Origin of the sequence: Lentzea kristufekii (assembly GCF_033949925.1) — a bacterium.
GTDB lineage: Bacteria > Actinomycetota > Actinomycetes > Mycobacteriales > Pseudonocardiaceae > Lentzea > Lentzea kristufekii.
Map to the genome: position 1 here is coordinate 111,705 of NZ_JAXAVV010000002.1, position 57,671 is coordinate 169,375.

Sequence of the window (57,671 nt, forward strand, 5' to 3'; positions counted from 1 at the left end):
CGGCCGCGGAACTTCAGCTTGGCGAAAGCGAACCCGGCGAGTGAGGAGAAGAACACGACCGCGACGGTCACGACGACCGACGAGAGCGCCGAGTTCCACAGGCCCAGCAGGAAGTTCGCGTCCTCGGCGGCGAAGAGCCTGCCGATGTTCTCGCCCAGGTTCGGGCCGGGCACCAGCGGCGGCGGCCAGTCGCCGACCACGTCGTTGGACCGGGTCGCGACGACGAAGAGCCAGTAGAGCGGGAATGCCGAGAGCACGATGCCGGCGATGAGGGTGCAGTAGAGGAGCGGCTGTGATTTGCGCACGGTTACTTCCCCTTTCGCGTGATGAGGAAGTTGATGACGGCGAGGATCGTGATCAACAAGAAGATCATCCACGCGACGGCGGAACCGTACCCGTAGTCGAAGTCGCGGAATGCCTTCTCGAACATGTACATCGACACCGTCTGGAACTGCCGCAGGCTGCCGCCGGAGATCGCGAAGCTGCCCTGGCCGAAGATGAGTGGTTCGGTGAAGAGCTGCATGCCCGCGATCGTGGAGACGATCACTGTGAAGATGATGGCCGGCCTGATCATGGGGACGGTGATGCTCCAGAACTGCCTGGCCTTCGACGCGCCGTCCACGGTGGCCGCCTCGTAGAGGTCGCGTGGGATCGACTGCATCGCCGCGAGGTAGATCAGGGCGTTGTATCCGGTCCACCGCCAGTTGACCATGGCGGCGATCGCGGTCCAGGACGACCACTTGTCCGCGCGCCAGTCGATCGGGTCGATGCTGAAGAGGCCGAGCAGGCCGTTCACCATTCCGGCATCGCGATCGAAGATCTGGCTGAACACGATGCCGACCGCGGCCACCGAGGTGACGATCGGCAGCAGCACGCCCATCCTCAGGAACGTCAGCCCGCGCAGCTTCTGGTTGAGCAGGCTCGCGAGGACGAGCGCGAACAGCAGCTGCGGCACCGTCGCCAGCACGAGCATGCCGATGGTGTTGTAGACCGAGTTCCAGAAGTCCGGGTCGCTGAACAACGTGACGTAGTTGTCCAGCCCGACGAACGCGCCCGCACCGTTGATGTCCCAGTCGTGCAAGGACACCCACGCCGTGTAGCCGAGCGGGAACAGCCCGAAGATTCCGAAGATCACGAAGAACGGGGCGATGAACAGGTACGGCGACCAGGCCGTGTCGAGCCGGGAGAACCGGACGCGCAGCCTGACGCGCGGTTTCCCAGGCGGCTCGCCGCCGGTTGCCTCGGTGCTCGTGGCCGTCCTCGGCCGCAGATCAGTCACCAACGTGTGTCCTCAGTGGATCGGTGGGAAGACGGCCGGGGCGGTTGCCGCATGCACGCCCCGGCCGCCAGGTCGTCACTTGACCAGGCGCTTGGCATCGTCGACGGCCTTCGTCCAGGCCTCGTCGGGTTGGAGCTTGCCCTGCTCCACGGCGGTGAGCGCGTTGGTCACGCGGTCGTTGATCGCGAGGTTGTCCGGGCCGAGGTAGACGGGCTTGAGCGCCTTCACGCTGTCGCCGAAGATCTTGCCGACCGGCGCGTCGTTGAAGTACGCGTTGGTGAAGCCCTGCACGGCCGGGTCGTCGATGGCCTGCGGCGACGATGGGAAGTTGTTCTTCGACTTGAAGGCCGAGGTCTGCCCCTTGGCGCTGGTCAGGAACTTCGCCAGCTCGGCGGCCTCCTTCTGGTGCTTGCTCTGCGTGGGCACCGCGAGGAACGAGCCGCCGCGCACGGCGCCGTTACCGGGCACGCGGGTGACGTCCCACTTGCCCTTGTTCTCCGGTCCGGACTGCTTCTCGATCGTGCCGAGCATCCAGGAAGGGCAGGGGATCGTGGCGAACGTGCCGTTCTTGAACCCGGCGTTCCACTGTGGACTCCACTGCTCGATGTTGGCCGACAGTCCAGCCTTGACCATTTCGATGGTCTGGTCCCAGGCCTTCTTCACGCCGGGGTTGCTGTCGATGACGAGCTTGGTGGAGGTGTCGTAGTACGTGTGGTCACCTTGCTGCATCAGGATGTTCTGGTACAGGCCACCGGATGAGTCGTAGAAGCCGGCACCGGTGTCCGCGGCCTTGAACCTCTTGCCGGTCGCGATGTAGTCGTCCCAGGTGGGCCAGAGCTTGCCGACCTCCTCGCGGTTCGTGGGCAGGCCGGCCTTGGCGAAGAGGTCGGTGCGGTAGCACATGCCCTGCGCGCCGACGTCCGTGCCGAGACCGATGACCTTGCTGCCGTCCGCGGTGGAGGCCTGCTTCCACTTCCACTCGAGGAAGTTGCCCTTGAGCTCGCCCGCGCCGTGGTCGAGCAGGTTCACGAACTGGTCGGGCTTGCCCATGAACTGCGCGAGGATGCCCTCCTCGATGGCGACGACGTCACCCGCGCCCTTCCCGGTCGCGAGCCACTGCTGCAGCTTGGGCAGGTAGTCGCCCAGCTTCCCGATGTTCTCCTCTTTGATGGTGACGCCAGGGTGGCTGGCCTCGTACTCCTTGTACAGCTCCTCATAGCCGAACTGGCTGAAGGTCTTGACGATCAACGTGGTCTCGCCCGTCTCGGAGCCTGCGGACCCGCCGCCGCACGCGGAGACCGCCATCAGTGCGCTGAGCAGTGTTGTGGCGAGCAACGCCCGCCTCGGCCGAGCAACCATCAAGAACCTCCAGTTGGCGGATGGTCAGCAAGCGGTAACACCTGCTTTTTGGGCGCTTGCGGGCCATTGAAACACCGTTCACCTGCTGCGACGCTGCGGCTTGTGCCGGTGTGAGCGCTAGCGGATCGGGGGTGACTGTTAGCGCTTACAGGACTGTAACCATGCCGACGTCCAGATGTGAAGAGGTAACCCGGGTCACAGTTCAGTGAAGTGTGGCCGTTGACACATCGTGTCGCTTGGGTGAACATTCGCCACGACGCTGCGGTCGCGCCGGGAGACCTTCGACCCCGAGAGGGCTCCGGTATGTCCGTGAAAACCAGGCTGGTGGCAGTCAGCCTCCCGCTCGTGCTCTTCGCTGCGGTCACACCCTCCGCGACCGCTGCCGAGGGCTACGAGCGTGTGCTGAACGGCACGTTCGACAGCGTGAAGACCCCGTGGTGGAGCAGTGGCAACACTCCGTCCAGAGTGGAGTCAGGGCGCCTGTGCGCCGACATCCCGGCAGGCACGGTGAACCCCTGGCAGTCGATGATCGGCCAGAACGACGTGCCGCTGGAGGCGGGGCAGCCCTACACGCTGCGCTTCACCGCCACCGCGACGAAGAACGTCACGGTCAGGGCGACGGTGCAGCTCGCGGCCCCGCCGAACACGACCACGATGAACAAGGCGGCAGCGCTCACCAGCACCCCCAAGACGTTCGAGTTCACCGGAACGTCCACGGTGGCCACTCGCAACGGGCAGGTCGCCATCCAGGCCGGCGGCGCGACAGAGGCCTACACGCTCTGCCTCGACGACGTCTCGCTGAAAGGTGGCGTCATCCCGCCGGGCGGCGGCTGGGACTACGGCTCACCGGTGCGAACCAACCAGCACGCTTACCCGACGTCCGGCCCCAAGCGCGCCTCGATCGTCGACAGCTCCACCAGCCCGTTGCCGTGGCAGTTGCGTGACGTGGCCGGCCAAGTGGTCGCGAGTGGGCAGACGCAGGTCAAAGGTGACGACGCGATGACCCGCGATCATGTGCACATCGCCGACTTCACGTCGTTCCGCAAGGCTGGAAGCGGTTACACGGTGGCCGTCGGTGATCAGGTCAGCTACCCGTTCGACATCGCCGCCAAGCCCTACGACAAGCTGCGCCGGGACGCGCTCGCGTACTTCTACCACAACCGCAGCGGCATCCCGATCGAGGCGAGGTACGTCGGTGACGCGTACGCGCGCCCTGCCGGACACGTCGGTGTCGCGCCGAACAAGGGCGACGTCTCGGTGCCCTGTCAGCCGGGTGTCTGCGACTATTCGCTCGACGTGAGTGGTGGCTGGTACGACGCCGGGGACCACGGCAAGTACGTGGTGAACGGCGCGCTCGCCGCGTGGCAGCTGATGGACCTGTACGAGCGCTCGCTGTACCGCCTCGACATCGAGGGCCTGCGCGACGGACTGCTCTCGATTCCCGAGCAGGACAACCGGGTGCCCGACGTGCTGGACGAGGCGCGCTGGCAGGTCGAGTTCCTGCTGAAGATGCAGGTGCCCGCCGACAAGCCGCTCGCGGGTATGGCACACCACAAGATCCACGACCTGGCGTGGACGCCGCACCCCACCCTCCCGCACAACGACGCCCAGCCCCGGTACCTGCACGCGCCGTCGACCGCGGCCACGCTGAACCTGGCCGCCGCGGGCGCCCAGTGCGCGCGCATCTGGAAGCTGTGGGACCCGGCGTTCGCACAACGCTGCCTCACCGCGGCCCAGACCGCGTGGCAGGCGGCACTTGCCAACCCCGACAGGTTCGCCCCGCGTGAGGACAGCGTGGGCGGCGGTCCCTACGACGACACGAACGTCACCGACGAGTTCTCCTGGGCAGGCGCGGAGCTGTACGCGACCACCGGCAAGCGGGAGTACCTCGACAAGGTCACCACGAAACTCACGTCCGCGGGATTTTCCTGGAAGGACACCGGTGCGCTCGCCGACCTGACCATCGTCCGGCTGCCGTTCCGCTTCCCGATCGACCGGGTGCTCGCGGCACGTTCCCGCGTGCTCCAGGTCGCCGACGGACACGTGCGCGACCTGAGGTCGCAGGGTTATCCCAACCCGTCCAAGCCGTCCGACGGCCTGTACGCGTGGGGCTCGACCAGCGCCACCACGAACGCTGCGGTGATCATGGCGATGGCGTACGACCTCAGCCTGAAGCGCGAGTACAGCGACGCTGTCCTGGAGTCGATGGACTACCTGCTCGGCCGCAACGGCCTCAACCAGTCGTTCATCAGCGGCTACGGCGAGCGGGCCAGCAAGAACCAGCACCACCGGCACTGGGCGAACCAGCTCGACCCCAAGCTGCCCAACCCGCCCGCCGGCTCGCTCGCGGGCGGCCCCAACTCGGGTCTGCAGGACCCTGTCGCCCAGCAGAACCTGCCGGGATGCGCTCCCGCCAAGTGCTACATCGATGAGATCGGGTCCTGGTCCACGAACGAGGTCGCCATCAACTGGAACTCGTCGCTCGCGTGGATCGCGGCGTTCACCGACACCCGCTAGAGAACTCCCGCCGCCCCCGCCCGCACAGCGCTGTGCGGGCGGGCCTCGCGGTGGGTGAAAGGAAACAGTCCGAACGAAAGGGGATCCACAGTGTGGTGGATTGTCCGTTTATCGGCGGCCCTCACGGCAATGCTCCTGATACCAGTCCCATCCGCCGTCGCTGCCAGTCCGATCGACCTGACCAGCGGCTTCTACGTCAACCCGAACTCCGCGCCCGCAACCTGGGCGCGGAACAACTCCGGTGACTCGAGGGCGGCGCGCATCCAGTCGTCCATCGGCTCCAAGCCGATCGCCCGCTGGTTCGGCAACGACAGCAACATCGGCTCCACCGTCGCGAACTACACCGGTGCGGCGGATGGCCAGGACAAACTCCCGGTGCTGGTCGCCTACAACCTCCCCGGCAGGGACGCCTGCGGAGGCCACTCGGGCGGCGGCGCGGGCAGTCCCTCGGCCTACCGGACCTGGATCTCGAGCTTCGCCGCCGGGATCGGGACCAAACCCGCGGTGGTGATCATCGAGCCCGACGCGCTCGGTGATTTCGAGTGCATGACCCAGACGCAGATCAACGAGCGGCTCGGCATGCTCACCTACGCCACCCAGATGTTCCAGCAGAAGTCGCCAAACACCTACGCCTACCTCGACGGCGGCAACGCGGGATGGGTGGCTGCCTCCACCATGGCGAGCAGGCTGAACTCGGCGGGTGTGCGCAACGTCCGCGGGTTCGCGGTGAACGTGTCGAACTACTACACGACGAGCCAGTCGACGAGCTACGCCAACTCGGTCGTCAGCAACCTCGGCTATGCGGCGAGGTTCGTGGTGGACACGAGTCGCAACGGCAACGGGCACAACGGCCAGTGGTGCAACCCTCCCGGTCGCAAGCTCGGGGTGACCGCCCAGGTGGGCGGTGGCGCGGAGATGCTGCTGTGGGTGAAGACCCCTGGTGTGTCGGACGGGAACTGCGGCATCGCGCCCAACACGCCGGCGGGCCAGTTCAACCCTGATCTCGCCATCCGGCTGATCGACGGAACCTGATCAGAAGGACCAGGGGCACGGGCACCTCGAAGTCCGCGTGCCCCCGGCGCTGGAAAGCCTATCTGGAAAGCGCTTACCTTGATAAGTGTCAATAACATCTTCCAGGGGGAGACGTGGCCAGACGATTCGCCGTCAGCACGCTAGGAATGCCGGGAGCGCCCGTGGTGAAGGCAGTCAGGCTGGCGGCTGCACACGGTTGTCACGGCATCGAGCTCCGGACGCACCCTGACGAGGAGGTCCACATCGGACTCTCCGCACCCCGGATCGCCCGGCTGCGCGCACAGATCGCCGACGAGGGGCTGGAAGTCGCGTGTATCGCGGGCTATGCGAAGGTGTGCGCACCTGGACCGGACCAGCCTGTGATCACGGAGCTGCGTGCGTTGATCGAGCTGGCTCACCGGTTCGGAGCACCCGCCGTGCGCGTTTTCCCGGGCGGCGACGCCGAGTCGTGGAACAGGATCAGCGCGGTGCTCGACGACCTGCGCGGAAGCAGCGTCCGGTTGCTCATCGAGACACACGACTCGCACCCGACCGGGAAGGCCGCGTTGAGCCTGGTCGAGCCGTTCGCGGCGCCGGAGCTGGTGGCGGTGCTGTGGGACGTGCTGCACCCGTGGCGGCACGGTGAAGAACCGGCGCTCACGCGTGCGCTGCTTGGCGACTACCTGGGGTACGTCCAGATCAAGGACGTCGGCGGTGTGCGTGATCTCACTCCGGTGCTGCCGGGGATGGGTGCGGTGCCGTTGACGTTGTGCGGCGCGCTGCTGCGCTCCTGGGACGGCTGGGTGTCCCTGGAGTGGGAAAAGGCCTGGTATCCGCAGATCGGCGCGGTCGGCGAACCCCTTCGTGCGCTGCGGCCGTGGCTCGACATGTTCGTCCCCCCGGTTCGCGACTGACCTGATGACTTTCGCACAACTTGGGTTACGGTAAGGCGGAAAGCGCTTTCCAAGGAGGCGGGATGACAGTGCGGACGCTCGGTGTCGTGATGAACGGTGTCACCGGACGGATGGGTTACCGGCAGCACCTGGTGCGGTCGGTGCTCGCGATCTCCGAGCAGGGTGGGGTGGAGCTGGCCGACGGCACGCGGGTGCGGCTGGAACCGCTCCTGGTCGGCCGGAACGAGGCGAAGCTCGCCGAGATCGCCGAGCGGCACGGTCTCACCCGCTGGACGACGGACTTGGACGCCGCGTTGAGCGACGACCAGTTCCCGTTGTACTTCGACGCGCAGCTGACGAACGTGCGGGAGAAGTCGATCGTGCGGGCCATCGGCGCGGGCCGGCACATCTACACCGAGAAGCCGGTCGCGGAGTCGGTCGAGGGTGCGCTGGACCTGGCTCACCGCGCGGCCGAGGCGGGCGTGAAGAACGGCGTCGTGCACGACAAGCTGTACCTGCCCGGCCTGCTGAAGCTCAAGCGGCTCGTCGACAGCGGCTTCTTCGGCCGGATCCTGAGCGTGCGAGGCGAGTTCGGCTACTGGGTCTTCGAGGGCGACTGGCAGGCCGCGCAGCGCCCGAGCTGGAACTACCGCGCCGAGGACGGCGGCGGAATCACCGTGGACATGTTCTGCCACTGGAACTACGTGCTGGAGAACCTCTTCGGCCAGGTCCATTCGGTCATCGCCAAGACCACCACGCACATCCCGAGCCGTGTCGACGAGCGGGGTGCGCGCTATGACGCCACGGCGGACGACGCGGCCTACGCGATCTTCGAACTGGACGGCGGTGTCGTCGCACAGCTCAACTCCTCCTGGTGTGTACGGGTGCACCGCGATGAGCTGGTGGAGTTCCAAGTGGACGGTACCCACGGCAGCGCGGTCGCCGGACTGCACGGGTGCGTGATCCAGCCGCGTGAGGCCACTCCGAAGCCGGTGTGGAACCCGGACCTGCGCGAGACGCAGTCGTACCGTGACCAGTGGCAGGAAGTGCCGGACAACGCGGCGTTCGAGAACGGTTTCAAGGCCCAGTGGGAGCAGTTCGTCCGTCACGTCGTGGAGGACGCCCCGCACCCGTACGACTTCATGGCGGGTGTCCGGGGCATCCGGCTCGCCCAGGCGGGTCTGGAGTCGTCCCGCACGAACCAGCGCATCGAGCTGCCCCGATGAGCGCCGAAGTCATGCTTCCCGGCGGTCGCAGGCACGTGCTGCGCGAGCCCGCCGCCTGGACCGCACCCGCCGAACCCTTCACCTCGCGCATCGCGTTCGCTGCTGCGCACGTCGTGGCCGATCCGCTCGGCGACAACCGTCCCGGCGCAGCCGCTGCCGTCGACTGGGAGCACACCCTGGCGTTCCGCAGACATCTGTGGTCTCACGGGTTCGGCGTCGCCGAGGCGATGGACACCGCCCAACGCGGGATGGGGCTCGACTGGGCCGCCGCCCGTGAGCTCATCCGGCGCAGCGCTGCCGAGGCGCGAGAGCACGGTGGCCGCATTGCGGCCGGTGCGGGTACGGATCACGTTGATGCGGCCGGCTTGGACGAAGTGCTCGCCGCCTACAGCGAGCAGCTCGGCGCAGTGCAGGCCGCGGGCGCACAGGTGATCGTGATGGCGAGCAGGCAGCTGGCCGCTGTGGCCACGGCACCCGCTGACTATCGCTACGTGTACGACCGGCTGCTGCCGCAGGCCGGGGCGCCGGTGATCCTGCACTGGCTGGGCCCGATGTTCGATCCCGCCCTCACCGGTTACTGGGGTTCTGAGGACCTCTCCGAGGCCACCGACGTGTTCCTCGGCTTGGTGCACGACCACGCCTCGCAGGTGGACGGCGTCAAGGTGTCCCTGCTCGACGCGGAGCACGAGAAGGCGTTGCGTGCCAAGCTGCCTGAGGGCGTACGCCTCTACACCGGCGACGACTACCACTACCCGTCACTGATCAAGAGCGGCAGCGACGCCCTGCTCGGGGTCTTCGCGGCCATCGCGCCGGCGGCTTCTGCGGCGCTGCGTGCGCTGGACGCGCGAGACGAAGCGGCCTACGACGCCGCGTTCGCACCGACGTTGCCGTTGGCGCGTCACATCTTCGGCGCGCCGACCTACCACTACAAGACCGGCATCGCGTTCGTCGCCTGGCTTTCCGGTCTGCAACCCGGCTTCTCCATGATCGGCGGTCTGCAGAGCGGACGCAGTCTGCCGCATCTGGTCGAGACTTTCCTGCTGACCGACGCGTGCGGCCTGCTGCCAGACCCGGACCTGGCCGCACACCGGATGACCGCTCTGCTCGACGTGTACGGAGCAGTCTGACCATGCGCGTTCTCATCGCGCCGGACTCGTTCAAAGGTACCGTCGGCGCCGCGGCGGTGGCGGAACGGCTGGCCGAGGGATGGCGCCTCGCCCGGCCCGGTGACGACATCCGGTGCCTGCCGCTGGCCGACGGCGGAGAGGGCACCCTGGACGTGCTCCCGGCGGCTCGGCGCATGCCGGTCCCGGCGGTCGACGCCATCGGCAGGCCTCGGGAGGCGTACTGGTCGTTGCTGCCGGGAGGAACGGCCGTGGTGGAGCTCGCCGTCGCCTGCGGGCTTCCGCTCCTTCGCGAGCCGGACCCCCTGGGAGCGAGTACGTTCGGGTTCGGCCGGCTGCTGCGGTCCGCTGCCTGCCATCCCGGCGTGACCAGGATCGTTGCGGCGCTCGGCGGGTCGGCCACCACGGACGGCGGGAGCGGGGCGCTCGTGGCCCTCGGTGCGCGACTGTCCACTGAGGGTGGTTCGGCGCCACCGCTGGGCGGTGGAGCGCTGCGGCACGTGACAGGAGTCGATCTCAGCGAGATCGTCACCCCGCCCGTCGACGGCGTGGTGTGCCTGGCCGATGTGATGTCACCGCTGCTCGGTCCGGCTGGAGCGGCACACCGGTTCGGTCCGCAGAAGGGTGCTGGGCCGGGCGATGTCGTGGTGCTGGAGGACGGTCTCATGACGTGGGCAGCGGTGCTCGGTGGTGATCCGGATGCACCCGGTGCGGGGGCGGCGGGCGGCACCGCGTTCGGACTTGTCCACGGCTGGGGCGCCCGGCTCGAGTCCGGTTCGCGGTTTGTCGCCGACCTGGTCGGACTGCAGTCCGCGTTGTGCTGGGCGGATCTGGTGATCACCGGTGAGGGCAGGCTCGACGAGCAGAGCTGGACCGGCAAGGTCGTCGGCAACGTCGTGGCCTCCGCTGAGTGCGAAGTGGCGCTGGTGGTGGGCGAACGCGCCTGCGAGCTTCCGGCGGGCATCCGGTTGTGCGCCTCACTGGTGGAACTGGCCGGCGCCGCGGAGCCGGCGATCGCGGACCCCGGCACGTGGTTGCGCGTGGCCGGACGGACAGTGGCGGAAGGGGTGCGATGAGAATGCGCGCGGGGTTCGCGATGTCGCCCGAGGCGGCGGAGGCGGTGCTGACGCCCTCGGCGATGGCGGCGTTCGGTGAGGTGTGTGATCTGCGATTGCCGGTGCTGCACAGCTTCGCGGACGACCTCTCGGACGTGGACGTGCTGGTCACCGGCTGGGATTGCCCGCCACTGGACGCGGCCGTGCTCGACAAGGCACCCAGGTTGCGCGCCATCGTGCACACGGCGGGTTCGGTGCGCGGTCATGTCACCGAGGAGTGCTGGAAGCGGGGGATCGAGGTGTCGTCGGCCGCGGTGGCCAACGCGCTTCCCGTCGCCGAGTACACGGTCGCCATGATCCTGTTGTCCGGCAAGCGTGTGCTGGAACGCGCGTGTGCCTACCGCGCGACCCGTGATCCAGGTGCGCGGTTTCCGCGTGATGTGGGCAACTTCGGCCGGACGGTCGGTGTGTTGTCGGCCTCGATGATCGGCCGCCGGGTGATTGAGCTGTTGCGCCCCTTCGATTTCCAGGTGCTGCTGTACGACCCGTACGTCCCCGCCGCAGAAGCGGCGGCGCTCGGTGTCGAGCATGTGGGTCTGGATGAACTGTTCGCTCGCAGCAACGTCGTCACAGTGCACGCCCCACTGCTGCCCGCCACACGTGGTCTCGTCGACCGGAGGCTGATCACCCTGATGCGACCGGGCGCCGTGTTGATCAACACAGCCCGCGGAGCCCTCATCGACCAGGACGCGCTGGCGTCGAGCGGTGTAAGCGCGATCCTGGACGTGACGGATCCCGAGGTCCTTCCGGCCGGACACCCGTTGTGGGACTGCGACAACGTGCTGATCACTCCACATCTCGCCGGTTCGCAGGGCAACGAGTGCGCGCGCCTTGTCGAGTTCGCGGTGTCCGAGTTGCGGAGCTGGATCGGGGGAGCCGGTTTCGCGCACGCCGTGCAGCCCGGCGACCTGGGCCGGATCGCGTGATCCGGGCCGAGTGGAAGGCCGTCGCGGACGACCTGCTGGTCGCCGCCTGGCGGTGGGCCACCCCTCGCGGCGCGCTGCTGAACCTGCCAGGACGGCCGTCCCACAACGGCGAACGCTGCGACGGTCTGGAGGGTTACGCCCGTACGTTCCTCGCTGCCGCGTTCCGGGTCGCGGACGGCACCGACCCGTTGGGGTGGATCGACAGGTACGCCGCCGGTCTCGAGGCCGGCACGGCCACACCTGGCCGGGACGACGCGGAGTCGTGGCCGGTCATCGGGGACATCGGCGCGCAAGGGCAGCCGATGGTGGAGTCGGCGTCCGTGGCGCTGGGACTGCGGGTGAGCCGGCCGTGGCTGTGGGACCAGTTGGACTCGCACGTGCAGGATCGGGTGGAGGGTTGGCTACGCGGCGCGTTGCGGCACGTGCCCGCGCCCAACAACTGGTACCTGTTCCCGTTCACCGTGGCCGGGTTCCTGGAGTCGGTGGGCCGGGGTGACGCCGAGACGGCTCGCGCCAGGGAGCGTGCACTGGAACTGCTCGAGACCTGGTACCTCGGTGAGGGATGGTACTCCGACGGTGACGGACGTGCGTTCGATCACTACAACGGGTGGGCGTTGCACCTGTACCCGGTGCTCGACTCCTACCTCGCCGGCACGGACAGCCCGCACCGCGAACGGTTGCGCGAGCACCTGGAGAGCTTCACGGCAATGTTCGGAACGGACGGCGCACCAATCCATTTCGGACGGTCGCTGACCTATAGGTTCGCCGCGGCCTCCGCGGTGGCGTTGGGTGCCGTCACCGGTGACACTCCGCTGTCGTACGGCCGGTCCCGTGCGTTGATCAGTTCGACGCTGCGGTACTTCCTCGACCGCGGGGCGATCGGGCCTAACGGGCTGCTGAGCCTCGGGTGGCACGGCCCGCAGGAGGCGACGCTGCAGTCGTACTCCGGGCCCGCGTCACCGTACTGGGCGTCGAAGGCGTTCGTGTGCCTGCTCGCTCCCGCTGATCATCCACTGTGGACTGAGGAGGGGTCCCTCCCGGACGAGGACCGGGTGCTGGCGTTGCGAGGCCCCGGCCTACTGGTGCAGCGGGTGGACGGCACAGTTCGGCTGCACAACCACGGTAGTGACCACGTCGGGCCGGACGAGGCCGAATCGGCCGCTGACGACGACCCGCACTACGGGCGTTTCGCCTACTCCACCGAGACCGGGCCGACCTCGCTCGACGATGTCGCCGACAACCACTTCTGCGTTGTGGTGGCTGGAGAACGCAGCGTTCGCCGCCGCATCCACCCGCTGGGTGCCGGAGGGACGGACAGGTGGGGGTGGGCTGCGTCGTGGCACCGGCCGGTATTCGCGACCGTGCCGGCGATGGTGCCGGGGTTGCGGGTGGAGAGCGTCACCGTGGTCAAGGGGACGTGGGAGCTGCGGGTGCACCGTGTCGTGGGCGCACCGTTCGGCGCGAAGGTGGAACAGACGGGCTGGGCGACCGCGGAGCCGTCCGGCCTGCACCCCGTGCACGGGTGGGAACAACAGGACGAGGTCCCGATCCAGCGGGGCACGGCGTTCACGCCCTGTGCCCGCGTTCCGAGGCTCTCGGCGTCCGTGCATGGCACGGCGTTGTTTGCGTCGGTGGCAGCCTTGACCGAGGTACGGGTTCCGGTAACGGTCATCTCGGCGAACGCCGACACCATTGAGGTTGGCTGGGAGGACGACACGACGACCAGGATCACCTTCTGTCCCGTCTCTGTGTGGGAACAGTGAACCTCGCGGTCAGCACGCTCGGCATGCCGAGCGTCCCCGTACGGGAACCGGTGCCGCATCGCGGTCGGACACGGCAGCCGCGGCTTGGAACTGCGTGTCCTGTGCCGCTCGAAAAGTCATCGCAGCAGCGTGGCAGCGCATCTCCAACGCTGGGAGCACGCTCAGGTGATCGTGTCCCTCTTGTACAAGGTTGCTGTCCGCGACTCTATGTGGTCGACGTCGTCCAAGCTTACGTTTACGCTTCAACGAATTCTACTTGGTAGCTACAGTGCTGTTGAGCTGGCTCAGCTCGGCCCGTAGGGTCGGCTGGTCCTCTTTCATGCTCTGTAAAACAGTCTTCGCGGTCGCCGACCTCGGCAAGTGTGAGGTCGGCGGCTTCCTTCCGGTGCGCGCCGTGCAATCCAAGCCCTTCGGAGTTGAGGCCGGTAGCGTGTTGGCCGTCACGACGGTCCTTTTCGGACCGATGATGGCGGCTGGGAGTGGGAGTCAAATGGGAGGATCGATTGTGCGCCAACGGTGTTGGACTATGTTGAACGGCAGTCAACGGCACCGGCGCGACCTGCGGTTTCAGTGTTTCCACTGCTGGCGCACTTGATCGGGCGGCCCTGGGGGACAAGGGGTCGCAGGTTCAAATCCTGTCGTCCCGACGGTCTGGATCAGCCCGCTGATTCTGGGTGAAAGCCCAGGTAAGCGGGCTTTTTCATGCGCGCGAAACGATCTTTGCTTGATCATCATTTTCATGATCAACAAGCAGATGAAGGAGCCAAGAAGGAGACGCTGACTCCTTCGTTTAACCAACGGCAAATGGGTTCACCACGAACGGGTGAACTTGCCGAACTGGGCTGAACTGGGCTGAACTGGGCTGAACTGGGCTGAACTGGGCTGAACTGGGCTGAACTGGGCTGAACTGCCGAGGATTCGATCCTACGCACATCGCGGCGAAGCGCCAGCCAGACAACTCAGGCTCCGGATAGGTTCTCATGCGGGATAGTCGCCGCAGTTCAAAGTCGGTACGGCGCAGCTTGGGCTCACTCGCAGCTTCAAACGAATGCAGACCACATCTTGTGTCAGACGCTTGGGCGAAGAGGTAAGCAGATCTGTACGGTGTCCAAGCGTCAGCCGGCGCGAATCGACGTCATCGGCAGCCAACCGGATGTGATGTGCAGCCCGCTGACTGCCCAGTCAGGGCAACAGACGGACACGGCGTTGTGGAAGCTCCGCAGGTGGGAGCCTCCACAACGCCGCCGTCACCGCTGGGGGCCGCCGGTGAACGAGTCGCCGACCGCGGCGGAACGCGCGACCGCCGTCGGGCCTGTCGTTGTGCCAGCGGAGGCGTAGAACCCCGAGACGTCGTTGGGATCGCGGAAGGTGATGAGTACCCCGGAGCCGTTCGTCACCGTGGCCATTGCCGGGTCCGTGGCGGCGAGCATCTTTGCGCCGGTGCGGGAGTCCGCGAGGACCGACCAGTCCGTGTAGCTGGTGCCGCCGGGCGTCGACTGCATGCTCGTGTGCACGTAGTTGTCCGTGCTGCGGACCGAGACCCGCGTGACGCCGCCGACGGCGGCTGCGGCGGGGGAGCCCACCGCGGTGAGGCCAGAGATCGACGCCCAGATGCCGGTGAAGCCGCTGCGCGTCTCGCGCTGCCAGTGCACGAGCCCGTCCGCGCGGCGGGCGTAGAGGTCGAGCTTGCCGTCCAGGTTCAGCACGGCGGCGGGCTTGCCCGTGATCGCGCCACCCGGCACCGCACGCCAGGCGCCGAAGCCCGCCTGGTCGTACCGCACTGCCGTGACATCACCAGCGGTCGTCCGTGCGACGAGTTCGAAGCCGTCGCCGGAGCGGATCACCACGAAGTCGGACGTGAGGTTCGTGCCGCCGGCCTCGGCCCACGGGATCAGCGGGCCGTCGACGGTGGCCTGTGAGCGGGTCCACAGCTTGCCGGCAGCGTCCACCGCGAAGCCGCGGACCAGGTTGTCCTTGTCACGCACGAACGCCGCCGGGCCGGGCGTGAACCCGCCCAGCGAGGAGTATCCGGACCAGCCGAGACCGTCCGCAGTCTGCGTGGTCGTCCTGGTTTCCCCGTCTTGACCGAGTGCGAACGCCTGCAGCCGGTCGTTCACGCCGAGCACCGCGGAGGGGGTCTTGGTCAGCGAGTTGCCATCGACGACCTGCAACTGGACGCTGCGCGGGTCGGTCGAGTTGACCTGCTTGCCGTGCACGGTCTGGCCGAAGTCGTTGACGTAGAAGTACTGCGGCACACCGTCTTTGCCCATCATCACGTGCGTCGCGTCGCGGCTGTCCAGCGGAACGCCGACGCGCTGGGGAAACGACGGCACCGAGGTGAGCTTGCAGGCGTCGCTCATCGCGCTGACGTCGTCGTTCTGCCAGTCGCTGCCGATGGGCACGCCCGTCGTGTCGCCGCCGACCCACGTGCCGCTGGACTCGATGTAGCGGTACCAGAGCATCACGCCGTCCGGGCGCACGCCGTAGAGCACGTCGCCGCCGGGGGAGAAGATCCGCTTGAAGCCGTTCCAGCCGGTGCCGACCTGCTGGTCGCGCAGTACGTAGCGCTGTGATTCGGCGTGGTAGCGGTAGCGGATCAGCTCGCCGGTCGGCTTGCGCGCGTAGAGCACGCCCGCTCCGCCGGCGGTGATCGAGTCGTAGCGGTCCCAGCCCACGCCGATGACGTCACCGGCGGCGTTGAGCCACTTCTTGTTCGGCGCGTCCCAGAGGTAGACCCTCAGCTCGCCCTTGTCGTTGATCGTGTAGATCCGGCCTGTCTCGTCGACGGTGATCCGGTTGCGGTACGCGTCGGTGGTGAAGCGCTGCCAGTCGACGCCGATCACCTCGGCCTGGCCGTTGTTGTCCCAGCCGGAACCGTTCCAGCGCAACCGCTTCAGCGCGCCGTCCGGCGGGATGTTGTAGAGCACGCCGTCCGGCCCTGCGATGGTGCGCCCGGTCCACTGGGTGCCCTTGACCTCGCCTCCACTCCACACGGCTTGCCCGTTCTCCGGCTCCTCGTGCCCGAAGATCGCGAGGTCGCCGTTCTGGCGCACGGTGAACAGCGGCGCCGCGCTGCGGCACACCGGAGTGGTGTCCGCGGCGGCCACCAGCGGGGTCGAAACCGCAGCCAGCGGTGCCGCGATCAGGCTGGCCAGCAGCGGTAGCGTCCACCGCTTCACTCTTCGCCTCATTGCTTTTCCTCTACATTGATGAGAAATAGGCGTACGACAAGGGATGTGCAATTTTATATCGCGTCGCCTTCATGGCTGTTTCATCTCTGCAACACCGCTATTTCGTGGTGAAACAGCAGCTAAAAGCCTTGTGGGACTCGTTCTTTCTGGTTCATCCTCTCGTGCGGAGCAGATATTTCGTCCTGCCTGGGGGATGGTTCACGTGGTGGCGGAGAAACGCGGTCGTGTGCGGCGCTTGTCCTTGCTCGGACTGGCGCTGTTGTTGCTCGTCACGTTGTTCGGCCCGGCTGCGTCGCAGTTGTTCCCGCTGATCACCGCTGAGCAGCGGGCTTTGCTGGAGGCGATCGCGCTCGCACCTGAGCAGGCGGGCGGCAGCGCGGCGGGCAAGCCGCACGAGATCGCCGAGGGACCGCCGCACCAGGCGAAGCCCGAGTCGTTGCAGTCCAGATATCCGGAGATCAAGTTTCCGGAACGCTCTGACGTGCCACGCAACGAGACCAAGGTGTTCACCGGCACGGCACAGGTGCGCGGCTTCGACCGAGAGACCAGTGAAGAACTACCCGAGCAACGAGGCAGGCAGCAGCGCACGTACCGCAACGACGACGGCACTCTCACGACCGAGTTCTCCCGTGACGCGCTGAACTACCAGTCCGCCGAGGGCGAGTGGCACGCCGTCGACCCTGCTGTCGAGGACGCGGGCGCGGAGGGCTGGCGAAACCGCGCGGACAGCGTGCGCACCAACTTCGCGCGCACATCGGACGCGCAACGCCTGGTGCACATGGACTTCGGTGACGGTGCAGAGTTCGGCTACGGCCTGCGGGGCGCCGCGCGCGCCACCGGAATCGTGGACGGTACGACAATCACCTACCCGGCCGCGCTGCCCGGCAGCGACCTGAAGCTCGAATCGGTTCCGGGCGGTGTCAAGGAGACCGTCGTGTTGCACGGCCCGGACGCGGCCAGGTCGTGGAGCTTCCCCCTGCACCTCAAGGGGCTGACCGCGCAGGTCGTCGACAACCAGGTGGTCCTCAAGGACAGGAGAGGCGCCGAGCGCGCAACCATTCCCGCGGGGTTCATGACCGACTCGGCGAAGGACCCTGCAACCTCGTTCGGCGTCAATTACTCCATTGTGGACGGCTCGCTCGAGGTGGAGGCGGACGGGGCCTGGCTGCGTGATCCGGCCCGCCGCTTCCCGGTCCTGGTCGACCCGAGCGTGCTGGAACTAACGGCGACCGACAGCATCGTGGTGCACGGCAACGGCCGTCAGTCCGGCGCCCAGGACCTGCTCGTCGGGCTGAACAACGGCGTCAAGCACGCCAGCTACCTGAACTTCGGCGACGTCGCCGGTGCGATCCGCGACCACAAGGTGTTCGGCGCTCAGCTCTACCTCACCAACTACTCGGCCAAGTCCTGCGATCCGCGGCCGATCACCGTGCACGCGGTCCGAAGCGCGTGGGGCACCGGTGGGGGCTACCCAGGCCCCGCATTCGACCCCGAACCGCTGACGAGCTCGTCCTTCGCACACGGCTACATCGGTGACTGGCAGCCCGTGTCGAGCTGTCCGACGGCGTCCGAGGTGATCGACCTCGGTGTGCGCGGCCGCGACCTTGTGCAGGGATGGGTGAACGGCCAGCCCAACCACGGCCTCACCGTCCGCGCCTCGGAGACCGACAGCCTCGGCTGGAAGAAGTTCACCGGCCACGGCACCGCGAACAAGCCGAGGCTGTTCGTCACCCACAGCCCTTACGACGCGGAGTACCGCATCGACAACGGGGTGCCGGACCCGCCGGTGCACGCCCAGTCACCTGGCAAGGTCAAGATCACCGTCACCAACCGCGGCGCGCAGACGTGGGGCAAGGACAGCTTCGTCCTCGGATACCGCGCCTACGCCGCCAACGGCGCCCCCTTCGCGACCGTCGAGTCCCAGAAGCTGACCGGCGACGTGCCCCGCGGGGGCTCGGTCACGCTCGATGCCCAGATCAACGCGATGCCGATCGGGGAGTACATCCTCGACTTCTCGATGCTGCGCAAGGGCGGACCCTGGTTCACCGACGAGCAGATCCCGCCCGCCCGGCTGACGTTGCGCGTGGTCAACATCAAGCCGATCGTCAAGGCGCAGTACCCGCCCAACGGCTACTCGGTGCAGACGCTGACTCCGCAGTTGTGGGTCGACGCCGTCGACGTCGACTCGCCGCCGGACAAGAAACCGCAGTACCGGTTCGAGATCTGCGAGAAGTACGTCGACAACAACGGTGTCGGCTGCGTCGTCAACTCCGGCTACGTCAACGACCGCGTGTTCACGGTCCCGGTCGGCGCGCTGCGGTGGAGCAAGAGCTACCAGTGGCGTGCGTTCGGGTATGACGGCATCGCCGAGAGCGTGGAACTGCCGCCGAGCACCCTGCTCACCGCCGTGCCGCAGCCGGAGATCACCTCGCACCTCGCGAACGCGCCCTACGGCGGTGCGAACGAGAACTTCGACTCGCAGACCGGCAACTACTTCTCCAGCGCGGTCGACGCGTCCGTTGCTGTCACCGGTCCGGCGCTCGACGTCGTGCGCACGTACAACAGCCTTGACCCGCGCAAGAACCTGATCTTCGGCGCCGGCTGGTCGACCCGCTACGACATGCGCGTCCAGCCCGATGGTGACGGTTCCGGCAACGTCGTCGTCACCTACCCCGATGGTCAGCAGGTCCGGTTCGGCCGCAACGCTGACGGCACCTTCTCCCCGCCACCCGGCCGTTCGGCGAACTTCCGCACCGAGGCCGCCGAGAGCGGTGGCGGCTGGCTGCTCACCGACAAGGCCTTCACCAGCTACCGATTCCGCGTCGACGGCAGGCTGTGGAAGATCATCGATGAGGCTGGGCATGTCGTCGAGGTCGAGTACGACGGCGCCGGCAACATCAAGCGGGCCATCAACCGCACGAGCGACCGCGCCCTGGAGTTCGGCTGGGCAGGCGGCACGCACGTCAGGACCGTCACGACTGACCCGGTGGACGGCAGCCCGGACGGGATCGTCTGGACCTACAGCTACACCGGAGACAAGCTCGACCAGGCCTGCGGGCCCGAGAACCACTGCACGAAGTACGACTACCAGCTCGGATCGCACTACCGCAGCGTGGTGGTCGACTCGCGGCCGCTGTCGTACTGGCGGCTCGGTGACCCACTTGGGACCAAGTCCGAGAGCCAGGTCCGCACGAACCTCGGCAAGGACGACGGCGTCTCGAAGGACGTCACGCCCGCCGAGGGCGTGCTGAACGGCACCTCCGACGGCTCCGGCCGGTTCAACGGCTCTTCGTCGGTGATCACGCTGCCGGCGGGCATGGTGCGCAAGAACCGCGACCTCACCGTTGAGCTGTGGTTCAAGACGTCGGCGGGCGGCCCGCTGTTCGGCTACCAGCAGCAGCCGATCACCGGGGTCTCCGCCGGCGCCGTGCCCGCGTTGTACGTCGGGCAGGACGGCAAGCTGCGCGGCCAGTTCTGGAACGGTGCCGCGAACCCGCTCACCTCGACCAGGACGGTCAACGACGACCAGTGGCACCACGTGGTGCTGTCCGGATCGCTCGCCACCCAGATGCTCTACCTCGACGGCGAGCCGGTCAGCACCACGCCGCTCGCCGGTGAGATCAACCACCCGGACGCGCTGCACAGCCAGATCGGCGGCGGCTACACCGTGCCGCCGTCCGCGTGGCCCGGCTGGGGCACCGACGCGCGCCGCTACTTCTCGGGCCTGATCGACGAGGTCGCCTACTACGAGCACCCGCTCGGTCCGGCCGAGGTCAAGTCCCACTACCAGGCCCGCGCCCCGTCCGACCAGCTGACGAGGCTGACCCTCCCAAGTGGACGGACGGCGGCACAGCTGCGCTACGACCTCGTCAACGACAGGGTAAGCGAGTTCACCGACCGCGACGGCGGCCTGTGGAAGATCAGCACTCCGGTCGTCACCGGCACCGCCGACAACCTGATCCGCACCACCCGCGTCACGGATCCCGGCAACCGCCAGCACTTCTACGACTTCGACCCGAAGCGCGGGCGCGTGCTGCGCTACGCCGCCCCGCTGGGCCTCGGCACCAGGCCGGAGGACGCGCGCGACGCCACGGGCAAGCCAAGCGCACCACCGGCACCCACCTGTCCTGCCCCGACCAGCCCACCACCGGGCCCCGGTGACCCGCCACCGGTCTACTGCGGCGGTCCGGGCACGCCGCCGAACGAGTGGATCGGCGGTCCCGTCGACGGCCAGGGCGTCCGCACGTTCACCTACGACGAGCAGGGCTTCCAGAGCACCGTCACCGACGAGAACGGCAACAAGGTCCACCTGACCACCGACGAGCGCGGGAACTTGGTGTCCCGCCAGACCTGCCGCGTCGCGCCGGGCGACTGCCAGACGTCGTACTCGACCTACTACCTCAACACCGGGGACGTCACCGATCCGCGCAACGACAAGATCGTCACGCACCGGGACGCCCGTTCCTCCGGCGCGACCGACTCCCGCTACCTCACCAGCTACGCCTACACCGGCGAGAACAACCAGCGAGGGCTACTCGCGCAGGTGTCCAAACCGGACGGTGGGGGGATCACCCACACCTACACGCTGCTCAACGGCGGCACCCCCGCGTTCGACGGAGGCGGCGCGCCCGCCGGCCTCCTCGCCACCTCGAAGGACAGTCGCGGCGCCGTCACGAAGTACAGCTACTTCCGCAACGGCGACCTCGCCCAGGAAGAGGTCGTCGCGACCGGGCTGATCACCCAGTACACCTACGACGCGCTGGGCAGGCGCACGTCCCAGAAGCAGATCTCCGACGACCACCCGCAGGGCCTCCAGACGACGTTCGCCTACGACAGGTTGTCGCGGCGCACGTCGGTAACGGAACCGGCCACCACCAACCTGGTCACGAAAGTCAAGCACACGTTGCGGACCGAGACGTCCTACGACGCCGATGGCCGGCCGCTCGAGGTGAAGGTCAAGGACGTCACCGGTGGCGACGCGGAGCGCGTCACGACGAACGAGTACGACGACCGAGGCCGGCTCAGCGTGCGGACCGACGCCGAGGGCGCCAAGACGTTCTACGGCTACGACTCGTTCGGCAACCGCGCGTCCATGACGGACGCGGGCGGCACGAAGTACGAGTACGCCTACACCGGCCGCAACAAGATCGCCGAGGTGCGGCTGCGCGCGTTCCACGACCAGCCGGTCGTGCCGGGCAGCGGCACCGGTGAGGGTACGACGTCGGACACGCCGGGCACCACGCTCGTGCTGCAGTCGTTCACCTACGACCTCGCCGGCCGAACGACCCGCGCCACCGACGCGATGGGGCGCACGAAGCAGTTCATCTACTACAACGACGACCTGCTTCACAAGGTCGTCGCCAAGGGCGTGCGCAACCCCTTCAACGCCGGTGAACCAGCGCGGGACGTCCTGCTGGAGGAGAACCTCTACGACGGCGCGGGCAACCCGGTCCGTCAGCTGACCCCCGGCACGGACGGGACCGGCAAGCGCGTCACGACCAGCACCTACGACGCCGTCGGCCGGGTCAGGGCCACCGAGTCCGATCCGGACGGTCTCAAACGCAGGACCGAGTTCACCTATGACACCCAGGGCAACACGACCCAGGTCAAGCGCACCGGCCTGAGCTCCAACAGCGTCGGCATCGACACCAGCCGCGTCGAAGTCACCGACTTCCAGTACGACCTCGCCGGCCGGATGTTCAAGCGGACGGTCGTCAACGGTCCCAAGTCGCTGGTCACCCAGCACGGCTACAACGACCGAGGCCTGCTGACCTCGGTCACCGACCCGCGCAACAACACCACCAACTTCGGCTACGACGAGCACGGCAACCAGGTGACGGTCACCTCGCCCCTCGTGCAGGTGGAGTCGAACGGCGGAGATCCGGTCGCGCACAGCCCGATGGTCACGACGGGCCTCGACACGTTCGGCGCGCCGACGCACATCAGGTCCCCGAACGGCCAGGTCGCCACGACCGGCTACGACCGGCTCGGACGCGTCGTGCGCACCGAGTCGCCGGACTACACGCGGCCGGGCGAGAACACGGCGAAGAAGTCGGTGCAGACCGTGAAGTACGACGGCCTGGGCAACCGGATCGAGGTGAAGGACCCGCGCGACGGCGTGACCACGAGCCGCTACGACCAGCTGGGCAGGCTGCGCGAGGTCCGGGAGCCCGCTCCCGGCGGAATCTGGTCGTACACCTACACCGCGACCGGTGAGACGTTGTCGGTGACGGACCCGACCGGCGCACGGGCCCAGGCGACCTACGACGACCTCGGCAGGCCGGTCACCAGCACCTCTTTGGAGCGCAAGCCGCAACCCGCCGCGTACACCACCGAGCTGCGCTACGACGACGCGGGCAACCTGCGCACGGTCACCCCGCCGTCGAAGTCCGTCACCCAGCACGACTACAACGTGCTCGGCGAGCGGATCCGGACCACCGCGCCGGACAACGTCACCACCCAGTTCGGCTACGACCTGGTGGGCAACCAAGTCCGCGTGTCCGACGGCCTCGGGCGCACGTCGTTCGCCAAGATCGACGCGGCGGGGCGCCCTGTGGGCACCTATCAGCTCAACGCGCAGCAGGCTGTGCTGCGCCAGACCGCGACCGTGTACGACGACGCCGGAAACGTGGTCGAGAGCCGCAACGCCGAGCAGGAAGCCACGACGTTCGCCTACGACGCGGCGAACCGGCTCGTGAGCCAGGTCGAACCGGTGGCGGACAACAAGTCCATCACCACGTCGTTCGGCTACGACGCCAACGGGCAACGCACGCGCTTCACCGACGGACGCTTGAACAGGTTCGTCACCACCTACAACAGCCTCGGCCTGCCCGAGTCGACCGTCGAACCCTCGACACCGCAACACCCTCAGCCCGCCGACCGCACCTGGACGACGAGCTACGACCTGGCGGGCAACCCGGACCTGCTGAAGGCGCCGGGAGGCGTGACGCGCACCCGCATGTACGACGCCCTGAACCGCATGAGGGAGGAAACCGGCGCAGGCGCTGAGGTCGCCACACCGAACCGTGCACTCACCTACGACGCCGCGGGCAGACTCAAGACCACCAATGCGCCCGGTGGCACCAACACGTTCGACTACAACGACCAGGGCCTGCTGCTCAGCGCGACCGGCCCGTCCGGCAACTCGTCGTTCACCTACGACGCCGATGGCAGGCCGCTGACGCAGACCGACGCCGCCGGCACCACCGTTAACTCCTATGTGGATGGTCGACTCAGGACTGTCCTCGACGGCGCCACCGGCCGAACCCGAGTGTTGGACTACGACAACGCGGGCTCGCTGGAGTCTGTGGCCTACGGTGCGGGCAACACCAGGACCTACGGCTACAACGAGTTCGGCGGCCTCGCGAGCGACACCCTGCGCGGCGGCACTACCACCGTCACCGCCACGACCTACGAGTACGACCTGGCCGACCGGGTCAAGCGCAAGAAGGTCGTCACCGGCGCCTCGGTCACCGACAACACCTACACCTACGACAAGTCGGGCCGCCTGAAGACCTGGGCCGCTGGCAGTGTGGCCACCGCTTACGACTGGGACGACTCGGGCAACCGCACGTCTGCAGGCGCGAGCACGGCGACGTTCGACGCACGTAACCGGATGCTGTCCGACGGCAGCACTTCCTACACCTGGTCGGCACGCGGCACCCCGATCAAACGCGGCGACGTGACGTACCAGTTCGACGCTTTCGACCGCTCGGTGAAGCGCGGCGCGGCCACGTACACCTACGACGGCCTCGACCGCTCGGTGCGCCGCAACGGGGTGGCGTTCTCCTACGTTGGCAAGTCCCTGAACGTCGCCTCCGACGGCACGACGAACTACAGCCGCGACCTGACCGGTTCACTGCTGTCGCTCAGCCGGGGCAACGACAAGCGCACCTTGGTCGCTGACCGGCACGGCGACGTGGTGGCTGGCTTCGACGGCGGCGCGGCACTGACCGGTCTGGCCGACTCGACGACATTCGACCCGTTCGGCAAGGTGCTGGCGAGCACCGGAACCCGCTCCTCGCTCGGCTTCCAGTCGGACTACACCGACCCGGACAGCGGCGAGGTGGACATGGGCGCCCGCTGGTACGACCCGGCGGCCGGCGCGTTCACCTCGCGCGACGACATCTCCTTGCCCACGGCGCCTTCGGGCGGTGCGAACCGCTTCACCTACGGCAACGGCGACCCAGTCGGCAATTACGACCCGGACGGCCACTACTGCGCCACCAACGGACGCTCATGGCTGTCGCCTGTCGCGGCTTGCCCGCCGCTCACAAGGGCCGCGGTCAAGTTGAAGACCAAGATCCCGGCACAACTGGCCGCCCGCGGAACCGGCCGGTTGGTCCCGTTCATCGGCTGGGGTTTCCTCGCCTACGACATCGTCGACGGCATCACCTCGAAGCCACAGAACAGCTTCCTCAGCCACTGGCCGAAGTTCAACTTCGCGCAGAAGAAGCCGGGTTCCCTCGACCCCGAGCAACCGGTGAGCGAGAACGGCGAGATCGGTGACTTCGCCCAGCTTCCGCCCGACGTCGTCCTCCCGCCGCCGATCCCGCCGGGCGTGATCGCCCGCATCGAGGCCGAGCAGGCTGTCAAGAACGTTGAGATGGCGCTCGACCCGGCAGCGCTCGCGGTCGTGATCGCCGGCGGTGTCGTGGCGGCGAACCCGGACGTGCCGGCGGCGGTCGTGTCGACGGTGCTGCAAGACGTCCAGGACGAGGAAGTCGTCAACGAAAAGGCGCGGCAGGCGGTGCTGGGGGCCGATAACACGGTCATCCAGAACGCCGAGGAGACCCTGCCGTCGGAGCTGTCCAGCAACGACAACTCGTTGACGAAGATCTACACCGAGCAGGGCATCTACCGGATCGAACGCGACGGTGACGGCAGGCTGGTCAGCAAGGAACTGGTGGCGTCGTTCGGGGAGAGGGACATCGTCGACGACGTCGACCTGGGAACTTATGCGGACAGCCTGCGCGGTGACAGCCAGAAGTCGACGCCACGCGTCGCGTCCGAGTACGTTTCGCCGAGCGGAGGGGTCTACCGCGCATATGCCGCGGAAGGGCTTAACATGCCGAACCCGCTGAAACGTGTGCTAGATGAGGTCACGAACATCACGATGGACAGTAGGCGGGGTGTTTGCGGCGAGATCAACGCGCTCATTAAGGCGTGTAACGCCGAGGGCATTAAAGCGGTCCGGGGAGGTCACATGAGATCGGTGTTCGTGAAGTCACTTCAGAGTCCAACGACAAAACACGGATCGGTGGTGGATCCCTGCGATCTTTATTGCAAAACCGCGTTGGAGGGACTCGACATCACCTGGGACGAGATGAGATGACCTTGTCGATCGTGGAAACCATCGCTCCTCCCGCCCGGTCGCTGCTGGAAGCGGCCGGGTGGTACCCCGGCCGCAACGTCTCGATCGAAGCGTGGGACGACGTGCTGCGCAGCGAAGGGCATCGACTTTCGCCTGCTGCGAAGGAGGTCTTGACGAGTCTTGGCGGGTTGACGGTGACGCCGAGCCCGGCTGCCAAGTACGGGGAGCGACTTCACTTCGAGCCTGAGCTTGCAGGAGCGGGCGCGTACGACATCGCTGAGAGGTTCGAGGTGCTCTTCGGACAGACCTTCTACCCGATCGCCGAGTGGGTCTCGAACTCGATCGTGTACCTGGGCGACAGGGGAAAGGTCGTGTCCTGGGACCACGTCGAACCGCTGGACATCGCCGACTCCTTCACGGAGGCACTGGACGTGATGTTGGTGGGAACGCGTGACCCGCGCGTGCTTCCGTTCGCGTTCTAGACCGGGTTCGGAACCACGTCCACCCCGAGCGAGGCGAAGAGCTCGGCCGCCATCTCCCGATGCGGCCGAGCCTGCTCCTCCCCGGACACCGCCCCCACCGCATCCGCGTACACCCGCAAAGCCCGGGCCTCGCCCAGCCGATGCCCGTGCTCCCGATGAGCCAGAACGGCCCGCCACCCGTCGACGACAGCAGCCGGCGCATTCCCCAGCCGAAGGTGAGCGGCAGCGAGCGCCGTCAGCACCCGGCCGACACGAGACCGGACTCCCGACGACACCACCAGCGACTGCGCCCGCCGGCACATCTCCAGCGAATCGGCATCCCGCCCGGCCGCGCTCAAGGCCTCCGCCATGCCGAGCAGGGCGGCGGCCTCTGCCCGGCGATGGCCGAGCGAGCGTGCCACGTCGAACGCACGGGAGTGGTGGTTCACAGCGTCGTCGGAAAGACCTAACCGCAGGCAGACGGCGCCCAGGGTGTTGTGCGCCTCGGCGGCCAGGCGGGGATGGTGGGCGGCGGACGCCAGGGCCCGGGAGGCGTGGTCGTGGGCCTGGGCCAGGTCGCCGCGGTCCAGGTGCACTCTGGCGAGGCTGTCCTGCACCTCCACCCGTGCCTGGTGGGCGTCGGTCTCACCCAGGCGGAGCAGAGCCTCGTCGAAGGTCGCGCGGGCGCGGGCCAGGTCGCCCATCTCCCAGAACGCCGAGCCGAGGTTCACCAGAGTCGTGGCCTCGGCGGCGAGGTGACCCGCTGCGCGTTGGACGACCAGAGCCAACGAGTACTCGGTGATGGCGACGGCGGGCTGGCCCATGTCCTGACGGAGTACGCCGATGTTGTTGCGGGTGGCGTGCACTACGCGAGGGAAGTCGTGGTTGGAGGCGATGAGCAGTGCCTGGTCGTACTCCTCCAGAGCCACGCCGTGGTGGTGGAAGCTCGCGTAGAGGGTGCCGAGGCTGTGGTGCATCAACGCTTGCGCCCGCGGATTGCCCACGGCGGCGCGCAGGCCGGCGTGGGCTGCCACGGCCCAGTCGGTGCCGTTGGTCTGCAGCCAGAAGTAGCCGCGCAGGGCGTCGGTCAGCTGCCACGCCATCGGGTGTGGGCCGTGGTCGGCTGCGTGGCAGATGGCGGCCACCAGGTTGGCTCGTTCGGCGTGCAGCCACGTCAGCGCGTCTTCTGCGGTGCGGAACGTGGTAGCCGGGGAGCACGGCAGCATCTCCGGGTAGAGATGTTGTGCCGCGCCGAGTGCGCGCGTCAGGTACCAGTCGTAGACGCTGTCGACGCCGCGCTGGTCGGGCAGTGCGGCGGCGTAGTTGCGGATCAGGTCGTGAAAGCGGAACCGGCCCGGCGCGATGCGGAGCACGAGGTGCGCGTCGGTGAGCACGCGCAGCACCGTGGCCGCGGTGACTGGGGAGGCGGAGATCAGCACGGCCGCGACCTCGGTGCCGAAGTCGTCGCCCGGTATTCTGGCGAGCAGTCGAAAAGCCTGCTGTGCCAACGGATCCAGTGCGGCGTAGGAAAGGTCGAACGCGGCTGACACGGCTACTCGGGCGTCGCCCGCGACGGACAGGGCTGCCAGGCCCTGGCCGCGCAGTTCGGCAACGTACTCGGAGATCGAGCCGGTGATGTTCGCGGCGGCGATGCGCAACGCGAGCGGCAGGTGCGTGCACAGCGCGACGAGTTCCGCCGCGGCAAGGGGTTCTGTCTGCACCAGTTCCGGACCGACGACGTCCACCAGCAGCTGTTCGGCCTCGGCGGAGTCGAACACGTCGACGGTCAGTGAGCGCGCCCCGTGCGTGACCACCAGGCCGCGCAACGGATCCCGGCTCGTGACCAGCGCCGCGCAGCCCCCGTCGGCCGGCAGGAGCTTGCGCACGTGCTCGGCGTCGGCGGCGTTGTCCAGCACCACGAGCATGCGGCGACCGGCGACGACCGAGCGGAACAGTGCTGCCTGTTCGTCCACGTCGAGCGGGATGCGTTCAGCCGGGATGCCGGTGCCGCGCAGGAACTGGTTGAGCACCTGCTCGGCGGTGAGCGGCGGCTGTTCGTCGTAGCCGCGCAGGTCCGCGAACAGCTGGCCGTCCGGGAAGTGCTCGCGGACCTGGTGCGCGACGTGGACGGCGAGCGCGGTCTTGCCGACGCCTGGCGGGCCGCTCAGCACCACGACGGACGTGGCGTCGGCGCAGGCACGCACTCGAGTCGTCACCCACTCGGTCAGCTCCGTCCTGCCGACGAACCCCCGCAGGTCCAGAGGGAGCTGCATCGGCACCGGCGTGGCTGCGGGTTCGGCCACACCTTCACCGCCCGCCAGCACCGTCGCGTGCAACTGCAGCAGCTCGGGGCCGGGATCGACGCCGAGCTCCTCGGCCAGCACACGGCGCACGTCCTGGTATGCGGCGAGCGCGTCCGCCTGCCGGCCGGACCGCCACAACGCGGTGATCAGCTGCGCCCACATGCGTTCACGCACCGGGTGCGCGGACACCAGCGCCCGCAGCTCACCGATCACCGCTGAGTGCTCGCCCAGTTCCAGGTCGGCGTCGAGGCGCAGTTCCACGGCGTGCAGCCGTTCCTCCGCCAGCGCTGGCGTCACGTGCGCGACGACGTATGTCGCCTGCACGTCGACGAGCGGAGTGCCCCGCCACAACGCGTCGGCGTCACGCAGCAAAGCCGCGCGGGCGGCGAGATCGGTCGTGGCCCGAGCCGTGGCCACCATGCGCCGGAACGCCACCAGGTCCACCGCCCCAGGTTCGACGGTGAGCTGGTAGCCGCCCGGCGTGGTGCGGATCAGCTCCCTGTCATCGCCGAGCAGCGCCCGCAGACGCATGACGTACACCTGCAACGTCCGCTTGGCGTTGGCCGGCGGCGAGTCGCCCCACAACCTGTCGGCCAGCTCTTCGACGCGCACCACCTCGTTCGCCCTGATCAGCAGCAGGGCGAGCAACGCGCGCAGCTTCGCCGTCCGCACGGCGAGCGGCCGCGAGCCGTCGAACGCCTCGAGCGGCCCGAGCACCCCGAAGCGGAAACCGCCGGACATCACCACCTCCGGAAGTCGATCGCGCACTCGATCACTTGTCCAGCAAGCGCCGGATCGCCCCGGTCACCAAGCCCTCCGTGCAGTCGGGAGCTCCGGGCCGGTCACGGGGCGAGGCCCGCAACGGCGCGGGCATGAGGTACGAGAGCGCGGCAGTGCCGGCGCCCGCGATCTCGGGATCGTCCTGCCACCCGGCGGCGTAACCACCGCGCCACAGCAGGTCGTCCGCGACGACGTAGGCGTCCACGTGGTTCGCGTACGCCATGATCCACAACGGTTTCGCGTACTCGTTCTTCGTGCCGACGTGGTAGCCGCTGACCACCTCGTGCGCGAGTGCGAGCACAGTCAGGCCGCCGAGGTCCAGACGCTGCACTGTCATCGGCAGCGACCGCGGCAGCGCGCCTCGGCTGATCAGGTCGAGCATCCGTTCGGCGTGTCGGCGAACGCTGTCCTCGGTGCCGTTCGCATCGACGCGCTGCTGGTACTTGCGCCGCAACCGTTCCACGGCAGCAGGATCCGCCAGATCCACGGAGAACGGCAGGTCGATCGTCTCCGCCGCCGTCCTGAAAGGACCATCGACTGGGAGGAAAGCGTTGTTGCGCACCATGGCGACCACGGAGTCGGCCAGCCGGTCGCCGGTGAGCCGCAGCGCCGATTCCGAGCCCATCGAGGCCGGGTTGAGATCGCCCGCCGCGCCCTGGAAGAACAGAGCGGGCACGCCGAGACGACGCGTCACCTCGGCGGCTGCCCGGCCGCAGTGGTCCGCGTCGAACGTCCTGGTGGCGAACGGGTGGCACACGGGATGGCAGGCGTGGCCGAACAGCACGGCGTGCAGCGCTCCGTCCGAGACGCGCCGCGCCACCAGCACCGGCACGTCGGGCGGTGCCCAGCCGAGTATCTCCCGGTTGACCGCGAGGTAGGCCTGCCCTTCCGCGTACCCGAGGCTGACCTGGACCGGCGCCGCCGCCCGCGCTCGGGTCAGCAGCCGGACGAGCACCCCGACGAACTCCGCGGTGAACGCGTCAGTTAGAGCGACGTCCTCCTCGTTGCCCAGCAACACGTACGGGTCGGGCACACGGCCGACCATCGGCCCGTTGTGGGTGTGGCTCTGCGCCAACACGAAGTCCGCGGGGGAAGCGACCAGACCGGCGGACACGAGCCGCGTCACGATCTCCAGGTACACCGCGCGGGGCACGCTGATCACGTCGACCCGCAAGAGCACGACGACGTGACCCGTGGCGTCGGTCAGCACCGCGCACTGCGCCCGCAGCCGTCTGCCCTCCACCGCGCTGCCGTCGCTGCGGCGCTCCGACCAGCCGTACCCGCCCATCGGCACGCCCGCGCCGGGCGTGTGGTCGGCGGACTCGATCCGCATGGTGAAGCTCATACCGTCACCACGCCGTCGTTCGCCCAGGTCTGCCACGGCTGCCAGCCCGCGCCGGTCCGCCGTGTCCAGGTCATCGCACCCTCTGCCGTCACCCCGAACACCGAGATCTCGCCGGTGGCACTGCGCACCGCCGACGGGTCCGTTGCGGTGGCGCCGCCGAGGTCAGTCCAGGCCCAGGCGCCGCCGTGCCCGTCCTGCTCTGCGAGCCACACCCGGCGTCCCGCGTCGCGTGCCACGACGACGAGGCCGCCGTTCGGGCCGGTGAGCACCGCCGGCCTGCCCGTGATGGTCCGGTCGCCAATCGAGGCGAACGTGCCCCACGCACCCCCACCGGTCTGCTGTCCGAGGTATGCGAGCCTGCCGTCGTCGCTGCGCGCCACGACCGCGAGCGCACCGATCGGCGTAACGGCGACGGCGGGGTCGCCGCCCAACGAGCCGCCGAGCCCAGTCCAGCCCGCAGACCAGTCGTCGCCGACCCCGACCTGCCAGCGGTGCACGAGGCCCGTGCCGCTGCGTGCGAACACCACCCCACCGCCGGAACCCCCGATGACCGCGCACGGCCGCCCGGCCACGCCGAGGTCGAGCCAAGCACCCCAGGCACCCGACTCCGACTGCTGCTCGCGGTACAGCACGGAACCCTGCGCGTTGCGGACGTGCACGGCCATGCGCCCGGTCGGTCCGACCGTGACGGTGGGCTCGTTCGTGCCGGTCACCACGCCGAGCCCGTGCCAGTCCGACCACTCGCCGCCGTACGTGTTCTGCCAGCAGTGCACCAGTTCACCGCCGGAGCGCGCGAACACGACGATCGCGCCGTTCGGCACGGTGACGGCGATCGGGCGGCAATCCAGAGCCGTTTCCTGGATCAGGTCGAATTTCGACCAGGCGCCGCCGCTCTGATACCGGTACCGCAGGTACCGCTTCGGCCCGAGCGCGAACGCGGCCAGTCCGCGGCCGGTGTCGACGACCGCCGGATAGCCAGGTGACACGGTGGTCAGGAAGCTGGTTTCCACCGCGTCGGCGGACGCCTGCGCGATGTGGACATGACCGAGCGCGGCCAGGCCGGTGGTGAGGAAGGCGCCCTTGATCGCCGTCCTTCTGGTGACGCTGTTCAAGTAGACCCCCAGGGTGTGCCGGGCCAGGTTATGGGGTCGGCCGTCGCATTTGCGGTGGTCGAGCGGCAGTCGGTGGCGGGCGCCGCGCCGCTGGAACCGTCGTCGCTGGCAGGAGCAGCGGTTTCCGGTGTAGGACTGATAACGGAGCCGTGCAACTGTGTCTGTACGCGTCCGATCTCGACTTATCGGTGGGGAGCGCTCGTGACGGTTATCAAGTAGACCGCGTCGCCCAGCGCGTTCCACGCCAGCACGTCGATTTTTCGCGAAGTGTCAATGACCGGGGTGGCGTCCGGGCTTCTGGTCAGTGCGTGCGCTGGTAGTCCTCCCATGTCCGGATCGGGATTCGGGGCCCGTCGTCGGGGCGGTGGTTGGCGAGGCCGTTGAAGCCGAGGTAGTAGTCACCGGCCTGGTTCTGGGCCTGGGTGGCCTGGTCGGTGTCGTTGATCGCCACGGCGTGGATGTGCCACGGCCAGTCACCCTGGGCTGGGCTGCGGACCCAGGCGGCGAAGCCGACCTGGCGCAGCGCACGGGCGACGGCGGTGCGGGTGTCGGCGGACATGCCGTCGACCTTGATGTCCACGACGCCGCCGCCGTCGTGGGTGCCGGCGGAGGTCGGGTCCCCGCCTGGGTTGTAGGAGCCCTGCGACAGCACGAGGCGACGCCCCAGGAGACGTTCGGTCTCGGTGAGCATCGCCTGTGTGCGGGTGTTGACGACGTACCCGTCGCGCTGAACCTTCGGGCCTGGTTTGATCACGTGGGAGACGGTGAACCTGCCCTGCCCGAGCGTGGCCAGCGAACTCGCGCCGGGCAGTCCGTTCGCGGCCAGTCCGGTGTGTCCGAGCGAACGCTGGTAGGCCGCGTACGCCGTGATGGTCGTGGTTCCGAAGTAACCGTCGACCCAGCGGGCGTCCAGCAGATTGCGTGCCTGGAGTGCCCGCTCGACGGCCAGCACGGAATCCTTGGCGCCTGGAGTCAGCGTGTCGTCGGCGCGCCGGGGATCGATCTGGGCGGCCAGGACGGTGGCTTCCATGTTGACGACGGGCAGGGCGGCGGTTGTTTCGGCCTGGGACGGCAGCGCCCGTGGGGCTGCGGCTGAAGCCTGCGTCGCGCTCAACGTCAGGCAGCCCAGGACAGCGAAGGTCGCCAGCGCCGTATTGGCGCCTTGGTTCTTCATCTTTGTCTTCATGCGGTGTTTCTTCCCGTTCGGTCAAAGCCCGGCCTCGGTCCAGCACCGGGAACCGTGTGCGTGCGGCTTGTCATGGAGGTGCATTTCCTGCCGGCAGGGGTCAGCGGGTCAGCTGCACCGTTGGTCGGTCAATGCGGTTTCGGCGGCGCCTACGAGGACGGGCACGGCGAGGGCCGCGGCAGTGGTGTTTTGGACATGGTTGTTCCCCTTGTTCTGGCAGCGGGGACAGCGCGAGCGCAGTGCATTTGGGCAAGGCTCGGGCATGGCGCTGACAAAGCTCTGACACGACGATGAGCAGAGCGCGACATCACCGCCAACCACTGGTCGATGATGGAAAGTCACGCCGCGGCCGGCGCCGACGCCGTGCGCTCATGGCTCGAACAGCTTTGATGACAAGGAAAAGGACTGAGATGACCGAGTTCGTCATGCCGGCGTTCGACCCGGCGCTGCTGCCCCCGTCCGTCCGCTTCGGACTGTCGGACACGTTGCCGTGGCTGAACCGGATGCGCGCCGCCAACCCGGTGCTGCGCGACCCGTTCGGCATGCACCACGTCTTCACCCACGCCGAGGTCCAGAAGGCGCTGGGCGACCCCGGCACGTTCTCCAGCGACCCGTCGCACGTGATGCCGCAGGCCGCCGCGGAGCTGTCCGCGGGGATGCTCGCGGTGATGGACCCGCCCGCGCACACCAAGGTGCGCCGGATCGCGAGCGCGGCGTTCACCCCGAAACGCGTCAAGGACCTCAACGAGCGCATCGAGGCGATCGCCGAGGAACTGCTCGACGCGGTGGCAGAAGACGAGTTCGACTTCGTCACGTCGTTCTCGCAGTACCTGCCGCTGGTCGTGGTGTCGGAGCTGCTCGGCATCCCGAGGGCCGACCTGCCCCAGTTCCTCGGCTGGACCGAGCAGCTGCTCCAGGTCACCGTGCCGAACCCGAACGACGCGGCCGAGATGGACGCGGCGTTGCAGGCGGCCCTGTTCGGACCGCTCGTCCAGATGCAGCAGTACATGGCCGGGCTCTGCGCCGAGCTGCGCGCGAACCCGCGCGACGGGTTCATCAGCGACCTGCTCCATGCCGAAGTGGACGGTGAGCGCCTCGCCGACCACGAGGCCGTCAACCTCGCCATCCAGCTGCTGCAGGCCGGGCACATCACCTCGGCCTCGGTGCTGGCCAACTCCGTGCTGAAGCTCGCGGAGAACCCCGGGATCGAGGCCAGGCTGCGCGCCGACCCCGCGCTGATCCCGGCCGCGGTCGACGAGGTCCTGCGGTTCACCCCGCCCGTGCCGCGCCTGCAGCGCTTCACCACCACCGACACCGAACTCGGTGGCGTGCGGATCCCGGCGAAGAGCATGGTCTTCCTGTCGTTGCTCTCGGCCAACCACGACGAGGCCGAGTTCACCGACCCGGACACGTTCGACATCGACCGCGGTGCCTCCCGCAACCTCACCTTCGGCCACGGCATCCACTTCTGCCTCGGCGCGATGCTCGCGCGCGTGGAGGTGACCGGCGCGCTGGACGCGCTGTTCGACCGAATTCCTGTGTGGACGATCGACGAAGCCGTCGAGTACCGGGAATCCCATCTGCTGTTCGCACCGAAGCGGGTCCCGCTGGTCGTCAGCACCACCACAACCGATCGGAGAGATCCGGCATGACCGAGACCCTCGACACCACGACCGAACTCCCGGCGTTCCCGCTGCCGCGCGGCAAGTGCCCGTACCAGCCGCCCGCCGGATACGCGGAGCTGCACCGGACCGCGCCGCTGTCGAAGGTGAAGCTGGTCGACGAGAAGACGGCCTGGGTCGTCACCGGCTACGCCGAGGCCCGCGCGCTGCTGTCCGACCCGCGGCTGTCGGCGGCCCGCTCGCACCCGGACTTCCCCAACAACGCCAAGATCATGCCCGGCACGGGGATGCCGCAGCCGGTCCCCGAGGGCGACGCGCTGACGTTCGCCCAGCTCGACGACCCGGAGCACAACGCCCAGCGCCGCCTGGTGATCCCGAGCTTCACCCTGCGGCAGGCCAAGATGATGCGGCCGAAGATCCAGCGGATCGTCGACAGGTTGATCGACGACATGCTGGCCGGCGGCGACACCGCGGACCTGGTGTCGCAGTTCGCCGTGCCGTTCCCGTCGTTGATGATGGCGGAACTGTTCGGCGTGCCCGAGGAGGACCGCGGCGTCTACACCGAGCACGTCCAGTACCTGGCGACGCGGCCGGACATGATGATCCCGGCGATCTACACCCTCAGCGACTTCTACATCAAGCTGTTCGACAGCAAGCGCGCCGAGCCGGGCGAGGACCTCGCCACGCACATGGTGACGAGCTTCGACGAGCGTCCGGGCGAGATCGGCTTCCAGCAGCTGCTCAACTCGGCGATGCTCGTGACGGTGTCGGGCAACGAGTCGACGATGACGATGATCTCGCTCGGTGCTTTCGCGGTGCTGAACAACCCGGCACAGGCCGACGTCCTGCGCGAGGACCCGGCCGGTGCCGCGCCGCGTGCCGTCGAGGAGCTGCTGCGCTACATCTCCGCGGGCGACATCATCTCGCGGCTCGCGACCGAGGACATCGAGGTCGGCGGGCAGACGATCCGCGCGGGCGAAGGCGTCATCCTGGCGACGCCGGCGGTCAACCGCGACCCCGAGGCGTTCCCCGAGCCGGACGAGCTCGACCTGCGCCGCGACGACAAGACGCACCTCACGTTCGGGCACGGCCCACACCAGTGCGTCGCGATGAACTTCGCCACGGCCGCGCTGGAGGTCGTGTTCTCGACGCTGTTCGCTCGCCTGCCGGGCCTGCGCCTGGCGGTGCCGGCGGAGGACGTGCCGCCCGGCGGCCTGGGCGTGTACCGCGTGGCCGAGCTCCCGGTGACGTGGTGATGGAGGACCGAAACGCCTGGTTCCGCCGGTTCCACCCCACCGCCGCGCCCAAGGCACGCCTGGTGTGCCTGCCGCACGCGGGAGGTTCGGCGTCGTTCTACTTCCCGGTGTCCAGGGCACTGGCCCCGGACGTCGAGGTGCTGGCCGTTCAGTACCCGGGACGGCAGGACCGCCGCCAGGAGCCGATGATCCCGACGATCGGCGCCCTCGCCGACCGGATCACCGCGCTGCTGCGCGACGAGTCCGGCCTGCCGTTGGCGCTGTTCGGCCACAGCATGGGCGCGATGGTGGCCTACGAGGTGACGCGGCGGCTGGAAGCGGAGGGCACCGGACCGGCGGCCCTGTTCGTCTCGGGCCGCCGCGCGCCCGACCGCTACCGCGACGACCGCGTGCACACCCGTTCCGACGAGGGCGTGATCGCCGAGATCCGCCGCTTGAGCGGCACGGAGACGGACCTGCTCGGCGACGAGGAGGTGGTGCGCATGATCCTTCCCGTGCTGCGCAACGACTACCGCGCGGTGGAGACGTACCGGCACACCCCCGGCGCGCAGCTGTCGACGCCGGTGGTGGCGTTCACCGGCACCGAGGACCCGGTGGCTCCGCTGCCGGACGTCCAGGCGTGGGCCGAGCACACCACCGGTGGGTTCGAGCTGGTTCCGCTGCCCGGCGGACACTTCTTCCTGACCCGCCACCAGGACGTGTTGCTGCGGATCATGACCGAACGGTTGGTGGGCGCGGTTCCCGCCTGACGTGTGGCCCTGACGGGCAAGAGGGTGCCGGCGGTCGCTCGTGCCCACCGGGCACGGGCGACCGCCGTTCTACCCGCGGAGCGCGGACCGTTCCGTCCATTGGTTGTTCCTGGCCCGCGTGGACGCTCAACCGAGCAACCCGTCGACCGCCGCACCTGCGCTGTCACGTTGCGTGACCGACTCGGTACAGTTCGACGTGTGGGGACGCGTTTCAAAGTGCTGGGCACCATCGAGGCTCGCGCCGGTGGCGAGGTGCTCGACCTGGGGCCGCCGAAGCAGCGCAGGGTGCTGGCCGTGCTGCTCGTGCACGCCGGACAGGTCGTGGCGGTGGAACAGATCGTCGACGCGGTGTGGCACACCGACCGGCCGCACCGGCCCAAGGAGACGCTGCAGACCTACGTCGCCAGGTTGCGGCCCGTGCTGGGTGTGGAGATCGTGCGGAGCGCAGGCGGTTACCTGCTCGACGCCGCACCGGAATCCGTTGACCTGCATCGGTTTCGCGCACTGGTGCGGCAGGCCCGTGAGTTGCCCGATGCCGACGCGGCGGGACCGGTCGCTGAAGCGCTCGGGCTGTGGCGTGGTGAGCCGTTCCACGGTGCCGGCACGCCCTGGTTCGTCACGCAGCGTGCCGCGCTCGTGGAGGAACGCTTCGCCGCGCGCCTGCTTCGCACGGACATCGCGTTGCGGCTCGGCGAGCACAGCGCGCTGGTGCCCGAGCTGATCGCGGCGGTCGCCGAACACCCGCGCGACGAACGGCTGGCCGGCCAGTTGTTGCTCGCGCTCTACCGCGACGGGCGTCAGGCCGAGGCGTTGCGGTACTACGAGGACCTGCGCGCGCGTCTCCGCGAGGAACTGGGCACCGACCCCTGTGTCGAGTTGCGCCGCCTGCACCAGCAGCTGCTCACCGACGACAACGCGGTTCCGCGTCAGCTTCCCGCGCCACCGCCCGCGTTCGTCGGGCGTGCGGGCGAACTGGCCACTTTGGACGGTGCGGTCAGCGGGGTGGTCGTCGTCGGTGGACCTGGTGGCGTCGGGAAGACCGCGCTCGTCCTGCGCTGGGCACACGACCACGCCTGCCTCTTCCCGGACGGGCAGCTGCACGTGAACCTGCGCGGCTTCGACCCGTCCGCGCCTCCTGCCCAGGCGAGCGTGGTGCTGCACGGGTTCCTGGGCGCGCTCGGCGTTCTCCCCGAACGCATGCCGGACGACCTCGACTCCCGCAGCGCGCTCTTCCGGGAACGCGTCGCGGGACGGCGGATGCTGATCGTGCTCGACAACGCGTGGAACGAGGACCAGGTCCGGCCGCTGCTGCCGGGCGGGGACACCTGCCTCGTGGTGGTGAGCAGCCGCAACCGGCTCACCGGGCTGACCGTGGCCGAGCAGGCGCGTCCGGTCACGGTGCCGATGCTCGCCGTCGGCGAGGCGATCGCGCTGCTGACCCAGCGGCTGGGCGGCGAGCGGCTCGAGGACACCGACGCGGTGCACGACCTCATCAGGCTCACCGCCGGGCTGCCTCTCGCGCTCTCCGTGGTCGCGGCGCGGGCGCTGGCACATCCGGGCTTTCCCTTGCGGGCACTGGTGAAGGAGCTCCAGGACGAACGCGGCCGGCTCGACGCGCTGGACGCGGGCGAACCGGCGTCCAGCGTGCGGGCCGTGACATCGTGGTCCTACCACCGGCTCTCCGCGCCCGCCGCGCGGTTGTTCCGCCTGCTCGGCGTGCACCCCGGCCCCGACATCGACGTGACCGCCGCGTCCGCGCTGGCCGGCACGGAGGCCAGGCCGTTGCTCGCCGAGCTGACCAGGGCGCACGTCCTGGACGAGCCGGTGCCCGGCCGGTTCGCGTCGCACGACCTGCTGCGCGCCTTCGCCCGCGACGAGGCCACGCCCGAGGAGGCGCGGCAGGCGCTCGACCGGGTGCTCGACCACTACCTGCACACCGGCTTCGCCGCCGAACGCCACCTCTCGCCGCACTGGCCGCCCATCGACCTGACGCCGCCGGGTGCCGGTGCCGCCGGTTCTTACGACGAGGCGGTCGAGTGGTTCACCGCGGAACGGGCGGTGCTGCTCGCCTGCGCCGACCTGGCCGCCCGTGAGGGCCGGGACGTGCACGCCTGGCAGCTGCCCTGGGTGCTGTCGACCTACCTCACCCGCAGCGGCCACTGGGACGACCGGGCCGCGACCCAGCGCGCCGCTCTCGCCGCCGCACGCCGGCTGGGCGACCACGCCGCGCTGGCGGAGACGTTGCTGCTGCTCGGCCGCGGGCACAGCGTCCTGGGTGATCAGCCGCGTGCGATCGACGAGCTCACCGAGGCGCTCGCGTCCTTCCGCGCCGTCGCGAACCCCACGGGCGAGGGCATCACCCACTTCTCGCTCAGCGTCGCGCACGCCCGCTGTGAGAACGCCGTGGCGGCGCTGGACCACGGACGGCAGGCGCTGGAGTTGTTCCGCACCACGGGCGACCGCGCGTGGGAGGCGTTCAGCCTGTGCGCGACGGGCTGGTACCACGCGCAACTCGGAGACCTCGACCTCGCGGTCGAGGAAAGCCTTGCCGCCCTGCGCCTGTTGGAGGACGGAGGCGACCGGGACTGCGAGGCGCACGCGCAGCGCACCCTTGGGTTCGTGCAGCGGCAACGCGGTGATCTCGCCGCGGCCGTCGGCCACCACGAACGCGCCCGTGAGCTCTTCCACGAGCTGGGCGACGCCTACAGCGAGGCCGTCACCGCGGACTGGCTGGGTGACGCGCTGCACGCCGTCGGCCGGGTTCCCGCCGCGCGAGAGGCATGGCGGCGTGCGGAGTTCCTGTTCGCCGAACTGGAGCTGAAGGAAGTATTCGCGGTGCGCGCGAAACTGGCGGACTAAATCCTTCGAAAACCTGGAATTGCCAGCTCAGGCAGCCAGGACGGCAGGTAGGCGAATCAGTAGAATTCGTTTACATGTACAACGGCGAAGCAATTATCGCTTACCGCGAACGACGTCGTAAAAGATTGTGGAAGTTTGCTCTTTTGTTCGCGCTCACCGTCTTTCGTCGGTTTCTTTCCGCAGTGGCGGTGATCGTCGTGGGTGCGGTGTTCCTCATCGCCAGCCTCCCGGACGGCACCAAGCTCCTGGCCAAGCGCGCCGGCTGGTCCTGGCTCGCGCGGCCGGGGGAGGCCAGCGCGGCGCTCAAGGCGGCGCTGCCACCGGTCACGTCCCTGCTGACGTGGATCGGCTACGCCGTGGCGGCGTACGTGCTGGCTCTGATGTTGTTGTCGTGGCGGCACAAGCGGCCGCGCCTCGTCCTGTGGGGGCTCGGCGTGCTCGTGGCGTCCACGTTCGTGCTGCACGGACTCACGTGGTTCTTCGTCTTCGTCCGCTTCATCGTGAAGATCATCGGCTCTGTCATCGGGTTCGTGGTCAGCGTCGTCGGCTGGGTCGTGACCCTGCTGAACGACTACCTGATCCGCCCGTTCGTCGGACTGTTCGAGTTCCTGCTGGGCGGCTTCGCCTGGATCGGGGCAGCGCTCGTCGTCCTGGTGGTGCTGGGGACCGCCTACGAGGCCAGGGCCAGGTGGGCGAAGGGAGTCGCGCTGGTCCTCGGTGTCGCCGCGGTGCTGGTGGGTGTTGTCGTCGGTGTGCGCTGGCTGATCGGCCTGGTACCCGAGGGGTTCTGGAGGGAGGGGGCGTCGATCGGCGCCCTGGTGTTCGGCTGGTTGTTCGCCGCCGGTGTGTGCGCGGGGGTCGGGCGGCTGTTCCTCGACCAGATCCGCAGTGGCGCGCACGCCGGCAGTGGCCGCAGGGGAGTGGTGATGGGCGCGATCGCCGTCGGGTCCACGCTGGCCGTGCTGATGCTCGTGGGCAACGTCCACGGGGCGTACGCGCTCTACCCGGCCCACGTCGAGGCCTGGGCGCGAGCGGTCCTGCTGAGCGACGCGCCGAAGCTGGACGCGACGGTGACGCTGCTCGTGGTCGGCCTGTGCGTGCTGGGGGTGCTGCGGAACCTGGGCCGGATGCGGGACGAGCCGAGCACGGAGGAATTCCGGCGCTCGCTGGTCTTCACGATCATCGGCGTCTACGTCGCGGGGGGCATCGCCGCGCTGGACAAGGAGACCTCGGACTGAAGCCGTTCCTGTCGGACCGAGGGGGTTCGCGAGCGTGAGATTCCAGGTGCTGGGGCCTGTGGAGGTTCGTGTCGGCGCGCAGCGGGTGGGGTTCGGGGGAGCCAGGCCCGCGACGATGCTCGCCGTGCTGGCCACGGTCGTCGGCGAGGTCGTGGGGATGGACGAGATCGTCGAGGCGGTCTGGGGGAGCAGGTCGCCCCGCAACGCACGCGCGGCGGTGCACACCAACGTCTGCGCGTTGCGCCGGGCGCTCGCCGCCGATGTGATCGTGCGCCGGGGCGGCGGTTATCTGCTGGACGTGCCGCCGGAGCAGGTGGACGTCTGGGAGTTCGGGAGCCGGGCGGCGCGGGGGCGGAAGGCTCTCGGTGAGCACCGGCACGCGGAGGCCGCCGCCGAGTTCCAGGCCGCGCTCGCGTTGTGGCGGGGTGGCGCGCTCGGAGGTGCCACGGGGGCGTGGGCGGACGGGGAACGCGCGCGGCTGGCCGACCTGCGGCTCGCGGTCGTGGAGGACCAGCTCGACGTCGCCGCGACGACCGGGCTCGCCGTGGCACCCGTCGCCGAGCTCGTCGCGCTGGTGGCCGCGAACCCGTTGCGCGAACGGTTGCGCGCCCAGGTGGTGCTCGTGCTGTCCCGGCTCGGCAGACAGGCCGAGGCGCTCGCCTGCTACGAGGAGGGCCGCCGGTTCCTCGCGGACGAACTCGGGGTCGATCCCGGCCCTGAGCTGCGGGAGGCCCACCGGCGGGTGCTGGCCGGACAGCCCGCCGTCACCTCACCGGCGCAGCTGCCACCGGACATCGCCGACTTCGCCGGTCGCGAGGACGAGCTCGCCCGGCTGTGCCGCAGGCTGACCGGCACCTCGGACGTCATGCAGTTGGTGGCCATCTCCGGCCAGGCGGGGACGGGGAAGAGCACCCTTGCCGTCCGCGCCGCGCACAAGGTGCGCGAGCGGTATCCGGACGGTCAGCTCTACGCGTCGTTGCGGGCAGTGCGGGAGCCCGGCGAGGTCGTGGTGCGGTTCCTGCACGCGCTGGGGGTGTCCGACGCGGCGATGCCCCGGTGCCAGGATGAACGGATCCTGCTCTACCGCTCGCTGGTGGCGGGCAGGAGGGTGCTGGTGGTGCTCGACGACGCGGTGGACGAACGGCAGGTCCGGCCGCTGCTGCCGGGATCGCCGACGTGCGCGTGCGTGCTGACCAGCCGGGCGCGGCCCAGCGCGCTGGAGGGCGCCGCGCACGTCGAGCTGGGCACGCTCGATGAGGGCGAGTCGCTCGTGCTGCTGGACCGGATCGTCGGAGCCGGGCGGGTGGCGGCGGAACCGGGGTTCGCGCGGGAGGTCGTGCGGCTGTGCGGCCGGCTGCCGCTGGCATTGCGCATCGCGGGGGCCCGGCTGGTGTCGCGGCCCGACTGGTCGCCAGGGCGGCTCGCGGCCCGGCTGCGGGAACAGCACAGGCTTCTCGACGAACTGGTGATCGGCGACCTGGAGGTGCGCGGCAGTCTCGCGCTCAGCTGCACCGGGCTGTCCGCGCGTGCCAGAGCCGGTCTGCGAGGACTCGGCTGGTTCGGTGGGCCGGACTTCGAACCGTGGCTCGCCGCCGCTCTGCTCGGCGCCGCGGCCCAGGACGCCGACGACGTGGTCGACGAACTGGTGCGCGCGCGGTTGCTCGACGTCGCGGGTGCCGGGCGCTACCGGCTGCACGACCTGACGAGGACGTTCGGCTGGGAGCTCGCGGAGGCCGAGGACGTGCGGCAGGACCTGCTGGACGCGGTGGAACGGGTGGCGCGCGGCTGGTCGCGGCTGCTCGCCCTGCCCGCCACGCAGGAGTGGTTCGACGCCGGGCAGGCCGCGGTCGTGCACACCGTGGAACGGGCCTGCGAGCTCGGCCTCGCGGAGGTCGCGGTGCGCCTGACGGTCGACGTGTGCGCCTCGAAACTGGCCGCTGACAACAAGTTCAGCCTGCGGTGGCAGACGCACAGCGTGGCACTCGACGCCGCCGTGCGGTCCGGTGACGTCCCGGGGCAGGCCGAGCTGCTGGCCGGACTCGGGTGGCTGCGCCGCGAGCAGGACCGGCTCGACGAGGCAGCCGCCTACTACGAGCGGTCGATGCAGAAGTACGGCGAAATCGGTGACAGCGGCGCGATCACCGCGATCAAGGTGATGCTCAGCGAGGTGCTGCGCGAGCGTGGCGACCTCGCCGGCGCGCTGGACCTGGTGACCGCGGCGCTGCCGGACCTCGACGACGCGGCGCTGACGGCGCGGGCCTGGCACGGCAGGGGCAAGGCGCTCACCGAGCTCGGCCGCGTGCCGGAAGCCGTCGGGGCACTGGAACGTGCCCGCGAGGCGTATCTGCGGCTGGCCGAACCGAGGGAGGTCGCCCTGGTCGAACGGTCACTGGCCATCGCGCACCGAGCGGCCGGGGCGTTCGGTACCGCGGAACGGCTTTCGGACCGCGCGCTGCGCACGTTGCGCGACCTGGGCGACCGGCACATGACCGCGTACGCCGTGCAGGCGTGGGCGAAGGTCCGGATCCGGCTGGGCGGACCGGACGAGGTGCACGACGCGTTGCAGGAGGCGCTCGTCACCTGCCGCGGGCTGCAGGACGGGTTCGGTCAGGCGCTGCTGCTGCGCACGCTCGGCGAGCTCGAACTGGCTCGTGGCCGCCCCGAGGAGGCCTGCCGTCTGCTCGGCCTCTCGCTGCAGTGGTGGGACGCGTTGTCCCTGCCGCTGTGGCGCGCACGATCCTTGCGCGACATGGCGGAGGCGCACCGCGTGCTCGGTCGCCCGGCTGAGGCGGGCAGGGCGCGGGACGAGGCCAGAGCGCTGTTCGTGCGGCACGGCAGCAGGGAGGCGAGGGAACCGTCCCCGCACCTGCCGGGCTCGCAGGATCTTCACAGAATTCTGTGAGAGCGCCTCCCTAGCGTCGATCCCATGAAACTCAGAGCACTGGCAGCGGGGCTGATGGCCGCGCTGCCGATCACCTTGGCGGCGGTGACCCCGGCACAGGCCGACACCGCCTACATCACCGAGGCGGCGGGGCACGCGCAGGCGGAGAAGGCCGAATACGGCATTCCCGCCTCCGTGAGCATCGCCCAGTCGATTCTGGAGTCCAACTGGGGAAGGAGCGGGCTTTCCAGGAACTACCTGAACTTCCACGGCCTGAAGTGCGGGGCGCCGGACCGGCCGGGACCGATCGCGACGGGGTGCAGGCAGCTGCCGACGGTCGAGTGCCCCGGCGGCAACTGCGGCGGCACCAAGGCGTACTTCCGGGTCTTCGCGTCGATGCGGGACTCGTTCCGCGACCACGGCCGCAACCTGACCACGAACTCCGCCTACGCGCACGCGATGCCGTTCCGCAACGACCCCGACCGCTACATCCGGGAGATCGCCCGGACCTACGCGACCGACCCGGCGTACGCCGACAAGGTCATCAAGGTCATGCGGGACCACAACCTCTACCGGTTCGACAGCGGTGGCCCGCTTCCCGCGCCGCAGGAGCTGATCATCGGCGGCGGCGACACGGACTTCACCGGTGACGGCAGGGCGGACATCGCCACCTTCACCCGTGGCGCCGCCGCGGACGTGTTCGTCGCCTCTTCGACCGGAACCGGCTTCTCCGGCACGGCGGCGAAGTGGCACAACGACTTCGCCTTCCACAACGAGATCCCGCTGACCGGTGACTTCGACGGCGACGGCAAAGCCGACATCGCCACGTTCACCCGCGGCAGTGCGGCGGACGTCTTCGTGGCGTTGTCCACGGGCAGCGGCTTCACCGGCACGAGCGTCAAGTGGCACGACAGCTTCGCCTACAACGACGAGGTCCCGGCCGTCGGTGACTTCAACGGGGACGGCAAGGACGACATCGCGACCTTCACGCGGGGTGCCGCGGCGGACGTGTTCGTGGCGTTGTCCACCGGCTCCGGTTTCTCGGGCACGACCGTGAAGTGGCACGACTGGTTCGCCGCCCACAGCGAGGTCCCCGCCGTGGGCGACTTCAACGGGGACGGCAAGGACGACATCGCCACGTTCACCCGCGGCTCCGCCGGTGACGTGTTCGTGGCGACCTCCACCGGCACCGGTTTCTCGGGCACGACCGTGAAGTGGCACGACAGGTTCGCCTTCGACGGTGAGGTGCCACTGGTCGGTGACTTCAACGGGGACAAGAAGGCCGACATCATCACGTTCACGCGCGGCGCGGCCGGTGACGCGTACGTCGCGCTGTCGGACGGCGCCCGGTTCGTCGGTGACGGCGTGAAGTGGCACGACCGCTTCGCTGTCGGCACCGAGACGCCAGGGGTCGGTGACTTCGACGGCGATGGCAAGGACGACATCGTCACCTACACCCGAGGCAACGCCGCCGACGCCTACGTCGCGACCTCCACCGGCGGGGGATTCTCCGGTGACGGCGTGAAGTGGCACGACTGGTTCGCGGCGGGCGCCGAGATCCCGGCGCCCGCTGTTCTCTGAAACATTCAAGGGGGAAAGCCATGCACCACAGGAAACTCATCGCCGCCGCGGTGTGCGGGCTGACGGCACTGACCGTCACCACCGCCCCGCTCGCGAGTGCGAACGACGCGATGGGCGACGTCTACGTGTCGCTCTCCGACGGGGGCAAGTTCGTCCAGGACGGCTGGAGGTGGCACGAGTTCTTCGGCGTGGACAACGAGATCCCGCTCACCGGTGACTTCAACGGTGACGGCAAGGACGACGTCGTCACCTTCACCCGCGGCGACCGGGCCGACGTGTACGTCGCGCTGTCCTCAGGCGAGGGCTTCGGCGGCACGGGTGTGAAGTGGCACAACGACTTCGCCTTCGGCACGGAGACGCCACTGGTCGGCGACTTCAACGGGGACGGCAAGGACGACATCGCCACCTTCACCCAGGGCAACACCGGCGACGTCTTCGTGGCGCTGTCCACCGGCAGCGGCTTCGACGGCACGTCGGTCAAGTGGCACGACTGGTTCGCCGTCGGTGGAGAGGTGCCGGTGGCCGGTGACTTCAACGGTGACGGCAAGGACGACATCGTCACCTTCACCCGCGGCGAGGCGGGCGACGTCTTCGTGGCGCTGTCCACCGGCAGCGGTTTCAACGGAACAACGGTGAAGTGGCACGACCGCTTCGGCCTCCACGGCGAGATCGTCGACGCCGGTGACTTCAACGGTGACGGCAAGGACGACATCGTCACCTTCACCCGCGGCGACGCGGGCGACGTCTTCGTCTCGTTCTCCGACGGCACCAAGTTCGTGCAGGACGGCTGGAAGTGGCACGAGAACTTCGCCTTCCGCACGGAGATCCCCGAGGTCGGTGACTTCAACGGGGACGGCAAGGCGGACCTCGCGACGTTCACCCGTGGTGGCGCGTCGGACGTCTACGTCGCGACCTCGAACGGCACCGCGTTCGTCGGTGACGCGCTGAAGTGGCACGACCGGTTCGCCCTCGGCACCGAGATGCCTCGCACCGGTGACTTCAACGGCGACAAGAAGGCCGACATCGCGACGTTCGTGCTCGGTGGCGCCGTCGGACTGCGGACCACCATCGTGAACATCGCCAAGGGCGAGATCGGTGTCGCCGAGCCGAACTGCAACAAGTACGGGCCGTGCAACGGCGGTGGTACCGCCTGGTGCGCCATGTTCGCGACCTGGGTGTGGGAGCGGGCCGGCGTCAAGGGCGTGCCGCGCGGTCAGTACGTCGCGACCTCTCTCGGCAGCTGGGGCCAGAAGCAGGGCACGTGGAAGCCGCGTCCGGCAGGCCAGGTCGGCAACCCGCAGGTGGGCGACTGGGTCATCTACGGCGCACCGGGCAGCGGTACAGGCGGGCACGTGTCGGTCGTCGTGTCGGTCAACGGCAACGGCACCATCACCACGGTCGACGGCAACTCCGGTCCCGGCACGAGGTACGTGCACCAGACGACGATCGACCCGCGCACCGCGAAGGCGAACGCCAACAGGTCCGTCTCCGGCTACGTCAGCCCTCCCGGCGCCTGAAAGGCATCCGATGAACTCCCGTTCCATCGGGGGCTCCGCACTCGCCGCGATCATCCTCGCGGCGAGTGCGCTCGCCCTCCCCGCCGCACAGGCGGCACCGGCACCGGCACCGGACAACGGGCCGGTCGGCTGGGACACCTACCGCGAGCTCGACCGGCTTCCTCAGCTGAACTCGGCGCGCACCGGGCAGTTCTCCAGTTTCGGGCGCGACGGCAGCAACACCGGCGACGGCTTCAGCGGTGTGTACTCCTGTCTGCGCAAGGACGACACCGGATGCGTGCTCGCCGAACGCAGTGGCCCCGGCGAGGTCGCGTCGATCTGGTTCACCCAGGGCGCCGGCGGCCGGGAGGGCGACGTGAGCGCCACGGGCTGGATCCGCGTCGAACTCGACGGTCGCACCGTCGTGCAGCGCCCGTTGCAGGAACTGGTCGACGGCAGGGAGGGCGCGCCGTTCGTGCACCCCCTGGTCGCGAACGCCGACCAGAGCTCTGGTGGCGTGTACGTCAAGGTTCCCATGCCCTATCGGGAATCCATGCGGATCACCGTGCAGCACAACCCGAACTTCTACCACGTGGCGTACCGCGACTTCGCCTCGGCGGACGGGGTGCGCGCGTTCGACAGGTCCGATCGCGCGGAGGACGTCCTGGCGACGTTGCGCGCCTCCGGCACCCGTGATCCGAAGCCGGCCGCGCCCGGTTCCACGACCGCCACCAGGACGGTGAGGGTTCCGGCCGGCGGCCGGGTGCCGCTCGCGCAGCTGACCGGACCGGGCAGCATCAACGCCCTGCGGCTCAGGTTGCCCGCGTACGACAACTCGCTGCGGCTGCGGCTCACGTTCGACGGGAAGACCACTGTGGACAGTCCGGTCGGCGAGTTCTTCGGCAGCGGACTGGGACAGGCCGCCGTGCGGTCGCTCATGTTCGCGATGGACGGGCCGTGGCACACCAGCTGGTGGCCCATGCCGTACCGGTCCTCCGCGCTGGTCGAGCTCGTGAACCCGGGAACGGCCGTGACCGTCACCTCCGAGGTGACGTCGGCACCGCGGGCGTGGACCGAGTCGTCCGGCCACTTCACCACCCAGTCGCGCGCCGGCCGGACCGAGGACGGCCGGGACTGGACGATCGCCGACGCGGGCGGACGCGGCAAGCTCGTCGGCGTCACGCAGACGATGCGCGGCCTGGAATCCACCGGGCACCTCCGCGAGTACCTGGAGGGTGACGAACGGGTGCATGTGGACTCCTCGCCCTCACCGTCCTGGCACGGCACCGGCACGGAGGACTTCTACGAGGGCGGCTGGTACTTCCACCGCCAGGAGTTCAGCGCGCCGCTCAACGGCAACACCCTGCACCAGAAGGAGACCTCCGGCTGCCCGCGCGAGTGCGACAGCGTCTACCGGCTGCTGCTGGCCGACGCGATCGGCTACTCCAGCGCGCTGCGGTTCGGCATCGAACACGGTCCGAGCAACACCTTCGACGCCGACTACGCGTCGACCGCGTACCTGTACACGCGGCCGGAGCCGTCGAGCAGGCGGACCGACGTGCTCGACGCCGGAGACGCGGCGAGCCGGGCCGCTCACGGCTGGACCGGGACGGGTGGCACCCAGTCGGAGCTGACCGCCCAGTTCGAAGGCGACGACAACGACGTGCCGGTGCGCGACGACGTCCACACGAGCACGGGCCCCGTGTCGTTCCGGATAGCCGTCACACCGGGCAGTCGTGGTGTCGTGCTGCGCCGCACGAGCGACCAGGCCGCGCCGGCGCGCGCGGAGGTGCTGGTGGACGGAACCCACGCCGGCACCTGGCACCAGCCGTTGCACAACAGCACCTCGCGCTGGCTGGAGGACTCGTTCACGTTGCCCGCCACGGACAAGGCGCAGCTCACCGTGACGCTGCGGCCGAGCGGCCCGTGGACGGCGGCCCGGTATGCGGTGGAGTCGCTGGGCGAGCCGGTCGCGGACACGAGTGCCCCCACCGCGCCCCAGGTCGCGTTCACCGGCACGCGGGCGCGTTCTCTGGGCCTGGATTGGAAACCGGGCACCGACGACGTCGGCGTGGACGGATACCGGGTGTACGGCTCGCGGTCGGCGTCCGTGCCGATCACCCCGCAGACGCTGCTCGGCACCAGTCGCACCACCTCGTTCCGGCACGCCGCGCTCACCGTCGGCTCCACGTGGCACTACCGGGTCGTCGCCGTGGACGCGGCGGGCAACGCGAGCGGGCCGTCGGCCGTGGTGTCGGCGACCGTGAAGCAGGCTCTGCCGTCCGATGTGGACGGCGACGGCAGGGCGGACGTCACGACGTTCACCCGTGGTGACACCGCCGACGTGTTCGTCGCGAGGTCGGACGGCTCCAGGTTCGTGGGCACGTCCGCGAAGTGGCACGACAACTTCGCGGTCGGCGGCGAGATCCCGCTGACCGGTGACTTCGACGGTGACGGCAGGGCGGACGTCGCGACGTTCACCCGAGGCCGGAGCGCGAAGGTCTTCGTGTCGCTGTCCGACGGCTCCAGGTTCGTGCAGGACGCCTGGCGGTGGCACGGGTTCTTCGCGGCCGGCGACGAGATCCCGCTCGTGGGTGACTTCAACGGCGACGGCCGGGACGACATCGTCACGTTCACCCGCGGCGACGGTGGTGACGTGTACGTGGCGCTGTCCACCGGCTCGTCGTTCGCCGGAACCTCCGAGAAGTGGCACGACCGCTTCGCGCTCGGCGCGGAGACCCCGGCGGTCGGTGACGTGAACGGCGACGGACGCGACGACATCGTCACGTTCACGGGTGGCGCGGTGTACGCCGCGATGTCCACGGGTTCGTCGTTCGCGGGTGACGGCGTCCGCTGGCACGCGAACCTCCCTGGACGGCCGTCGCTGGGGGACGTGGACGGTGACGGCCGGGCCGACGCCGTCACCTTCAGCGGCGGCAAAGTGCTCGTGGCCCGGTCGACCAGGTTCGCCTTCGGAGCCGCCGCGGTGTGGCACGAGCGGTTCGCGGTCGGCGACGAGGTGCCCGGTGTCGCCGACTTCACCGGTGACGGCCGCGCGGACGTCGTCACGTTCACCCGGGGTGGCGCGGGGGACGTGTACGTGGCCACCTCCACCGGCACCGGCTTCGCGGGTGACGGCGTGAAGTGGCACGACCAGTTCGCCTTCGGCGTGGAGCTGCCCCGCCCGTCGATCTGACTGGTCCTGCCCTGGCCCGGTCGCCGTGGCGACCGATGATCGCGAGGCCGCCGTTCGGCCCAGTCGTACCACCGGCATTGACGGTCGTGGTCGCCGGTAACAATTCGGTTGAGCCGATGAACCTCGTCATACGTACTCCCGTACATGCGCCGCTTGAACGAGGAGTACGTATGACGCACCGCGTGACGGACAGACGGAAGTTTCGCCTGATCGCTTCGTTGTCGGCGGTGGCCGTGGTCGCTGCGGGTACCGCCACGGTGGCGTTGGCCGCCAAGGACGGTGAGCCCGCACCGCTCGGTGCGTTCGCGCCCATTGAGCGGGTCGCCAAGAACGTCGTCGAGCCGAAGGTCGGCAAGAACGGCGCCAGTGGCGTGTTCACGGTCGACTGCGGCACGAACGAGCAGGGCAAGTTCAGTGCCGACAACCCGGTCGCCCAGCCGGGTCTGAAGCACGGTGCCCAACACGTCCACGACTTCGTGGGCAACCTGTCGATCAGTGCGGAGTCGACCGACGAGAGCCTGGTCGACTCGGAGACGACCTGCCGCAACGGTGACCGCTCGTCCTACTTCTGGCCGGTCGTGCGCATCAACCCCAAGGCCAACCCGCAGGACGTCGGCTCCAACCCCGACAAGATCAAGGAGAACGGCCCGGGCGAGGTCGCGTGCCCAGGTGTCTCCCAGCGCCTGCCCGCCGTTCCGCAGCGGGTGCGCGACGAGGTCATCCGCAACCTCCGAGAGCTCGCGCAGCAGCTCAAGGAAGCCAACGACCGGGTGGCGCGAGCCCAGAACCCCAGCGACCCGAACTTCGTCAACAACACCGTTCTCGGCCCGCTGCGCAGCAAGCGGGTCGCCACCCTCGAACGCATCGCGAACGCCCTCAGCCGGTCCGCGCGCAAGCCGAACCTCACGCCGCTCGCCGACTGCGACCTGCGGTGGGGCCACGGGGGCGCCGGCCACGGCAACCACTCGTCGAAGCCGCGCAAGTTCGCCGCAGATGGTGTTCTCCAGCAGGCCGAGCAGAACGGCGCCGAGCAGGACGCCGCCACGCCGACGATCAAGTGCCCGTCGGCGCGCGAGGCGCTGCCGGGCGTGCCGGACCAGGCTCTGGACGAGGTGGACAACAACCTCGACCAGCTGGACAAGCAGATCGCCGAAGCCAACCAGCGCCTGGTGACCACCAAGGGGCAGGGCGGGGCGAACTTCATCGACAACGCGATCCTCGGGCCGTTGAAGGACAAGCGGGTCGCGACCCTCGACCGGATCGCGATCGCGATCGGCCGCAACGCCGAGAAGCCGCAGGGGCTCGACCGCCTCGCGAAGTGCGGTCTCAACGAGGGCGACGAGGGCGGCAACGAGAACAACGGCGGGAACAACGGCAACGGCAACGGCAACGGGAACAACAACGGCGGCAACAACAACGGGGGCAACAACAACGGCGGTGCCACCACCACGACCGTCGCCCCGCCGCCCCTGGCCGCTCCCACCGGCAAGAACCTGGAGCTCGTCGGCAACAACGGCAAGATCGTCCGGCCGGCCCAGGTGAAGATCGAGTACCGCGGCAACGCGACCAGCAAGGTCACGGCCATGCCGAAGTTCCTGAAGATGGTCGTCGGTGACGCCAAGCCGACCAGCCGCGGCCCCGCCAACGCCCGCGCCACGTGGACCTGCAGCGGGTTCGAGGACCGCCTGTCCGACAAGTACGTGATCTGCCCGAACGGCAGCAAGGTCATGCGGGTGCACGACTTCGCGGGCTGCTGGGACGGCAAGAACGCCGACAGCGCCAACCACCGCGACCACGTCCGGTTCGCCGACAAGCAGACCGGCGCGTGCCCGCAGGGCTTCAAGGCCATCCCGCAGCTGCGGATCAGCATCTCCTACAACATCTCCCGCGACATCCAGCAGAAGGGCCAGTACCAGCTCGACGCGTTCCCGGAGGAGAACCACAACCCGTTCTCCGACCACAACGACTACGCCAACGTCAACTCCGACCAGACGATGGCGAAGATCGTGAAGTGCGTGAACGACGGTCGCAAGTGCTCCTGACCGTCTCCTGACTCACCGCAGGGGAGCCTTCCTGGACCTCAGTTCAGTCCGGGAAGGCTCCCCTCGCTTGATGCCGGATCGCGAACACCTCCGAGAGAGCAGGCGGGGCGGCATTCCAACTCCTCTCCGAGGCCACCGTCCCATGCGAACACGCCGGCCAGCACCCTGGCGACTGCCGCTGTACCGCCTGCCCCACCTTCGCCGCACGCGCCTGCGCTCCGTAGCCTCGTCATCCGCTGGACGCTGCACCTCCCATGTCCCGGCGTTCCGGTACTCGAACGGGTCTGGCTCGGCGAGTGGAAGCGTGTAGGCCTGCGTGGTCCGGTGCCGCGGGTCCTCCCCACCTCCGCAGCCGCGGTGTACAGCTTCAACAGCGCGGTGACGGCCTGACCAGAACCGGATGAAGACTCAGCTGAGTGGTCACCTCGGTCCGCCCGTGACGTAGGGGATCCGATCGGGTGACCGCTGCGGGAACTCGAGCACCGGAATCGGCTTGCCGATGGGCTTTCCCGCGTGGTCAAAAGAGATCGTGCCCGTGGCACCGTCGATCTTCACTCGCCGCAAGGCCTCCAGGACGTCCGCCACCGTTGGTGGTCGGTCTCCGTGGGCGTTGATGGCGGTGAAGGCCGTGAGCGCGGCGTCGTGATGCAGTAGCGCATAGCCGTCGTTGAGCTGATCGGCGAACCAAAGCCTGTAGCAGGCCTGCTCGACGGCGAGCTGAGACCCGTGCGTGCTCTCCACGACGTGGTGTTTCACGCGCCCTTGCCATGCTGCCGCCAGGCTTTGAGTCGACCGGCGGCCCGGACGGCAGCGAACAGAAGGGCCTACAGGAACTGCTCTGTGCGACTCACCCGGACTGAACCTGTGGCGCCGGTGCTGCTCGTCTTGCACGTCAGTGGAGGAAACCGGGACAGCCTGGCTCGTGTGGCGGCCGCGTGCGCGCCCTGCCCGTGGCTGTCGGTCATGGTCCGTAGAATCACCGCGTGAGCGATCCGGACAAGGCCCAGTTGACCGAGACAGAGATTCGCACTCGGTTCATCACGCCTGCCCTGAGTACCGCTGGCTGGCCACTGACCTCGCTCCGTGAGGAGTACTACTACTTCTCGGCTGGACGCATCCAGGTGGTTGGCAACAAGGGGGTGCGGAAGAAGCCCAAGAAGGTGGACTACCTCCTGGAGTGGCGTCCTAACCTGCCAATTGCCCTGGTCGAGGCCAAGGACAACAACCACGAGCCGGGCGCTGGCATGCAGCAAGCCATTGAGTACGCCGAGCAGCTCGATGTGCCCTCAGTCTTCACCAGCAACGGGGACTCGTTCGTGTGGCATGACCGGACCGGCGTACGACCAGAGGTCGAGGTCGAGATACCCCTTGAAGCGTTTCCGTCACGCGCGGAGCTCTATGACATCTATAAGCAGTGGAAAGGCATCGTAGACGCTGACGAGCCGGTCATCGCGAGCCGGTTCTACGACGATGGGTCCGGACGCAGGCCACGTTACTACCAGCGCATAGCAGTCAACCGGGCGATGGAAGCAATCGCAAAGGGGCAGAAGCGGCTGCTGCTTGTAATGGCAACCGGCACGGGCAAGACCTACACCGCCGCTCAAATCATCTGGCGTTTCATGGAGTGTTTCAAGGCCATCAACCCCAGGAAGTCCCAAGCGCGGGTGTTGTTTCTTGCTGATCGAAACATTTTGATCGATCAGACGATGATGAACGACTTCGCCATGTTCAACGGGCGCATGGCGAAGCTGAGCGCCTCACGCGGCACCATCACAAGGGTTGCAAATCCAGATGATGCGGACGACGCCGGGAGCAAGGCAGTTGACAAGAGCTTCGAACTCTATCTGTCGCTCTATCAAGCTGTCAGTGGTTCTGAGGAAGTGGACAATGTTTACAAGCAGTTCTCGCCCGACTTCTTTGATCTGGTGATCGTTGATGAGTGTCACCGAGGCAGTGCTAGACAGGATAGCGCCTGGCGGGGCATCCTTGAATACTTCGGCTCGGCGACCCAGCTCGGGCTGACAGCAACACCAAAAGAGACGGCGACCGTCAGCAACATCGATTACTTCGGTGACCCGCTGTACACCTACTCGCTGAAGCAGGGCATCGACGACGGGTTCCTGGCTCCTTACAAGGTCATCCGCATGGCGCTGGACGTCGATACTTTTGGCTGGCGTCCTGAAGAGGGGCAGGTCGACGATTCTGGAACCCTGATTCCCGACCGGCACTACACTGACGAAGAAATCGACAACACGATCATTTTTCCTGAGCGCGACAAGCGTGTTGCAGAGCGGATCACCGAGTACCTGAAGAGCACCGACAGGTTCGCGAAGACCATCGTCTTCTGTGAGGACATCCCACATGCGAATCGCATGCGGCGAATTCTGGCGAACTTGAACGCTGATGAAGTCCGCAAGGACTCTCGTTACGTCATGCAGATCACCGGCGACGACCAACAGGGCAAGCGGGAGATCGACAACTTCATCGACCCGGAAATTCCCTACCCGGTTATCGCGACGACCTCGAAGCTCCTCGCCACGGGGGTCGACGCTCAGACCTGCAAGCTCATTGTGATGAACAGCAGGATCGAAAGCATGACCGACTTCAAACAGATGATCGGTCGTGGCACCCGCGTGCGGACGGACTACGACAAGTGGTTCTTCGTCATCATGGATTTCAAGAACGCCACCAGGCTGTTCGCTGATGCAGAGTTCGACGGCGACCCGGTCGTGGTCTACGAGTTGCAGCCCGACGGCGGCATGAGCCACGCCGTCGAAGAGCTGGATGACATCGATGAGACCGAAGACGCCACCGAGTACGAACTGGAACAGTGGGTCGAGCTGCCAGGAGCACGCAAGGTTCGTCGCAAGCGAATCGTGGTCAGCGGCCAGCAGGTCACGATCATCGGCGAACAGGTCCAGATGCTCGGAACCGATGGGAAACCGCTGACGTCAAGCCTCAAGGAGTTCGTTCGCAAAAACCTGCTAGATCGGTACCCCACTGTGGACGTCTTCGTGAGTGCCTGGTTGACCGCGGAACAACGATCTTCCTTGCTGGACGAGCTGCTGGACGCTGGTATTCCGCTGGAAGATCTCGTGGAGCAGCTGGGGCTGGAGCTTGATCCGTTCGACATGGCACTTGACGTTGCATACGAACGTCAGCCAGTCGAGCGTCGGCAGCGAGCAGACACGATTCGCGCGAGCGGTTACCTCAATAAGTACACAGGCCAGATGCGTTCCGTGCTGGAAGCGTTGATCGACAAGTACGTCGAATCTGGCGTGCGGTCGATTGAGGACATCGGCGTCTTGCGGGTAGAGCCGTTCCGCTCGATGGGCGGGCCTATGGAGCTCATTCGGTCTTTCGGAACCCGCGAGACCTACCTCAAGGCCGTGCACGACCTTGGGCAGCAGCTATACCAGGAGACACAGTGATTTCGTCCACTCTGATCAAGTCCATCCAGGACATCATGCGGCAGGACCAGGGCGTGGACGGTGACGCGCAACGTCTCAGCCAACTCGTCTGGATGATCTTCCTTAAGATCCTCGACGACACTGAGCGAGAACTGGAGCTGATGACCGATGGGTACCAGCCAGCTGTGCCGGCGGAGTATCGATGGCGAGCTTGGGCCGGCGAGGAAGAGGGACGTACTGGCGATGACCTGAACGACTTCGTCAACAACCGCCTGTTCCCGGCTCTTCGTAAGCTTCCTGGCGGAGTCAATCCTCGCGCGCTGATCGTTCGCGAAGCGTTTGAGGATTCGTACAACTACATGAAGAGCGGAACACTGCTGCGTCAGGTCATCAACAAGATCAACTCAATTGACTTCACGGTTCGGAAGGACCGCCATCAGTTCAATGATCTTTACGAAAAGCTTCTCAAGGATCTGCAGAGCGCAGGCAACGCTGGTGAGTACTACACGCCGCGAGCACTGACGCAGTTCATCGTCGAGATGGTGAACCCCAAGCTTGGGGAAGTCGTGCTGGACCCTGCATGCGGGACCGGCGGCTTTCTGGCCAACACCATTGATCACTTGCGCAAGCAGGTGAAGACCGGTGATGATGAAGCTGTACTGCAATCTTCGTTGCGAGGCACAGAGAAGAAGCAGTTGCCGCACCTGCTCTGCCTGACCAACATGATCCTCCACGGGATCGATGCACCCACAGGCATCCGACGCGCCAACACCCTCACTAGGCCGCTCCGAGATTATGGACCATCGGATCGAGTCGATGTGGTTGTCACGAACCCGCCCTTCGGGGGTGTAGAAGAACCGGGTGTCGAGCAAAACTTCCCTCAGGACTTGCGCACGCGTGAAACTGCAGATCTTTTCCTCGTTCTCATCATGCGACTTCTTAAGCAAGGCGGGCGTGCCGGAATAGTTCTACCTGACGGCACGCTTTACGGAGAGCAGGCCACTTCCCGGATCAAGGAGAAGCTGCTGAGCGAATGTAACCTTCACACAATCGTTCGTCTTCCTGGAAGCGTTTTCGCTCCGTACACGCCGATCGCGACCAATATGCTGTTTTTTGAGAAAGGTGAGCCCACAAAGGAGATTTGGTACTACGAACATCGGCTTCCTGTTGGAGCTAAGGCCTACAACAAGACCTACCCCATCCGGGTAGAAGATTTTGACGCCGAGCGTGCTTGGTGGCACGATCGAGTGGAAAATGAAGTTGCGTGGCGCGTTCCAGTTGAAGATATAGCGGGCGCGAACTTCAACCTTGATGTCAAGAACCCCAGGCGAAAGAGTGATGAACAGCGCGACCCTGCTGAACTGCTCGAGGCTTACCGTGCCAAGCAATCAGAGGTCGATCGTATTGTGCACACTCTGACGAACCTTCTTCGTGAAGCTTTGGATGCGGAATGATTATCAAGGACATCTCATCGCTTTGCGATAGTCTGAGCGAATTGCTCATGATTCCCGGGCAGATTCCGCAGATTCGCCGCGCCGTGCTCGATCTCGCCGTTTCTGGCCGACTCGTACCAGAATGCGATGACGCAGAAGACGCAGCTGAATACCTGTCATCTGTTGTCCATGCCCTTGAAGATGAAAAGCCCGCCAAGAAGCTCAAGGGTGTAGAGCGGCCTCAGATTGGCGTCAGCGTACCCGAAACGTGGGCTCCCACGATGCTTGGGTGCATTTCAACGGACATTCGATATGGCACGTCTCTCAAGACATCCGATTCCGGAGAAGTGCCGGTTCTTCGGATGGGGAATATTCAGAAGCAGCGCCTTGAGTTTGACAAACTCAAGTACCTTCCTCTGACGCCGGACTTGAAGCACTTGATGCTCGAGCATGGCGACATTCTGTTTAACCGAACCAATAGCGCCGCCCTGGTTGGAAAGTCGGCGGTATTCCATGGTGGCGGTCCCTTTACGTTTGCATCTTACCTGATTCGTGTTCGTCTTCACCCCGACGTAGAGCCAGACTTCGTCAACCTGTGGCTGGGTTCGTCAGCAGGGCGAGAATGGGCGAATCGCGTGAAGACGGATGCAATCAGCCAGTCCAATATCAATGGTACCAGTCTTGGGCAGTTCCCATTGGCTCTGCCAAGTCGAAGTGAGCAGGTGCGAATAGTTGAGAGAGTTGAGGCCATTCTTTCGCTGATCGACAGTTTTGAGGTTGAAAAAGATGAGCTTGCGGCCCGCCGTCGCGCTACGACTGTTGCTGCGTGCAATGCCCTCGTGCGTCGACGGGAGAAGTTGCTCCTAGACCACGCAGACAAGCTGATCCGAACATCCGAGGACGTGGATGAGGTCGAACGAACCATATTCGGATTGGCTGTATCCGGCCAGCTGGTGCCCCAGCGTAGCTCGGATTTCGACGGGCATGCCTTGGTTGCGGAATTC

At 67.9% G+C, this 57,671-nt stretch carries 32 protein-coding genes (2 of these 32 cut by a window edge); 23 read left to right on the forward strand and 9 right to left on the reverse strand.

The window, feature by feature from the left end; genetic code table 11:
- The 3 genes from SK571_RS04140 to SK571_RS04150 form a co-directional block, all read right to left on the reverse strand.
- On the reverse strand, positions 1 to 305 hold the 5' end (the start) of the coding sequence (locus SK571_RS04140) for a carbohydrate ABC transporter permease (protein ID WP_319982677.1). Its footprint begins 517 nt before the window's first position; the window shows 305 of its 822 coding nt (coding positions 1-305); its start codon is at positions 303 to 305; its stop codon lies off the left edge, out of view.
- A 2-nt stretch (positions 306 to 307) separates the two neighbouring features.
- Complete coding sequence (locus SK571_RS04145) at positions 308 to 1,270, reverse strand: carbohydrate ABC transporter permease (RefSeq protein WP_406601948.1); 963 nt, start codon at positions 1,268 to 1,270, stop codon at positions 308 to 310.
- Between the two features lie 84 nt (positions 1,271 to 1,354).
- Positions 1,355 to 2,638, reverse strand: coding sequence for an ABC transporter substrate-binding protein (locus SK571_RS04150; RefSeq protein ID WP_319982679.1), 1,284 nt, complete (start codon positions 2,636 to 2,638; stop codon positions 1,355 to 1,357).
- A 345-nt stretch (positions 2,639 to 2,983) separates the two neighbouring features.
- On the opposite strand from SK571_RS04150, the gene SK571_RS04155 reads away from it, so the two are divergent.
- The 8 genes from SK571_RS04155 to SK571_RS04190 all read left to right on the forward strand — a co-directional run bounded on the left by SK571_RS04155 (position 2,984) and on the right by SK571_RS04190 (position 13,213).
- On the forward strand, positions 2,984 to 5,155 hold the full coding sequence (locus SK571_RS04155; protein WP_319982680.1) for a glycoside hydrolase family 9 protein: 2,172 nt from the start codon (positions 2,984 to 2,986) through the stop codon (positions 5,153 to 5,155).
- 129 nt (positions 5,156 to 5,284) lie between these two features.
- Entirely contained in the window at positions 5,285 to 6,187 is a 903-nt protein-coding gene (locus SK571_RS04160) for a glycoside hydrolase family 6 protein (RefSeq protein ID WP_319982681.1), read from the forward strand.
- 161 nt (positions 6,188 to 6,348) lie between these two features.
- Positions 6,349 to 7,080 carry a sugar phosphate isomerase/epimerase family protein gene (locus SK571_RS04165; RefSeq protein WP_319982682.1) on the forward strand — a complete coding sequence of 244 codons (732 nt, stop codon included), beginning with the start codon at positions 6,349 to 6,351 and terminating at the stop codon, positions 7,078 to 7,080.
- Positions 7,081 to 7,142: 62 nt separating this feature from the next.
- Positions 7,143 to 8,285, forward strand: coding sequence for a Gfo/Idh/MocA family protein (locus SK571_RS04170; RefSeq protein WP_319982683.1), 1,143 nt, complete (start codon positions 7,143 to 7,145; stop codon positions 8,283 to 8,285).
- The gene (locus SK571_RS04175; RefSeq protein ID WP_319982684.1) at positions 8,282 to 9,412 is read left to right on the forward strand and encodes a dihydrodipicolinate synthase family protein; all 1,131 of its coding nucleotides are present in this window, start codon (positions 8,282 to 8,284) and stop codon (positions 9,410 to 9,412) included. Before SK571_RS04170 ends, SK571_RS04175 begins: the two co-directional genes overlap by 4 nt.
- A 2-nt stretch (positions 9,413 to 9,414) precedes the next feature.
- Positions 9,415 to 10,485, forward strand: coding sequence for a glycerate kinase (locus tag SK571_RS04180; RefSeq protein WP_319982685.1), 1,071 nt, complete (start codon positions 9,415 to 9,417; stop codon positions 10,483 to 10,485).
- A complete protein-coding gene (locus SK571_RS04185; RefSeq protein WP_319982686.1) occupies positions 10,482 to 11,450 on the forward strand; it encodes a hydroxyacid dehydrogenase in 969 nt (322 codons plus the stop codon). The genes SK571_RS04180 and SK571_RS04185 overlap by 4 nt, the downstream gene beginning before the upstream one ends.
- Positions 11,447 to 13,213, forward strand: a complete 1,767-nt coding sequence (locus tag SK571_RS04190) for a DUF2264 domain-containing protein (RefSeq protein ID WP_319982687.1) — start codon at positions 11,447 to 11,449, stop codon at positions 13,211 to 13,213. Before SK571_RS04185 ends, SK571_RS04190 begins: the two co-directional genes overlap by 4 nt.
- Positions 13,214 to 14,460: 1,247 nt before the next feature.
- On the opposite strand, the gene SK571_RS04195 is transcribed toward SK571_RS04190, so the two are convergent.
- Positions 14,461 to 16,404, reverse strand: a complete 1,944-nt coding sequence (locus SK571_RS04195) for a tachylectin-related carbohydrate-binding protein (RefSeq protein ID WP_319982688.1) — start codon at positions 16,402 to 16,404, stop codon at positions 14,461 to 14,463.
- A gap of 235 nt (positions 16,405 to 16,639) precedes the next feature.
- Between SK571_RS04195 and SK571_RS04200 the strand changes: the two genes are divergently transcribed.
- Together SK571_RS04200 and SK571_RS04205 are read left to right on the forward strand one after the other, a co-directional pair.
- Positions 16,640 to 25,738 carry a LamG-like jellyroll fold domain-containing protein gene (locus SK571_RS04200; RefSeq protein WP_319982689.1) on the forward strand — a complete coding sequence of 3,033 codons (9,099 nt, stop codon included), beginning with the start codon at positions 16,640 to 16,642 and terminating at the stop codon, positions 25,736 to 25,738.
- Positions 25,735 to 26,199 (forward strand): SUKH-3 domain-containing protein, encoded by a 465-nt coding sequence (locus SK571_RS04205; protein ID WP_319982690.1) that lies wholly within the window; start codon positions 25,735 to 25,737, stop codon positions 26,197 to 26,199. Before SK571_RS04200 ends, SK571_RS04205 begins: the two co-directional genes overlap by 4 nt.
- Here SK571_RS04205 and SK571_RS04210 read toward each other — a convergent pair.
- From SK571_RS04210 to SK571_RS04225, 4 genes are all read right to left on the reverse strand, one after another.
- Positions 26,196 to 29,249 carry an AfsR/SARP family transcriptional regulator gene (locus tag SK571_RS04210; RefSeq protein WP_319982691.1) on the reverse strand — a complete coding sequence of 1,018 codons (3,054 nt, stop codon included), beginning with the start codon at positions 29,247 to 29,249 and terminating at the stop codon, positions 26,196 to 26,198. The genes SK571_RS04205 and SK571_RS04210 overlap by 4 nt on opposite strands.
- A gap of 4 nt (positions 29,250 to 29,253) precedes the next feature.
- Entirely contained in the window at positions 29,254 to 30,606 is a 1,353-nt protein-coding gene (locus SK571_RS04215) for a hypothetical protein (protein ID WP_319982692.1), read from the reverse strand.
- Positions 30,603 to 31,718 carry a hypothetical protein gene (locus SK571_RS04220; RefSeq protein WP_319982693.1) on the reverse strand — a complete coding sequence of 372 codons (1,116 nt, stop codon included), beginning with the start codon at positions 31,716 to 31,718 and terminating at the stop codon, positions 30,603 to 30,605. The genes SK571_RS04215 and SK571_RS04220 overlap by 4 nt, the downstream gene beginning before the upstream one ends.
- A 301-nt stretch (positions 31,719 to 32,019) precedes the next feature.
- Positions 32,020 to 32,892: a peptidoglycan-binding domain-containing protein gene (locus SK571_RS04225; RefSeq protein WP_319982694.1), complete on the reverse strand. Its 873-nt coding sequence runs from the start codon at positions 32,890 to 32,892 to the stop codon at positions 32,020 to 32,022.
- Positions 32,893 to 33,314: 422 nt separating this feature from the next.
- Here SK571_RS04225 and SK571_RS04230 point away from each other — a divergent pair, with 422 nt between their 5' ends.
- From SK571_RS04230 to SK571_RS04275, 10 genes are all read left to right on the forward strand, one after another.
- Positions 33,315 to 34,556: a cytochrome P450 gene (locus SK571_RS04230; protein ID WP_319982695.1), complete on the forward strand. Its 1,242-nt coding sequence runs from the start codon at positions 33,315 to 33,317 to the stop codon at positions 34,554 to 34,556.
- Entirely contained in the window at positions 34,553 to 35,782 is a 1,230-nt protein-coding gene (locus SK571_RS04235; protein ID WP_319982696.1) for a cytochrome P450, read from the forward strand. The genes SK571_RS04230 and SK571_RS04235 overlap by 4 nt, the downstream gene beginning before the upstream one ends.
- Positions 35,782 to 36,531, forward strand: coding sequence for a thioesterase II family protein (locus SK571_RS04240; RefSeq protein WP_319982697.1), 750 nt, complete (start codon positions 35,782 to 35,784; stop codon positions 36,529 to 36,531). The genes SK571_RS04235 and SK571_RS04240 overlap by 1 nt, the downstream gene beginning before the upstream one ends.
- 198 nt (positions 36,532 to 36,729) lie before the next feature.
- Entirely contained in the window at positions 36,730 to 39,390 is a 2,661-nt protein-coding gene (locus SK571_RS04245; protein ID WP_319982698.1) for an AfsR/SARP family transcriptional regulator, read from the forward strand.
- A gap of 182 nt (positions 39,391 to 39,572) precedes the next feature.
- Entirely contained in the window at positions 39,573 to 40,628 is a 1,056-nt protein-coding gene (locus tag SK571_RS04250; RefSeq protein WP_319982699.1) for a hypothetical protein, read from the forward strand.
- A 34-nt stretch (positions 40,629 to 40,662) separates the two neighbouring features.
- Positions 40,663 to 43,530: an AfsR/SARP family transcriptional regulator gene (locus SK571_RS04255; protein WP_319982700.1), complete on the forward strand. Its 2,868-nt coding sequence runs from the start codon at positions 40,663 to 40,665 to the stop codon at positions 43,528 to 43,530.
- 24 nt (positions 43,531 to 43,554) lie between these two features.
- Positions 43,555 to 45,090 carry a glucosaminidase domain-containing protein gene (locus SK571_RS04260; protein WP_319982701.1) on the forward strand — a complete coding sequence of 512 codons (1,536 nt, stop codon included), beginning with the start codon at positions 43,555 to 43,557 and terminating at the stop codon, positions 45,088 to 45,090.
- Positions 45,091 to 45,110: 20 nt separating this feature from the next.
- Positions 45,111 to 46,607 (forward strand): FG-GAP repeat domain-containing protein, encoded by a 1,497-nt coding sequence (locus tag SK571_RS04265; protein WP_319982702.1) that lies wholly within the window; start codon positions 45,111 to 45,113, stop codon positions 46,605 to 46,607.
- A gap of 10 nt (positions 46,608 to 46,617) precedes the next feature.
- Entirely contained in the window at positions 46,618 to 49,782 is a 3,165-nt protein-coding gene (locus SK571_RS04270; RefSeq protein ID WP_319982703.1) for a DUF2961 domain-containing protein, read from the forward strand.
- 182 nt (positions 49,783 to 49,964) lie between these two features.
- Positions 49,965 to 51,824, forward strand: a complete 1,860-nt coding sequence (locus tag SK571_RS04275) for a DUF1996 domain-containing protein (protein WP_319982704.1) — start codon at positions 49,965 to 49,967, stop codon at positions 51,822 to 51,824.
- A 420-nt stretch (positions 51,825 to 52,244) separates the two neighbouring features.
- Here the strand turns inward: SK571_RS04275 and SK571_RS04280 are convergent, their stop codons facing one another.
- A complete protein-coding gene (locus tag SK571_RS04280; RefSeq protein WP_319982705.1) occupies positions 52,245 to 52,580 on the reverse strand; it encodes a hypothetical protein in 336 nt (111 codons plus the stop codon).
- Between the two features lie 227 nt (positions 52,581 to 52,807).
- Between SK571_RS04280 and hsdR the strand changes: the two genes are divergently transcribed.
- The 3 genes in view from hsdR to SK571_RS04295 are tightly spaced (each overlapping or abutting the next) and all read left to right on the forward strand, a layout consistent with a single transcriptional unit that may run on beyond the window.
- A complete protein-coding gene (gene hsdR, locus SK571_RS04285) occupies positions 52,808 to 55,255 on the forward strand; it encodes an EcoAI/FtnUII family type I restriction enzme subunit R (RefSeq protein ID WP_319982706.1) in 2,448 nt (815 codons plus the stop codon).
- Complete coding sequence (locus SK571_RS04290) at positions 55,252 to 56,688, forward strand: class I SAM-dependent DNA methyltransferase (RefSeq protein ID WP_319982707.1); 1,437 nt, start codon at positions 55,252 to 55,254, stop codon at positions 56,686 to 56,688. The genes hsdR and SK571_RS04290 overlap by 4 nt, the downstream gene beginning before the upstream one ends.
- Positions 56,685 to 57,671, forward strand: the 5' portion of a protein-coding gene (locus tag SK571_RS04295; protein ID WP_319982708.1) for a restriction endonuclease subunit S. It continues 615 nt past the right edge of the window; the window shows 987 of its 1,602 coding nt (coding positions 1-987); its start codon is at positions 56,685 to 56,687; its stop codon lies beyond the right edge, outside the window. The genes SK571_RS04290 and SK571_RS04295 overlap by 4 nt, the downstream gene beginning before the upstream one ends.

Bases quoted from the DNA above. Each gene is read 5' to 3' on its own strand.
- SK571_RS04180 (WP_319982685.1), top strand. From the start codon at position 9,415: ATGCGCGTTCTCATCGCGCCGGACTCGTTCAAAGGTACCGTCGGCGCC.
- SK571_RS04215 (WP_319982692.1), bottom strand. From the start codon at position 30,606: ATGAGCTTCACCATGCGGATCGAGTCCGCCGACCACACGCCCGGCGCG.
- SK571_RS04175 (WP_319982684.1), top strand. From the start codon at position 8,282: ATGAGCGCCGAAGTCATGCTTCCCGGCGGTCGCAGGCACGTGCTGCGC.
- SK571_RS04185 (WP_319982686.1), top strand. From the start codon at position 10,482: ATGAGAATGCGCGCGGGGTTCGCGATGTCGCCCGAGGCGGCGGAGGCG.
- SK571_RS04230 (WP_319982695.1), top strand. From the start codon at position 33,315: ATGACCGAGTTCGTCATGCCGGCGTTCGACCCGGCGCTGCTGCCCCCG.
- SK571_RS04160 (WP_319982681.1), top strand. From the start codon at position 5,285: ATGCTCCTGATACCAGTCCCATCCGCCGTCGCTGCCAGTCCGATCGAC.
- SK571_RS04205 (WP_319982690.1), top strand. From the start codon at position 25,735: ATGACCTTGTCGATCGTGGAAACCATCGCTCCTCCCGCCCGGTCGCTG.
- SK571_RS04265 (WP_319982702.1), top strand. From the start codon at position 45,111: ATGCACCACAGGAAACTCATCGCCGCCGCGGTGTGCGGGCTGACGGCA.
- SK571_RS04240 (WP_319982697.1), top strand. From the start codon at position 35,782: ATGGAGGACCGAAACGCCTGGTTCCGCCGGTTCCACCCCACCGCCGCG.
- SK571_RS04150 (WP_319982679.1), bottom strand. From the start codon at position 2,638: ATGGTTGCTCGGCCGAGGCGGGCGTTGCTCGCCACAACACTGCTCAGC.
- SK571_RS04170 (WP_319982683.1), top strand. From the start codon at position 7,143: ATGACAGTGCGGACGCTCGGTGTCGTGATGAACGGTGTCACCGGACGG.
- SK571_RS04235 (WP_319982696.1), top strand. From the start codon at position 34,553: ATGACCGAGACCCTCGACACCACGACCGAACTCCCGGCGTTCCCGCTG.
- SK571_RS04270 (WP_319982703.1), top strand. From the start codon at position 46,618: ATGAACTCCCGTTCCATCGGGGGCTCCGCACTCGCCGCGATCATCCTC.
- SK571_RS04260 (WP_319982701.1), top strand. From the start codon at position 43,555: ATGAAACTCAGAGCACTGGCAGCGGGGCTGATGGCCGCGCTGCCGATC.
- SK571_RS04225 (WP_319982694.1), bottom strand. From the start codon at position 32,892: ATGAAGAACCAAGGCGCCAATACGGCGCTGGCGACCTTCGCTGTCCTG.
- SK571_RS04195 (WP_319982688.1), bottom strand. From the start codon at position 16,404: ATGAGGCGAAGAGTGAAGCGGTGGACGCTACCGCTGCTGGCCAGCCTG.